This is a genomic window from Streptomyces turgidiscabies Car8, assembly GCF_000331005.1.
In the GTDB taxonomy this organism is placed as follows: domain Bacteria; phylum Actinomycetota; class Actinomycetes; order Streptomycetales; family Streptomycetaceae; genus Streptomyces; species Streptomyces turgidiscabies.
In genome coordinates, this window is record NZ_AEJB01000655.1 from 1 (window position 1) to 55214 (window position 55214).

The following is a 55214-nucleotide window of genomic DNA, read 5'->3' on the forward strand; positions in this document are numbered from 1 at the left end:
CCGTTAGGGCACTTGGCAACGGCACTCCAACGGCACTCGCAACGGCACTCCCGCCCCGGCGGCCCCAATGACCGCCCCACGCCGCCCGAAGCCGACCGTCGCCGACCACGCCCAGGCGTCCGCCGAGCAGGTCCGCCAACGCCCCTGCCCCCGCTGCGGCGCCGACACCCTCACCGCCCGCACACCGGACCGCGTCGCCGCCGTCGAAGTCCGCGCCGACCCCACACCCCTCGACCCCGCCGCCGAGATCCTCGCCCGCCTCGCCGGACGGCTCACCTGGTGCCTCACCGACGGCGCCCACAGCCCGGCCCGCATCCGCTGGCGCGACCGCTGGCACATCGCAGCCGGCCACTGCACCCACACCGTCATCGCCGACCACCAATGCCCGGCCCACTACGTACAGGAGACCCTCGGATGACGCCTTCCACCCCGACCACCCGCGTCTGCGGCCTCGACCTCGCCATCGGCGCCACCGGGGTCTGCCTGCCCGACGGCACCACCCTCACGGTCAAGCCCAAGGGCCAAGGCGACGATCGGCTCACCGAGATCAGGGACCGGATCGCGGAGCTGATCACCGTGGAAGACCGCCTGGCCCGAGTCGTCGTGCTGGAGGACGTGCCCGCGAACATGAAAGGCGCCGCGGGGAAGGTCATCCCGATGCTTCACGGCGCGGTCCGCGCGATGCTCTCCGACTCCTGCGTGCCGTACGTCGTGATCCCGCCGTCCACGCTGAAGGCGTACGCCACCGGCAAGGGCAACGCGGATAAGACCGCCATGGCGATGGCCGCGTACAAGCGGGCCGGCATCGAGTTCGGCGACGACAACCAGTGCGACGCCTGGTGGTTGCGCGCGGCAGGCCTCGACCACTTGGGGCAGTCGGAGTTCGTGATGCCGACGGCGCACCGCGAACGGCTCGCGAAGGTGCAGTGGCCGCCGGCAGACGAGGGCGGGGCGGCATGACCGAGCAGGCCGCCGTCATCACCGGCATCCGCCCCGGGCTGAGCGCGCGCGGCCTCGACTACGGCCAGAACACCATCGCCGACTGGCTCTGCGCCTGCGGCCACCACGAACGAGCCACCGGCCGCCCCCGCGTCGAGCAGCTGCTCGCCCGCGTACGCGTCGGCCACTGCCCACACGCCCAAGGAGCCGCCACGTGACCGCCCGCCTGCGCTGCGCCCGCGGCCACTTCCTCCCCGCCACTGCCCGCCCAGCAGGTGACCCGCAGGACTCGGACGACACCTGCCGGTGCCCGCCATCGGCTCGCCGCAAGAAACGGCGCACCTCCTACCGACGCCGGCCAGGCAGCGACCTCTGGGGCCAGGGCCTCACCGTCCGCCAAGTGCACACGATGACCACCATCCCGCTGACCGGGAGCTACCTGTGAACCGCTTCCAGCACACGCTCGCCGCCCTCAACGTCCTCGCCTCCCTCGGTCTCGCCCACTGCGCCGTGATCAGCGACCAGAACGGGGCGCCGTCCTACACCGCGTTCTTCGCCCTGGCCTCTGTCTTGCTCCTCACCGCCAGCGCACTCCACGCCCGCCACCGCAAGCAACTGCGCGCCGCTCAATCCGTCCTCGATCGTCCCGCCCGACGGCCGCGCGTCGGTTCCGTCGAAGACGGCGTCGTGGCCGTCGCCCTGGCCGGCGCTTGCTGCGAACGCTGGTGGACCAGCGCTGGCGCCGAGCACGAACCGACCACCTGCATCCGGAAGGACACGAGCGCGTGACACAGCCCAGCCCCGACCGGGACATGGCCGAACTCGCCCGCGCCCGCAAGGCGCTGCACGACTGGCTCTACAAGGGCGTGACTGGATCACGCGTACACGAGCGTGTGGCTCAGCTGGTTGACGACCACCAGACGGCAGTGAAGGACGCGCATGCACACCAGCTTGCCGAACAGATCCGCGAGGCGGGCAGCCACCTGGGGCACAACACGAACCTGGCTTACCGCCGAGCCGCCGCCCTGATCGACAGCGCTGAGGGGGGCAAGTGACCCACTGTGGACTGTGCGAGCGGGACGCGGGCCTGGGGTACCTGTGCGAGCGTCACGCCCTCGCGCTCGCCGGGTGGCTTGAGCGGCTGCCCGCCCTGGCCGACGAACTGGTCGACTGCCTTGTGCCGCGCCGATCCGGATTCGGCGAGCTGGTGACGGCGCGCACGGCCGGCCCCCGGTCGCCGATCAACGAGGACGTCCTCGACCTGATGCAGAGCAACCACGTCGGCGAGGTCGTGCACTCGTGGCGCGTCGACGTGCAGCGCGAGCGCTGGCCACAGCACACGCCACCGCCCCCCGACGGGCTGGCAGCGGACTGCCGTTGGCTGGCCATGGAGTTGGAGTGGATCGCCGCCGAGTACCCGGCCGCCGGAGATCTGGCGCGCGAGGTGCGCGGCCTGGAGGGCGAACTCCGGTCCCTCGTAGGAGATCCGGTGCCCCGGCGCCAGCAGCTCGGGCTGTGCGTTGCGGTCACGGACGATCAGGGCACTGTGTGCGGTGCGGTCCTGTCCCGGCTCCCAGGGGAGAGCCTGCGATGCCGGAAGTGCCGCTGCGTCTATGGGAGCGAGCAGGACATGCTGCTGCTCCTGCACTACCAACCGAAGCAGACTGCGTAACTATCACACCCCCCTGTGATAGTCTTCGCGTTGTGACCGAAGAACCCTGGCGGGTCCGGTTCAGGCGTGAGGACGAGCTGGTGGAACAGCTCCAATCGCAACTGCTCGAAGCCGCCAAACGACGAGCCAAAGCGCTCGCCGAGGGCAAAGCCGAACTCGGCAGCGTCTACAAGGTCGCGAAGGAAGTCGGCAAGAGCTGGACCTCCGTCGACAACGCGATCAAGAAGTACCCGACAACCGAATAGAAGCGGGGCCGGACGACAGCTCCCGGGTGGTGGAACACCCGAGGCGCGCGCGCCGCCCGACCCCTCAGCCCACGAACGAGATCGGACCTCGTCATGGACCAGCAGAACCTTAGCGCGCCGTCGAGCGCGCAGGTCAGCCCCGCCCGCAGGCTCATCGCCGCAGGCTTCATCCGCCGCATCGCCGGACGCACCATCAGCGTGCGCGCCACCGAGGCCGGCGTCACCGGAACCATCAAGACGGCCCGCGTCGCCGAGCTGCACCGCCTGTGCCGCGAGGACTACACCAGCAGCGCCGACCGCCGCGCCCAGGACCACCGCGACGACGCCTTCCTCCTCGCCCGCGCCTCCGAGGCGGTGGCCGTGCGATGAGCGACTCCTACACCCCACTGTTCGATCCCGCGAGGGACGTCGCCTTCCTGCCCCTGCCGGTGGACCGCGAGCTGAAGATTGCCCGAGCGCTGCTCGCGGAGGTCGCCGGGAAGAACATCCACAGCAAAGACGAGATGATCCGCGCCGCAGTGGCCCTTGAGGGCCGCATGCGCTCCCTCGTCGCCGCCCTCGACGCCGAGCGGGGCGAGGGCCAGTGAAGCGTGACCCGCTGCTGTGGGCCGCCCTGGTCGCGGTCCTCGTCGTCCTCGCGTCCGCCGAGTACCAACTCGCCGTCGCGTGTGGCTTCGGAACGTACGTCGCCGCCGGAGTGCCGGCCGCACTGGACGTCTACGCCCTCGCCGCGCTCCGCGCCCGCCGCGACGTCCTCGCGGTCGTCGTCGTCCTCATCGCGGTGAACGCCGCCTCACACCTCGTCGAGGTCGGGCTGCTCCCCGTGAACGTCCAGCTCGTCGTCTCCGTCTCGGCCATCGCCCCACTCGTCCTGTGGCGCGTCCACCGGCTCAGCGAGGCCGCACCGGAACCGTCAGAGGCCGTGACGGCACTCTCGCCGGAACCGAGTTCCGCCCCGGCGGAACCGGTGGCGGAACTGCCGGAACCGGCACCGGAACTCCGGGTAGAACCAGCGGAACCGATCACCGTCGAAAGAGTCCCCGAGCCGGTCGACGCCCAGCCTTCCGGGCCCGTCCTCGGCCCCTGGACACCCGTGGCGGAACTGATGGGCGGAACCAGCGGAACAGCCTTCGACCTGCGGCTGCCCAACGGCTACCGGGCCGCCGGACCCCTCGGCGGAACCATGCCGGAACCGACACCGGAACCAGTTCCGCCCGTAGTTCCGCTCACCGGAACCGACAGCGGAACCGGCGCAGAGGACATCGAGGCCACCGACAGCCAGAACACCACCTTCGAAGCCCGCGTCGCCCTCGTCCGCACCTGGCTGATCACCGAACCGGACCTCACCGGAACCGAGATCGGAACCAAGTTCCGCGTCTCCGACGGATACGGCCGGCGCCTCCTGCGCACCGCACGAGGCGACACGTGATCGTCCCGGCCTGCTTCGCCGCCGCCGCTCTCCTCGCGCTGTTCGGCCTCTACGCCGTCGCGCTGCACGACGTCCCGAAGATCTCCGGGACCGTCGCCCTGATCATCACCCTGGCCGCGCTCGGCGTGGCCATGTACCGCTGAGGAACCACCCGTGAACTACGTAACGTACGGCGGCGTCACCGTCGGCCTCTGCCTCCTCATCCACCACCTCGTCACCTGGTACCCGGGCCGCAAGCCCCTGATGAAGGACCCCGTCAAGCACGCCGCCAAGCTGCTGCCGTTCCTCGCATCCTGGTCGTACGGCTGCCTCACCACGCTCGGCATCGGCGGGTTGATCGGCACCGCGTCCAGCAGCGTCCTCGGCCTGTCCAACTGGCTCGGCGACGCCGCCCTGTTCTGGGGCGTCGGCGAGCAGCCCGGCCAGCTCGCGGCCCGCGCCACGTTCGTACCGCTGTCCGGCCCCGGAGCGTGCCTGGTGCTGATCCTGACCGCCGGGTTCATCGCGGCCGTCAAGAAGGCCGGCGAAGAGCAGGCCAGCATCCTCAAGCGGGGCGCCTGGTGCGGCATCACCCTCGGCACCAGCGCGGGCGTCGCCGGATTCGCCGCGGTGCCCCTCGCACAGGCCGCGAACTGGCTCGGCGACACCGTCTACGCGGCCCTGTGATGGCGGCCAAGGAGAAGCCCGACGAGCCCTCGGATGAGCCGAGCCGGACGGCTGGCGCGTGCGTGCTGGTCGTCCTCGTAGGCGCAGTGACGGCCGTGGTGTTCGCTGTCTCGCCCACGGTCGGAGTGCTCGCCCTGTGGGCCGTCGGGATCCTGGCGCTCTGGCGTACGGCCCGCCGCCGCATGTCCGATTCGTCCGCCACTCCCCCACCGCAGGCAGACCGCCCCTCCTGCGACGAATGCGCAGGTCACGAACTCGTCAGCGTCGCCCCTCTCGAAGGCCAGAAGGGGATGTTGATCTACACGACAGCCGCACCCGGCCTGCCCAACTACACCCACATTCACATCGCCTCAGAGGTGAACGCACCATGATCCAACGCCTGTTGACCCGCGCCTACGACTACTGCTCGACCTGCGGCTGGTGGGTCAAGGACTGCGGCCACCCCCAGTAGCGCATCCTGGTGGGCATGGAGTCGCAGATGATCCGACCCGGCCACCTCACCGCACACCAGACCGCCCGCGTCCTCGGCATGAGCCTCGGCGCCCTCCGCAACCTCGTCTGGCGCGGCCAGCTCACCCGATCCGGCGGCAGCGCACGGCACCCGTACTACGCCGTCCCCGACGTCGCCGCCCTCGCCGCGAAACGGCAGGAACGCCAAGTTGCTTGACCGCAGGTCAGACACTGTGTGACGATCCGCGTGTACAACTGTGCCCCGAAACGGGCACCACAGACACCGAGGCCTCGCCCACCAGCGGGGCCTTTGTCGTACCCGGAGGCGCTCATGCCCGCCACGATCGAGGCGCCCCGGAGCGCCACCGAAGCCGCCCACCTGCTCGCCAAGACCGGCGCACACGTCCACCTCGTCAGCGACGGACACAGCACCTGCGTACGAGCCACCTGCGGACCGAAGCCCGTACTGATCCCCGCTGCGGTACGAGAGCACGCGCGCCTGTACCGCATCGCCCTGGGCTTCGAGATCCGCCGGATCTGACCAGACTCACGGCGGCGCCCCGGCGACCTGAACCCGGGACGCCCCCGTGCAAGCATCCGCCCCATGGAGGTAGTCCGTGGCGATCCCTACTGAGGACCAGGCACTCGACAACGCTGCGCGGTTGCTTGAGCGTGCCGAGATCGAACTGACCAACCTGCCTCTCATGGAGCGCTTGGAGGGGCTTGCTGACTCATGGCTCAGCGTGGCCCACCTGCTACATGAGCGTGAGCGCGCGTGACACGTAAGGCCTTGCAGGTCTGCCCAACTCCCGGATGCCCGACCCTCACCCCTCAGGGCAAGTGCCCGACGTGCGCGGCCAAGGCGAGGACCGCTCGGCCCAGCTCGCACAGCCAGGGCTACAACGCAGCATGGAGCAGCGCGAGTACCGAGTACCTGCGTGACCATCCGTGGTGCGAGTGCCCGCAGTGCGCGGCCCTGCCGATGCTTCAGCGTGACCTGGCGACCGAGGTCGACCACATCGACGGCCTCGGACCGCTCGGACCCCGAGGGTTCGATCCCACGAACTGGCAGGCCATGAGTAAGCGGCACCACTCCCGCAAGACCGCAGCGGAAACCTGGGGAACATGACGGTTGCTCACGGTGACCGGACCCAGGGGGGTACCCCCGGCTGGCCTGGGGGGACAGAGCGCGGGGGAGGGCGCTGAGGGGTGCGCCGGGTTCAGAGGGTCCCAGCTGTCACGCAAGGTGACGGCGTTCGAGGCTGCGCAACGCAGCGTTGAAGGAGTGATCGACATGCCCCGTGGAGGAGCGCGCGCGGTGTCCGGTCCGCCGCCGGACCCGAGGTCGCTGCGCAGTACGAAGGCCATGGACAAGGGCGGATGGCGGACGCTGCCCGCCGAGGGACGCGAGGCGCCGGCGCCCGAGTGGCCGCTGACGACCCCGGCTGACCGTGAGCTGGACCTGTGGGACGACCTGTGGGCGAAACCGCAGGCGGTGGCGTGGGAGGACATGGGCCAGGAGCTGGAGGTCGCGCTGTTCGTACGGACGCTGGCCGAGGCCGAGCGCGCGGACGCCCGCGTCGACGTGAAGAAGATGGTGCGCGGCTACCTCGACTCGCTCGGGCTGAGCGTGGCGGGCATGAACCGCAACCGGTGGAAGATCGCCCCGGCGATCGAGGAACCCGTCGAGGCGAACGAGGCCGAACAGGCTCCTGTCCGCCGTCCGTCGGCCCGTGACCGGCTGAGGGTCGTGCCCAATGGCGAAGGGACCTGACGCAGGGGCCGAGTTCGTCGTCGACTTCCCCACCCTCTGGATCGTCCCGGACTGGATCGAGGCGCACTGCCCGATCCCGGACGGCTTCCGCGTGGGCGAAGACCTCGTCCTGTACCCGTGGCAGTTGTGGTGCACGGTCAACCACTACCGGGTCAAGCCGACCGCCACTGTCGGGCAGCTGGCGCCGGCGTTCCACTACCGCCGTAGCCAGGTCGTCGCTCCGCAGAAGACGGGCAAGGGTCCGTGGTCGGCGACGATCGTTCTGGCCGAGGCGGCCGGGCCGGTGGTGTTCGACGGCTGGGCCAAGGGCGGCGAGCGGTACCGGTGTTCGGACCATGGCTGTGGCTGCGGCTGGTGGTACGACTACCGGCCGGGCGAGCCGATGGGCGTGCCGTGGCCGACTCCGCTGATCCAGCTGACGGCGACGTCCGAGGACCAGGTCGCCAACGTCTACCGGCCGTTGCAGTCGATGGTGAAGCGCGGCCCGTTGTCCGAGATCATGACGGTGGGCGAGGAGTTCACCCGCGTCGGGGACGACGGCCGTATCGACGTGGTGACGTCGAGCGCTCAGTCCCGACTCGGCAACCCGATCATCTTCGCGATGCAGGACGAGACCGGCCTGTACAACGCGGCGAACAAGCTGCGCCGGGTGGCGGAGACGCAGCGGCGTGGCGCGGCCGGCATGGGCGGCCGGTCGATGGAGACGACGAACGGGTGGGACCCGTCGGAGAAGTCGGTCGCGCAGACGACGTCCGAGGCCAAGGCCAAGGACATCTTCCGGTACCACCCGCAGGCTCCGAAGTCGCTGTCGTACAAGGACAAGCGGCAGCGCCGGAAGATCCACGCCGTCGTCTACGCGGGATCCTCGCACGTGGATCTCGACGCGATCGAGGCCGAGGCCGCCGAGATCATGGAGCTGGACGAGGCGCAGGCCGAACGGTTCTTCGGCAACCGGTGCGTGGCAGGGTCGGCGGCCTGGCTGGACGGCGCGAAGTGGGCGGCCAAGGCGAAACCGCGCAGAGTGCGCCCGGGGACGCGCATCGTGCTGGGCTTCGACGGCTCGGATGTCGACGACTGGACGGCGATCCGCGCCGAGACGATGGACGGCTACCAGTTCACCCCGAAGTACGGGCCGAACGACGAGCCGACCATCTGGAACCCCGCGGACTACGGAGGCCAGGTGCCGCGCGCGGAGGTGCGCGCGGCGATGGACCAGATCTTCCGCCGGTACGACGTGGTCCGCGCGTACATGGACCCGCCGTACTGGGAGACGGAGATCGACGAGTTCGTCGACCTCTACGGCGAGGAGCGTGTGATCCGCTGGCACACGCGCCGCATCGTGCAGATGCACTCGGCGTGCGAGCGGCTGCGCACCGACGTGCTGAAGCGCAACAGCCCCGGGGCTGCGTTCACGCACGACGGCTGCCCGATCACGCAGTCGCACATCGAGAACACCCGGGCGGCGGCGCGGCCGATGGACCGCTACGTGCTCCGCAAAGCCAGCCCCGCCCAGAAGATCGACGCGACCATCCCGAGCACCATCGTCCACGAGGCTCTCGGCGACGTCATCGCGGCCGGCCTGGCCGAGGCCGAGGTGTCCTACTACTACGGCAAGTGAGGAGGGCCCGATGGCTACGGAGGCGCAGGCTCTCCAACTGGTCGCGCTGCTGGAGAACGAGCTGATCCGGCGGCGCGGCCCGATCGACCGGTACAACGACTACTACCGGGGCAAGCACCCGCTGAGGTTCGCGTCGGCCGAGTTCGCCAAGTTCCACGGCGAGCGCTACCGCGACTTCTCCGACAACTGGGTGCAGGTGGTCGCCGACTCCCCGGTCGAGCGGCTCACCGTGACCGGGTTCGTCGCCGACGGGGACACGTCGGCGGACAAAGAGCTGTGGAACGTGTGGCAGGTCAACGGGCTCGACGCCGATTCCCAGCTCGGGTTCCTCGGCGCGGTCACCGGCGCCCGCTGCTTCGTCCTGGTGTGGGGCGACCCCGACGACCCGGACATGCCGTGCGTGACGTTCGAGGACGCCTCACAGTGCATCGTCGCGTACGAGCCCGGTTCGCGCCGGCTGCGGCGGGCCGCGCTGAAGCGGTGGCAGGACGGCAACATGGACTTCGCCACCCTCTACCTCAAGCACGAGGTGTGGAAGTTCGAGCGGCCGTTGCAGCAGCAGGACAAGTCTCCGCAGATGGCCGACGTCGACGAGGCGATGAAGCTGTGGCTGCCCGAGGGTGAGCAGCGCCGCCGCCGTACGTGGGAGCCGAGGGATGCGGAACTGCTCGGCGAGCCGAACCCGCAGCCCAACCCCATGGGCGTCGTGCCGATGGTGGAACTCCCGAACAAGCCGATGCTGGTCGAGGACCCGATCTCCGACGTCGCCGGGGTGGTGGCGATGCAGGACGCGATCAACCTGATCTGGGCGCAGCTGTTCACCGCCTCCGACGCGGCGTCGTTCCCGCAGCGCGTGATCATGGGTGCCGAGCGGCCGATGCTCCCGAAGCTCAACAGCGCGGGCGAGATCGTCGGGAAGACGCCCGTCGACCTGGACAAGTTCCAGGTGGACCGGGTCGCGTGGATCACCGGCAAGGATGCGCGGATCGCCGAGTGGTCGGCGGCCAACCTGACCATGTACACCGGCATCATTGAGGTCGCCGTGGGCCACCTCGCCGCGCAGACGCGGACCCCGCAGCACTACCTCATCGGGAAGATGGCCAACCTCGCCGAGGGCGCGCTGCTCGCCGCCGAGACCGGCCTGGTGAAGCGGTGCGACGAGAAGACGCTCTGGTACGGGCAGGGCCTGCGCGAGATGGCCCGGCTGATCGCCCTGGCCAAAGGCGAGGACAAGAAGGCCGCCGCGCTGCGCTCGGGCCGCGTGCTGTGGGCGGAAACCGAGTCCCGCTCACATGCGCAGATGGCGGACGCACTGCTGAAACTCAAGCAGCTGGGCTTCCCGTTCGAGTGGCTGGCCTTGCGTTATGGCCTCACCCCGACCGAGGTCGCCGCGGTGGTGGCGCTGCGGGAGCGGGAGATGGAGATGGACCCGGTCTCGGAGATCACCCGACAGCTGACCGGAACCGCGGGCCCCGCCCCGCAGCCGACTCCGGGCCCGGACGACGGCGCCGAGGACGAGGTGGATGAGGGGGCAGCAGAGTGAGCCCCTCACCGGTGGCGGTCGCGCACGCCACCGCGCGGCTGCGCCTGGCCCTGGCCGCCGCCCGGGCCGCACGTCTGGCGTGGCGCCAGGTCGACCGCAACGCGCCCGGCCCCTCATGGCTCACCGCTCTCGGGCCTGTCATCGCCGCGGTTGCCGGCGCGCAGCTGGCCGCCGCACGGGGCACGGACCCGTGGCTCGCCGCTCTCCTCGGCAACGACCCGGACCAGGCCGACTCGGACCGGCTAAACCCGGCCGCGCTCACGGGGGTGACCGGCGACGGCACGCCCCTCGTCACCGCATTGCAGGTCCCCGTGTGGACGGCGCTGCAACTGGTGACCCGGGGCATGCCGGTGTTGCAGGCGATGGCGCGCGGACAGGCGCTGCTGGACCTGGTGGTGCGTACCGCCGTGGCGGATGCCGGGCGGGCCGCGGACTCGGTGGGCATGATGGCCCGGCCTGCGGTGACCTCGTACGTGCGGGTCGTGGAGTCCGGTGCGTGCTCGCGGTGCGTGGTCCTGGCGGGCCGTGAGTACAGCGTGAGCACCGGGTTCGCCCGGCATCCGCGCTGCCACTGCGGCATGGAACCGGTCACCCGCGAGCACCGGCCGACACCGACCAACCCGCAGGCCGCCTACGACGCGATGTCCGACGCGGAGCGCAGGCGGACGTTCGGCGAGGCGGCCGTGAAGGCGATCGACGCCGGCGCCGACATCGGGTTCGTCGTCAACGCGCGGCGCGGCATGGCCACCGCGACCGCGTTCGGGCGCACCGTCCAGGCCACCAGCGAGCAGACCCGGCGCGGCACGTTCCGTCGCCGCGAGTTCGAGCGGCTGCAAGCCGAGGGCGCCATCCCCTCGTCCCGCAGCATCCGCGGGTTCCGCCCCGAAGCGGCCCGGTTGATGCCCGAGGAGATCTTCCGGCAGGCCGATGACCGCGAGCACGCGGTCCGTCTGCTGCGCCGGTACGGCTACATCTTCTGACCCTGGCGGGCGCACAGTGCGCCGGCCGTTCAACCCCGCAATGGGAGCCCTGATGAACCGCAGCACGCTGCCCCGTCATGCCCGCGCGCACGCGCCCGGGTGGGCGCACCCCTATCCGGCCGGCCCGTTCTCGCCCGTCTTCTACCGCGATGGCGACACCGACGACAACGACGAAGGCGACGACCAGGACGACGAAGGCGACGACGACCAGGACGGCGACGGGTCGGACGACGACGGCCAGGACGACGGAGCCGGTGACACCGACGGCGACGACGACCAGGACGGCGCCGACGCGCTCGGCGACAAGGGCAAGCGGGCGCTGGCCTCCATGAAGGGCAAGTGGAAGAGCGAGCGCGAGAAGCGCAAGCAACTCGAAGACCAGCTCGCCCAGAAGGACGGCGCGGACGAGGCCGAGACTGTGCGCCGCAAGGCGGAGCAGGACGCCCTCGCCAAGGCGAACACCCGCATCCTGCGGGCCGAGGTGAAGGCCGCCGCCGTGGGCAAGCTCGCGGACCCGGCCGACGCCTTCAAGTTCCTCGACCTCGAACAGTTCGAGGTCGACGAGGACGGCAACGTCGACAGCGACGAGGTTGCCGACGCGATCGAAGAGCTGGTCAAGTCCAAGCCCTACCTGGCAGCCGCAACGGCGAAGAGGTTCCAGGGCACCGGCGACGGAGGAGCGGCGCGCAAGGCGTCCCGGCCGAAGCAGCTCACCAAGCACGACCTCAAGATCATGACCCCCGAGGCGATCGACCAGGCCCGTATCGACGGGCGGCTCGACGACCTCATGGGCGGCAAGTAGCCAGGAGGCTCACCCATGACCGTGCGGAACTTCGTTCCCGAGATCTGGAGTTCGCGGCTGCTCGTCGCGACCCGCAAGGAACTCATCTACGCCAGCCCGACCGTGGTCAACCGCGACTACGAGGGCGACATCGCCGAGGCGGGTGACACCGTCCGCATCACGTCGGTGTCCCGCCCGGCGGTCGGCACCTACGTGCCCGGCTCCACGACGATCACCCCGGAGAAGCTGACCACCGGCCAGCGCACCCTGTACGTCGACCAGTCGAAGTACTGGGCGTTCTCCATCGACGACGTCGACAAGAGGCAGGCCAAGTCCAACCTGATCCCGCAGGCGATGAGCGAGGCCGCCTACTCGCTCGCCGACACCATCGACCAGTACGTCGCCGGGCTGTACACACAGATCGCGGCGGCGAACTTCCTCAACGTGGTCGGCTCGCCGATCGACACGTACACCACGCCGACCGACGCCTACAACAAGGTGCTCGTGCCGCTGCGCACGAAGCTGACCAAGGCGAACGTGCCCAAGACCGGCCGGTACGTCATCGTGCCGCCGGAGTTCTACGCCTCTCTGCTCCAGGACGAGCGGTTCATCGCGGCCGACAAGGCCGGCACCGACCAGGGTCTGCGCAACGGGTTCGTCGGACGGGCGGCGAACTTCGACATCTACGAGTCGAACAACAACCCTGTCCCGACCGGCGACACCACGGTCGTGCAGGCCGGGGTGAAGGAGGCCGTCACCTTCGCCGAGCAGATCAACAAGACCGAGGCCTACCGCCCCGAGAACGGGTTCGAGGACGCGGTCAAGGGCCTGGCCCTGTACGGCGCGAAGGTGATCCGCCCCGACCACCTGGCCGCCGCGTTCATCAACCCTGCCCCCTGATCGGAGAGTCACAGCATGGCGACAACCCAGGTCCCGTACTCCAACCTCGTGCCCAACAGCAACCTGCTCCAGCCCGCGGGCACGGCGCTGGTGGCCGCGCCGACGAACGACATGCAGCTCGCGAACGCGTTTCCTGAGCTGACCGTTCTGCGGGTGTCGAACACCGACGACGACACCGCGCTGACGTTCACGGTGAAGGCGGGTGACCACCCGCCGGCGCTCGCCGCCGGGCAGGGTGACCTCGCCGTCAGCGTGGCGTTCGGCACGGTGCAGTTCATCGGCCCGTTCGAGTCCGGACGGTTCGTCCAGTCGGACGGTTCGATGATGTTCACCTCGTCGACCACGACCGGCACCGTCACCGCCCTCAAGGTCCCGAGGAACACCTGATGACCAAGGCGATTGAGACGATCTACGTACGCGGGGAAGGCGGGGCCGTCATCGCGATGGACCTGCCCCTCCCCGAGGCGATCCAGGAGCGCTTCGACCGAGGCCTGATCCAGCGCGTCAACGAGGACGGCTCCCCCTACGCCGTCGCACCGGCGCCCGTGCGGGCACCCGTTCCCGCCGAGGGCAGTGCGCTGACGGCAGGGCTGGTGCCGCGCCCGGGCGCGCGGGCGGGCAAGGACGACTGGGTTCTGTGGGCCATGGCCGTGCACGCCCTGCCCGAGGCGGACGCCCAGGCGATGACCAAGGCGCAGCTTCAGGAGCTGCCCGAACAGCCCACCGAGGGCGGGCCGCCCGCGCCCGGGGACGGCCGTCCGTCCGAGGACGCCCCGAAGGAAGAGTGGGTCGAGCACATCGTCAAGCGGGGGTTGCTCGCCCGCGAGGACGCCGAGGCGTACACCAGGGACGACCTCATCGACATGGTCAGCTGACCGGGCAAGGAGGCGACTGTGGCGCTTGCCCCGCTGGCGACGCTCGCCGACCTCGCCGCGCGCGGTCTGACCGTGGCCGCCGAGGAGGAGAGCGTCGCCGAGACGTATCTCGACGTCGCCTCGACCGCCGTGCGGGAAGCGGCCGGGGTGCCGATCTCGCAGACCACCTCGACGGTCTCCCTGGAAGGGCCGGCCACCCAGTGGCTGTCCCTTCCTGGCCCGCCGATCGTGTCGGTGGCGACTGTGGAGATCGACGGTGAGGCGGTCACCGACTGGAAGCTGCGCTCACACCGGCTGTGGCGCCGGTCCGGCTGGTCGCCCGGCTGTGATCCGTCCGAGGTCGACGTCACCCAGACGCACGGCCTGGCCACGGTGCCCTCGGACATCGTGGACCTGGTGTGCCGGATCGCGGCCACCGCCTTGGCCGACTACCGGTCCGATGCGGAGGGCGCGGGCCTGGCCGCCGGGGACATCCGTGCCGAGCGGATCGGCGACTACTCCGTCACCTACGGAGATGCCGGGCTGATCACCACCATGGAGCTGCCCGACTACCTGCGCGAGCGGCTCGAAGCCCGCTTCGGTGGCGGCGCCTCCGTACTGAGTTCGCGGTGAGGGGCCGCGCGGGCATCGGCCGCTACCTCAACCGGCAGCTGGAGGTGTGGCGACCCACCCAGGTACCGGACGGCGCGGGCGGGCAGAGCACCACCCTCGTCAAACAGGCGCTGCCCGTGCGGGCGAAGGTCGACCAGCCCTCGCCCACCGAACGGATGGTCGCCGCGCAGGCGGGCTCTCGCCATTCCCATGACGTGTTCCTGCTGCCGCGCGCGGACGTGCGCCGTGGCGACGAGCTGCGCGGCACCGACGACCTCGGACACGACCAGGTGTTCCGGGTGCAGTCGGTGGTGCAGCCGTCCACGCCCGTCTACTCCAAAGCTCTTGTCGAGCTGATCCAGTCAGAAGGAGAACCCGATGGCTAACCTCAATCTCATCGCGGTGCCGGTGGCCACCGGCCTCGTCGACGTCGCCGCGCAGGCCGTCGCCGCGGCTGCCCTCGGTGACACCGCGCTCGTCGGACCGGGCCGGTTCCTGTACATCAACAACGCCGACGCCTCGTCGAAGACGGTCACGCTCGCCACCCCCGGCACGGTGAAGGGCCTCGCCATCGCGGACGCGACGGTCGTCGTGGCCGCCGGGAAGCACGCGATCATCCCGCTCGCCGAGGTCTACCGCGGCGCCACCGGCCGCGCCGCCATCACCTACAGCGCGGTCACCTCGGTGACGGTCGCCTCGTTCGAGCTGGGCAGCTGATGGACGGCGTGTTCGGCAAGGAGCAGGCCGGGCGGACGCGACTGCCGGAAGCCTCCGCGCAGGAGTGCCGGCGCCGCGCCGAGGACTGCCTCGGACTGGGGGAGGTGGACGTCGACGTGCCGCGCGCCATCGCGTGGGGCCTGCTCGCCATCGCCGCCGATCTGCACGAGGTCCGCAAGCAGCTGTCGCGGAAGAGGTGACCGCACATGGCGCGGCGCGGGCGGGCGCGCGTGGAAGTGATCGGCCTCGACCGGCTGGAGCGGCGGCTGCGGGAGCTGCCCAGGCAGTTGAAGGAAGCAGCACGGGCCGAGATCGAGAACTCGGGCTCGCTCATGGTGGGGGATGTGCGCCGCAATGTGCGGGTCGACTCCGGCAACCTGCGGGCCAGCATCGACGCGGCCTACCAGAAGGACCGCATGCAGGTCGAGGTCGGGTGGCGTGATCAGGACGACCTTTACGCCCTGTTCCATGAGCGCGGCACACGGCGGACGCCCGCGAACCCCACGCTCATCCCCGCGCTGGAGCGTGCCGGGCAGCAGTTCGTGCAGCGGCTCAAGGACGAAGTGCGGAGGCAGATCCGGTGAGCATGCCCGTGTCCAACTCCGCCGTCCTGCCCCTGCAAGTAGCCGTGCTCGCCCTGCTGGAGGCGGACGCCGAACTCGCGGCCCTGATCCAGGGCGTCTTCGACTGGGTCGACGAAGGCCAGACCTATCCGTACGTCGTGATCGGTGAAGCGATCGAGACGCCGGACAACACGCACGACTCCCACGGCTCCAACACCGTGATCACGCTGCACGTGTGGTCGAAGTACCGCGGCTACGCGCAGGCCCTGACAATCGCGGCCCGGCTGCGCGCTCTGCTGGAGCACCGGCACCTGACGATCGCCGGGCACCGGCACATCGCCACCTACTACGTGTCCCAGCAGACGATCACCGACCCCGAACCGCCGGGCGACATCCGGCACGTACCCGTCTCGTTCCGGGTCCTGACCCAGGTCAGCCCGTGAGATCCGACCAGCACCGAGAGGAAGTGACCGACCATGGCCGGTGAGGACGCAACCGGGACACAGCTCCTGAGGGACTCCACAGGCTCCGGGGCGTTCGTGGTGATCGCGAGCGTCGAAGACCTGTCGGGCCCAGGACGGTCCCGCAACATGATCGACGTGTCCGCGCACGACAGCCCGGACAAGTACCGCGAGTACGTCAAGGGCATGAAGGACGGCGGCGAGGTCACCGCCACCATCAACTACCGCCCCGGCGAGACCACCCACCAGCAGCTCGACGCGGACTTCGAAGAGGACGACCTGCGCGACTACCAGCTGGTGATCCTCCCGGGCGATGCGGACGAGCACACCTGGGACTTCACCGCGGGCATCAGCGACATCAGCGACGAGTTCCCCCTCGACGACAAGATGGCGAGAGAGGTCACCTTCAAGATCTCCGGCAAGCCCACCCTGACCCCCACCGGCTGACGAACAACCAGAGGAGCACTGCCGTGGGCAGCATCAGAGACGCCATCCGCGCCGCGCAGGACATCAAGACCCAGAAGGACGTGGAGCTCCCCGAGTGGAACGTCACCGTCGACGTGTGGGGCCTGCCCTCCGGTGACTGGGAGGCCTACCAGAACAAGCTGAACAGGATCCACTTCCAGGAGGGCAAGGCCGGCGCCGAGATGGCGGTGAAGTCCAACCGGGCGCAGATCGTCGCCAAGGCCCTGTACGAACCGGGCACCGACAAGCTCGTCTTCCCCGACCTGGCCGAGGGCGTCGCGACCCTCAGCAAGAAGAACCAGGGGACTGTCGACGGTCTGTTCAAGCTGTGCCGTCACCTGTCCGGCGAGGACCGCGACTTCGAGCAGAAGGTGAAGGACGCGGAGGGAAACTCCGGCGGCGACCAGAGCTGAGGCTCCTCTACGACCTGTCTGTCGCCTACCAGCTTCCGCCGGACGAGGTCATGGACAGGTTCACCGAGGAGCAGATGGTGTACCTGGTCGCCTACCAGAACCTCTACGGGCTCATCACCCCGCGCCGCCTCGACATGGTCCTGGCCCGTCTCGGGATGGACGTGGTCTCACCGCACCTGAAGAAGGGCGCCCGGCCCCGGCTGCGGGACCACCTGATGACGTGGTCGCGTGCGGACCGGCCACGCCGCACGGGCAGGGAGATGCTCGGCATCGTCCAGGGCATCCAGGCGCAGTTCGACCAGGACCACGACACCGAGCGCGAACAGCGCGGCGAGCGTGCCCGCCGTGCCCGGCGAGCCCTACGGACGAAGGAGGGTTCCCGTGACGGTTCTCGATGAGGTCCTGGTCCGGCTCGGCGTCGACATGTCGGAGGCCGAGGGCGAGGTCGAGCGCGGCGCGGACGGCATCACCGGCCAGCTCGACGGGCTGGCCGTGGCTGGCGGCGCCGCAGCGGTGGGCCTCGGCGCGGCGTTCGCCGTGGGCCTCCAGTCCGCGATGGACATCTCGGCGGCCACCGACAAGCTGAAGCAGGGCCTGGGCCTGACCCAGGAGGAGGCCGACCGTGCCGGGAAGCTTTCCGGTGAGGTGTTCTCCGCCGGGTTCGGCGAATCCATGGAGGGCGTCGCGGACGCCATGGGCTCGGTCATCGGCGCGATGGGCAAGGTCGGTGACTTCACCGACGCCGAGCTGACGGACATGACCAAGAGCGCGACCGCCCTGGAGAAGGTTTTCGGGATGGACATCCCCGAGGCCACCAACGCCGCCGGGGCGCTCATCAAGCAGGGCCTCGTCAAGGACGGCACCGAAGCCTTCGACGTACTGACCAAGGCGGCGCAGACCCTGCCCTCCTCGATGGCCGCGGACATCCCCGCGATCGTCAGCGAGTACGGCACGCACTTCAAGCGGATCGGTCTGGACGCGGCGCAGGCGTTCGGGATGATGTCGCAGTTCGTGCAGGCGGGTGGCCGGGACATCGACCAGGCCGCCGACGTGCTGCACGAGTTCGCCCGCATCACCTCCGAGGAGACACCCCGCGCCGCGGAAGGCTTCAAGGCGCTGGGCCTGGACGCGGACAAGATGCTCAGCGACATCGGCAAGGGCGGCAAACCGGCAGCGGACGCGCTCGCCCTGACCCTGGACGCCCTGCGTGGCGTGAAGGACCCCGCCAAGCAAGCCGAGTTGGGCATCGCCCTGTTCGGTGACATGGCCGGTGAGGCGGCGGGCGCACTGCTGGCGATGAACCCCGAGACGGCGAAGGCCGCCACCGGCATGGATGACGTCGCCGGCGCGGCGAAGGGCGTCACGGACAGCATGGCCGCTTCGCCCGCGCAGCAGTGGGACTCCATCATGCGGACCGTGTCGACGACGCTGGGTCAGATGCTGCTGCCCGCCCTGCGGTTCGTCTCCGACCTGTTCAAGGAACACCCCGGGCTGCTGCAGATCCTCATCCCGATCGTCCTCGGTCTGGCCGCCGGGCTGGCCATCGCAGCCGCCGCACAGTGGGCGATGAACACCGCGCTCTTCGCCTTCCCCGGTACCTGGATCATCCTCGCCGTCCTCGCGGTGATCGCGATCATCGTGCTGCTGTGGAAGAAGAGCGAGACGTTCCGCGACATCGTGACCGCCGTGTGGCGCGTCGTCAGCGAGGCCGTCATGACCCGTGTGCGGATGATCCTTGCCGCAGTTGCGTGGCTGGCTGCTCTGCCCGGCAAGATCGGCGGCTGGTTCGGGCAGGCCAAGGACTGGGCGATCCGCAAAATGGTGGAGCTGGTGTTGTGGCTGGCCGGTCTCCCCGGGCGGGTCGGGCGTGCGGTGTCGGGCATGTTCGACGGCATCCCGCGCGCCTTCCGAGGGGCGATCAACGCCGTCATCGGAGCCTGGAACGGCCTCAGCTTCACGATCGGCGGCGGCTCCATCATGGGCGTCGACATTCCGTCAATGACCCTGGGCACACCGAACATCCCGATGCTCGAAGACGGCGGTATCGCCACCGGGCCGACCCTGGCGATGGTCGGGGAGGGCTCGGAGAAGGAAGCGATCCTGCCGCTGTCCCGGCTGGAGCAGCTGCTCAACTCCTCGTCGCGGGTGTCCTCCAAACTCCAGCCTGCCGAGGCACGGTTCGTGCTGGTCTTCGAGGGCGCCGAGGACCGCTTCATCACCTGGTTCCAGGACGTCACCCACCGCAAGGGCGGCGGGTCGGTCGCCAAGCTCGCAGGGGAGGGATGACGCGTCATGGTCCAGTGGCCGCTGAAGCGGATCGGCGAGGTACTCATCGACGGCGTGTGGGCGCGCGTGCCCATGCGCGAGGACACCTCCGTCACCATCACCCGCGGCATCGGAGCGGAGGCCGTCACCGCACAGCCCGCCGGCACGTCGGTACGGATCAACGACCCGGACGCCATCTACAGTCCGCGCAACGCCGAGTCGGACCTGTACGGGAAGTTCGGCCGCAACACCCAGTTCCGGTTCCGCGTCGCCGACGCCCCGAGCGTCCCGGCCGCCGTCCTCGCGGACACCTTCACCCGCACCGTCGCGAACGGCTGGGGCACCTCCACCTCGGGCACCACCTGGTCCATCTACGACCCGACCGGCGCCTCACCCCCGGCGAGCGAGTACTCGGTGTCCGGCGGCGCGGGGAAGATCACCTCGTCGACGCTGAACGCCAGCCGCTACATCGCCACCAGCGGGCTGAACATCGGGGACTACGAAGCCACCTTCACCATCAACGCGAACCAGATCGCGCAGGACACCAACACCGAAGAGGCGATCCTCTTCACGCCGATCCTGCGGGTGAACCGGACGAACCACCAGTACTACATGGTGCCCATCTCGCTGCGCCCCCGCACAGGCGTGTTCGGCATCGGGGGCCTGTCGGTCGGGGTGCAGATCACCAAGGTCGACCTGCTCAACGACGACACCCGGGGGCTCTGCCCGGCCCGGACTGTTCCGGGCCTCGGCTACGCCATCGAGACCTCGCTGAGGGTGCGGGTGCGCTGCGCGGGCGCGGAGATCTACGTTCGCGTGTGGACCGACGGAGAGGTCGAGCCGGAGAACTGGCACGCGCAGACGTACGACGAGTCGTTCACGTCGGGGGAGTTCGGGTTCCGCGCCCGCTGCGACGCGGACGACACCACCACCCCGATCGTCTACGCCTTCGACAACCTGGAGATCCTGCCGCTCACCGCGGACGACGGCAGCGTGCGCATGGTGGGTGAACTCGCCGCCTTCGAGTCGTACGAGGACGAGTCCGGGGCGGACGCGTACGTCGACGTCGACGCGGCCGGCATCCTGCGCCGCTACGACGGCCCCCAGAAACCCGCCCGCTCGGCCCTGGCCCGGCACGTGGCGGGCTACCGGCCGTGCGCCTACTGGCCGTTCGAGGAGGGCGCCCAGGGCAGCACGTCGGTGGCGCAGGTGGCGGACACCTCGCCCGCCGGACCGCTGGCCGCCAGCCGGATCGACTTCGCCCGCGACACCACCCTCACCGGCAGCGCGTCTCTGCCGACCGTGCGCGCCGGCGGCACCCTGCGTTCCACGGGAATCCCCGGCTTCGCCACCGGCCGGTGGGCGGTCTACTTCATGATGAAGTTCACCACCCAGGGCTATCCGATGGACGGTGCGGAACACCAGATCCTGTCCTTCTCCACGGCCAACGCCACCCTGACCCTGTACGCGGCCGTCAACGTGGCCGACCCCAGGATCATTCTCCGCGGAGTGGACTCCTCAGGCGCCGCCATCGGCGTCACCCTGGCCACCGTCAGCCAGGCCAACCTGATCAACGCGGGGAACCTGGGCTTCCTGGACAGGTGGCAGCGGGTCAAGGTGTCGGGCCAGGAGTCGGGCGGATCCACCACCTACACCCTGTCCATGATCGACCCTGACGACTCCGGTCTCACGGCCAGCCTCGACTCGATCGCCCACGGCGCGGACCGGGTACGCGCCGTCAACACCACCTTCGGCACCGGCGTGACCGGCATGGGCATCGGCCACCTGAGCGTGTGGGGGGTGGCGTTCACCGACGCCTACACCCAGCACTTCGAGACCACGGACCTCAGCTTCGAGATCGGCTGCCCCGGGCTGACGGCGAAGGACTGGCTGTCGATCCTGGGCACCGACCAGCGCCAGGCCCTGGAGACCGAAGGGCCGGCGGACACGCTGCTCGGCCCGTACTACGACGACACCTTCATCAGCCTGGCCCAGGCCGCGGCCCGCACCGACATGGGACTGCTCACCGAGCACCGAGACCGGCTCGGGCTGCGCTACGTCTCCCGCCAGGCCCTCTACGACCGGCCCGTCGCCCTGGTCCTCGACTACCGCTCCGGCATGATCTTCTCCCCCTTCACTCCGAAGGACGACGACAAGGGCCTCATCAACCGCATCACCGTCAAACGCCGGGAAGGGTCCGAGGCCAGCGCCGAGGTGAGCGAGGGGCCACTGTCCGTCCAGCCGCCCCCCGACGGCATCAACGTCAACGACGACAGCGCCGACACCATCGTCTCCTCCGACGACCAGCTGCCCTCACAGGCCGGATGGCGGCTGCACGTGGCCGCGTGGGATGCGATGCGGGTGGCCAGCCTCACCCTGAAGATGGCCAACCCGCGCATGAGGGTGCTCCTCGACACGGTCCTCGGACTGAAAGAAGGCTCCCGCATCCAGGTCGTCAACACCCCCAAGCGGTACGGGCCGGACGGCTTCGACCTCCTGGTCCGAGGCAGCAAGGAGACCCACGCCGAGGGCGTCTTCGACATCACCTTCAACTGCTCCCCCTACCGGCCGTACGTGACCGGCCTGGCCGTCCAGGAAGGCTCGGCGGTATCCCCTACCGACCCGCGCGCGGACACCTCGGGCGCGGCCCTGGCCGAGGACCTCGACGCCACGGAAACCGCAGTCGACGTGCTGACCGCGGACAGCCGCGTGTGGATCAGGACCGCCACCTACCCGGGCGACTTCCCTGTCGACATCGTCGTCGGCGGCGAGCGCATGCGCGTCACCGCGATCACCGGTGCGACGTCCTCCCAGACGTTCACCGTGGTCCGCTCGATCAACGGGGTCGTCAAGACCCACGCCACCGGGGCCCCGGTCCAGCTCTTCGACCCCACGTACGTGGCCCTGTAGGAGGACCGCATGGCCGTATACCCGTCCATCCCAGCGGGACGGCGGCTCACCGACGCCCTGCTGGAATCGATGCTGCCGATCTTCGCCGTCAAAGCGGTCACCGAACCCATCACCAACAGCACCATGCAGAACGACGACGAGCTGCTGGCCGCGGTCGCCGCGAACGCGACCTACGACGTCACCCTCAAGCTGCTGTACGACTGCGCGACCGCCGCGGACATCACGCTCGGCTGGTCCGGCCCGGCCAGCGCCACCATGAACTGGGCAGCCATCGGCGCCCAGGTCAACGTGACGTCCTCGGGGACGGTCCCGGACATGAGCATGCAGACACGGCTCATCACCGAGGTACAGGATCTCGGAGGCGGCGCTTCGACCGGCACGGTCGCCTGGGTGACCGGAACCCTGCTCACGGCGGGCACGGCCGGAACCCTCAACTTCCGGTGGGCGCAGAGAGCGACCAACGCCACCGCGACCAACGTGCGTGCCGGATCGTCCCTGTGGCTTCGCCGCACCGCATAAGGAGCACTCATGCCCAAGGTCGTCCAGCCGCTGTACAGCATCCAGTACGACGGAACGAACGGTGAGCACATCGCCGGCACGTGGTGCACCGGGATCAGCTTCGTGTCCGACACCGGAACCGTTCTCTCCTTCACCGGCGACGGCCGGGACTACGCCGTCAACGTGGGCGAGTGGCTGGTCATCTCCTGGGTCGGCGCCAACGATCCGATGACCTTCACGACGGAGGAGTACACGAGCCGCTACGTCGAACTCCCGTAACCGTCAGAAGCCCCGCACTACCCGCTGCCCCGCGCCATCCGGCCCGGGGCTTCGTCATGTCTGGAGGCACTCATGGCCTGGTACCCGGGCGCCACCCGGATGGAGCTCCAACCCGAGTCGGACGATCAGCCCGCGATCCGGCCCACGCAGCTCATCGTGCACAGTCTCGCCGCGCCGTGGGACGAGCGCCGGACCTACGAGTACTGGCGCGACAGCACCAACCTCGAAAGCCACTTCGGCCTGGACTACGACGGCAGCCTCGGCCAGTTCATCGGCACCGAGACCCGCGCCGACGCCAACGCCGCAGCCAACCGGCGAGCCGACGGCACCGGGGCGATCAGCGTCGAGACCGCCTCCAACCTGCACGCCACCGACGAGTGGACGAACGAGCAGGTCGAGGCGCTCATCCGGCTCGGGGTGTGGGCCCACCAACGGCACGGCATCCCACTCCGCATCTGCCGCAGCGCTGACGACGACGGCTTCGGCTGGCACAAGCAGTTCGACGCCTGGAACCCCAGCGCCCACGCCTGCCCAGGGCCCGCACGCATCGCCCAGTTCAAGACCGTCGTGTTCCCGGGCATCGTCGCCCGCGCGACCGGCACCACCACCCCCGAGGAGGACGACGTGGCACTGACCACCGAGGACATCGACAAGGTCGCGCTCGCGACGGCGAACAAGCTCATCGCGGGCGGGGGCGTTCTCGAGAACAGCGACGTCGACCGTGTCGCGAAGGCGGTCGCGGCCAAGCCGGCCGTACTGACCGACGCCCAAGTCCAGGCGCTGGCCGCGAGCCCGGTGCTCGCCGAGGCCATCGCCGAGAAGGTCGCGGCGAAGCTCGCCGCACGCCTCGCCAACTGAAGGAGAACCATGTCCAGTTCCTCATTCCCCAACGTCGACACCGTGGTGAAGACCGCTGGCACCTACGCGAGAGACCTCGCTGAGCGCACCCTCGCCACCGCAGTCGTCGCGGCCGGCGGCGTCGCCGTCGCGGCCGGGCCCGCCGACATGTTCCACGCCTCGTTCTGGGAGACCATGGGCGCGGCCGGAATCGCGGCGGCCGGGACCCTGCTGAAGGGCATGCTGGCCCGCGCGTTCGGGTCGAAGAACTCGGCGTCGCTGGCCAAGGGCGTCTGATGCTCCGGGCCGCGCGAGCCCGGCTCTGGCGGCACCTGGGCTGGCGCGGCCTGGCGCTCGCGGGACTCGGCGCCTGCTGGATCGTCTACGGCACCGGCCTGATCGTGACCCGCCGCGCTGGCGTCACCGCGGCAACGGAACCCGTCACCGGCCTGATGTGCATGGAGGCATGGGGCGCAGTCTGGATCGCGTGCGGTGTCCTCGGCCTACTCGCCGGGGCCCGCAGGCCAGGCCGGGATCTGTGGGGGTTCGCGGCAGTCGCCCTGCCCACGATCGTGTGGGCGGTTGCGTACAGCGCGGCGGCGGTCCGCGGCGACTACGCGCCCGGCTGGGCGTCAGTCCCTCTGTTCGTCGCGGTCCTGCTCCTGGTCGTCATCGTCGCCGCGCTGACGGGGGGACAGCGCCGGATATGCGCGTGCGCGAGAGGGGGCACCAGTGGGAGGTGACGGCACCGTCCTGGGGGTGGTGATCGCCGTCGTAGGCGTCATCGGGTCCGTCCTCGTCGCGAAGGTCTCAGCACCCAGGGTGGCGCCGGACCGGCCTGCCCCGGAGGGCGACGACCTGCGGGACGTCGCCGAGCTGCGTGTCAGCCCGGAAATCTGGGAGCGGTTCGCCGTCCTGGAAGCCAAGGTTGACCATCTGACCGAGCTGGTGGAGAAGAAGAAGGAAGAGGTCACGACGCTGGAGCGCCTGCTCCGGATGGCGATGCGCATCGTGCGCCGCGCGAACCGGCGCCTCGTCGGTGGTGGAGCTCCACCCGAGGAAGTACCCCGCGAGCTGATCCCCTACAGCATTGACTGACCAAGCGGCCCCGCCCTCCTTCGGGAGAGCGGGGCCGCTTTCGTCATGCCCGGGGTCAGCTGCCTTGCGGGGCCTGGCCGTAGATGCTGACCCACCGGTCACCGCGCATCACGATGTCCGCTGTCTCGACGGGCCGCCCGCTGTCCTGGTCGTAGTAGGTCCGCTCGATCACGAGGACCGGCCCAGGCGGTGTCATGCCGAGGTTCTGGGCCTCTGGCCGTGTCGCCTGCCTGGCGCGCACCCGCTCAACGGGATCGCCTACCTCGATGCTGATCACCCGCATCCGGGCGGCCACCCCGACGCCCGCGTACGGGCCGACCTCCGGAAGCGCGATCAGTGACTGTCCGGTGAGGGCGAGGGGCTCCCACGATTCGGCCAGCTGCACGGGCTGCTAGTCTGCGAGGTACACGTACGAGGTGTGCATGACCGGTGCCTCGGCCTCGATGCCGAGTCGTACGGCCACCGCCTCGGTCGCCTTCTCCGTGGTCGACTCGTGCCGCCACGTGCCCACCGCGCCCTGCTTGGCCGCGCCTTCCGCGAACGGGCTGTCCTCACTGCGGCGGTGGTGTCTACGGACGAGGAGCTCGGGGGTGTCCTGGCTGCGGACGTAGTGGCCGGCGCCATGCCGAGAGACGACGAGGCCTTCCTCGACGAGGAGCTTGTACGCGGCGGTGGCGAGGCGGCTGCTGCCGCCCCACTCGGTCGCGATCTCGGAGACTGACGGGAGCCGACTGCCCGGCACGAGGTCTCCGGATTCGATCCGGGCTCGGATCTGTTCGGCGACCTGCAAGTACCGCGGCGTATCGGTCGTCACGCTGTGCCCCTTTCCGTGTGACGTACGTGACAGAGTAATGAGTTCCGGTCTACTCTTGCGCAACAGTTAGCCTCTCACGCGAGAGTGGGTGTCGGGCATGCCTATGAGCCTGCGAGCAGCAGCTTTACGTGCCGCCGTGGAGCGGGCCCTTGGCGAGCCGGTGCACGCACTGAGTATCGGCGGCGGCATACGCATCCACGCACCTGCGCCGGCCTCGCGTGACACCCGATGGCCCGCCCTCCTGGTTGCGCTACGCAGTGCAGACCAGTGGGGCAGCGGCGACGCGGGAGACACCCGGGAAATCTGGGCCGAGATCCACGACGAGGTGAGCGATGACCACGCCCGATAAGACCCCCGCCGCACCGGGCACCCCAACCGCCTTCGGCTGGTGCTCCTGGCACGAGGGAAACGCGAGCGGCATCCGGCTGATTCAGGCGCATGAGCAAGGTTCGGGCCCCGGTGGCGGCGCGTTCGCCTGCCAGCCTTGCCGAGAGAAGCACGGCCTGGTCCCGTTCTCCGACCGGCCGATATGAGCAGCATCGAGACGACTCCGGAATGCTCGATCGACATCGGGCACAAGTACTGCGCGGGTCCGCAGGTGATCCGGCGCGAGGGCGCTCCGGAGTGGGAGGTGCCCATCATGGTCATACGTTGCAGTTGCGCTTGCCACCGCCGAAGCGCGGCGCCTTCGCTGTCGAAGTAGAAGTCTGCCGTCGGCACCCGTGACCGCCCGTCAGCGCACAAGGTCGGCGAGGGGGATCTCGAGAACGTGGGCGATGCGGAGCAGGGTGGACAGCTTGTATTCCTCGCCGCTCTCCACTCGCCAGAGTGTGACGCGGTCGAGGCGGGCGGCGAGGATGACCTGCTCCTGGGTGAGGTTCTGCCGCTCGCGTTCCGCCCGGACCTGGGCGCCGATGGCCCGGCGGCGGTCGGTGATCCAGGTGTCATCGTCGGGGGCGTCTTGCACCCGTCACACGCTCTGGTGATCAAGGGAGTATGTCTGCTGACCGCATTCAACATTTTGCGATCTTGGTTGCATGGCCACAGACTTCTGAGGGCATGAGTCAACGACCCGGCGCCCCGGCGTCGCGCAGAACGCGCAGCCCTGCGGCTCTCTGGCATATGCCGTGGGGCTACGGGTATGGTCGATTAATCGAACGCATGTTCACACGAATGGGTGATTACGCGGGCTGACCTGCCCTGATAGACATATGTGAACGTTGATGCAGTCGCCAGGCATCGACTCCCCGGTCGTGCCGGGCGTCTCGGAGACGGTGCCCCCCTCTCAGCGGCGACCCGGCACGAGTGCCCCCGTCCTCCTCCTGGAGTGCGGGGGTTGCTCATGTCGTCGGTGACCTGCAGCTTCACCATGATCGGTTGGTCGATATTTGGTCGACCGAACCCCGTAGTGAAGGTGTATCCAGGGTGTAGGCAGGCTGTAGTCAGACTGGGAACCGGCCGCACGAAAAAGACCCCGGACTCTCCCTGACCTGGGAGTTCCGGGGCCTTGGCCCTGATGGGCAACGTGCCCTCGGCAGGATTCGAACCTGCGACACCGGCTTTAGGAGAGCCGTGCTCTATCCCCTGAGCTACGAAGGCGGGGGCTTGTGGAAAACCTTGTCGAAAAGTCCAGGATGCAGATCCTCGGCAAGGGCACAAACCCGCTGGTCAGCGGTGGTGCCACATCCCCTGCGCTGGTGATCGAGCAGACAACATGGCGTACCAACTACTGGCCAAGGACAGGGTAGCGGATGTGGGCGGGCGAGGGTTGCGGGGATCCGGTCTGGTGGGTCCGGTGACGTAGGCAAATGCTTCTGACCTGCTGGTTCTGTCGTTGATGAAGAGCGGGCGGCGGATGCGGAGGAGGCCGGAGGGGAGGATGGTTGGACCGTTCTGTTCCCTGTGTTGGCTTGAGGGTGTGCTTGTCGCCGCCGCAGAGCGACCCTGCGTGACACTGCCCCTTCTGGGGTGTGGCGTGCCGGTTGGCCGAGGGTGTCCATGTGCCAGGGATCTGCCCGGTTGCGGAGAGGGTAGTGGGTCCCCTTGCGGGTGATGCGGACGGACGCTTGGTGGACTTGTGGGGGCCTGAGGCGGGCGGACTCACTCCAATACCCCGCAGGCTTCAGAAGTGGCCGGACGGTGTCCGGTCCGCTCTGTGAGGAGCCGAGAAACATGTCCATGGCGGTACGCGGGGCCGCTGTGCTGGTGTTGATCTGCGGTGCCGCGGGTTTCTCATAACAGCAATGCGCGTTCCGGAATCCGCTGTTCCTCTCCGCCCGGCTTATTCACGCCGTGGCGGGCTTGTGGTGTTTCTCGCTACCGTCGCGGGATGGCACTCAATGATGAGTTCGCGGCCGACTTACGACAGAGCGAGGCGCCGACCGGGGTGATCGTCAACGCGCTGCGCTGGGACATCCTGAATGACTGGTCCGGTACCTGAACGACGACGCGCACCCGGAAAAGACGGCTGAGATGGCGTACGTCTGGGGATTCATAAAGCGGGATTTCGGCGGCGATGCCCTGCGGTGCCTCTGGGGCAAATACGAGGCGAGTTACGCGATGTTCGCCGAGGCGGTGTGGCTGCTGCACCGCGAGTTCAGTGGGCTTGATCCGCTTTGACGGACATCCGAGATCAGGGGTTCAGCCCCGGGAGGATGTCCATCATGGAGAGCATGGGGAAAAAGAAGCCTCGCCCTCGCCGCTCGTTCACGCCGGAGTTCAAGGCCGAGATCGTCGAGCTGTGCCGACGCTGTGACCGTTCGGTCGGTCAGATCGCCAAGGACTTCGATCTGACCGAGACCGCAGTGCGCGACTGGGTTAAGCAGGCCGAGGTCGACGCGGGCGAGCGGGACGGCCTGACCAGCAGTGAACGCGAGGAACTGGCCGCGCTGCGGCGGGAGAACCGACGCCTGCGTGAGGACGTCGAGGTCCTCAAGCGTGCGACAGCTTTCTTCGCGAAGGAGACCCGGTCACGGTGCACCCGTTCATCGAGGCGGAGAAGCGTGCAGGTCACGGCGTCAAACGAGCGTGTGAGCTGCTGAAGGTCTCCCGGACCGCCTTCTATGCCCGCCGCACCGGCACGCCCGGTCCACGCGCGGTCCGTGACGCCGAACTGGCGGCACAGATCACCGATGTCCACACACGATCGCGAGGAACCTACGGTGCCCCGCGCGTCCATGCCGTGCTCAAGCGGGCAGGCGCCGGGTGCGGCCGGCGACGTGTCGCGCGGCTGATGCGGGCTGCCGGCCTGCAGGGCCGGTACCTCAGACGGCGGCACCTGACGACGATCCCTGATCCACGAGCTGCCTTGCGGCCCGATCTCGTCGTCCGGGACTTCCAGCCCGACGCCGGCTCGCTGGATGCCCGCTGGTGCGGCGACATCACTTACATCGCAACGGAGGAGGGCTGGCTCTACTTGGCCACCGTCATCGACATCGCCTCGCGTCGCGTGGTCGGCTGGGCAACGGCTGATCACCTGCGGACCGATCTGGTCGCCGATGCCCTCACCGCCGCCTGCAGGCAACGTCGCCCCACCGGTCCGGTGATCTTCCACTCGGACCGCGGCTGCCAGTACACCAGCCACCAATTCGCCCTTCTGGCAAACCAGTTGGGGGTGCGTCTGTCGGTCGGCCGCACCGGGCAGTGCTGGGACAACGCGCTCGCCGAGTCGTTCTTCGCCACCATCAAACGGGAGTTGCTCGACACAAGCTCCTGGCCCAGCCGGGCCGCCGCCCGCACCGCGATCTTCGACTTCATCGAGGGCTGGTACAACTTGCACCGTCTGCACAGCAGTCTCGGTTACCGCAGTCCCGCCGAATACGAGACCGCACTTGCAGCCTGACCACCACACCAATGATGTCCGTCAAAGCGGAACAGCTCACCCGGACGATCGGTCCGACGGACTCGGTGAAGTAGCGGCCGAGGGGGCCGGACACATCGGAGACCGGCAGGCCGAGGGGCAGGCTTGAGCAGGTGGCTGTACAGGTCGATGGTCTGGCGCTGAGGCACGTCGGAGAACTGCTGACGATCCTGCTGCTCACGGAAGAGGTCGCGGGCTCCCATCAGGTGGGTCTGGAGCTTGATGTGGCGTCGGACGCAGTCCTCGACGATGTCGACGAGTTCTGCCGCGCGGCTCTTGCGTACGGGCTCCTCCGCCTCGTCGCGTACCTTGGCCATGTACTTCGCGATCGCCCGCTCGGCCCTGACCCGCTCCTCGACATGGGCGAGCGCGTCGTCGAGCAGTTTCGGGACCTTCTCCCGCCAGTCCACCGCCTGCACGTTGCGCTTGGTCGCGTCCAACTGGACCCGGATCATCTCCCCGTACTGGATCGTACGGATACGCGCCTGCTCCGCGACCAGTTTGGCGTCCGCCAGCCGGCCTCGCCTGATCAGGTTGTCCAGTTTCACCTCGGCGGCGACCTGGGCGGACTCGACGTCGGTGTCCAGGGCTCCGACCAGGACGTTCAGTGCTTCGTCCGACGCCCGCAGATACAGGCTTCCCGTGTCGTCCCTGCGCTCCTCGATGAGCTTGAAGTCGAAGATGTGCACGCTGTAGACGCCCTCGGAGTCCACCGCTCCGTACGGTCGGCGGAACGAGCGATCCACGTCCCCGAGATTGATCAGACTGTCCAGTACCCACGCCGCGACCCGAGCATGCTCCTGGGTGGAGCGCTGCGGCGCCTGCCGTGCGACGAACCGCTGGACCCGTTCCAAGACGTGCTGATGGCTGGCACCCGTGTCGAAGTCCATGGCGATCGCGACCTGGTCGATGGTGTGCAGAGCGATCTCCGCCATCAGGTAGGCCTTCGCCTCGGCCCACTCGATCTTGCCCTTGTGGGCGTCGAGCTCATGCAGCGGAACAGTGCATGCCAGCGCCTTCGCCCTGCGGCTGAGGCCTTCGTCGACCGTGACGGCGGGCTCCCAGGTCTCATCTCGCACAGTCGGCACACTAGCCTTCCACGGCTACTCCGCTCATGGGTTTTCTCAGCTTATTTGTCCGTCCTCCTTGAGGCATCCACGGATTCAGCGGGACGTGGATGCGACGGAGGTGGAGTACGACCTTGTGGGGCGGATCGTTAATTCTTCCAGCCAAGTGGCCCGATCAGGCCGGGAGTCGAGGGCTCGGGTACACAACATGACTGTGCGTGTGCGGGCAGAGGTGACGAAACCCTCGGCGAACCGTGTGCCGACCACGAAGGTCGGGTCACAGCGTCAGGGGGTCCCCGGAGTGGATGCCATCGGCTTCAAGGTGCCACCAGCTGGTGAGGCCGATGTCGCGCAGAAAGGGAAGATCGTGGCTGACGACGATGAGCGCTCCCTGGTAGCTGGCCAGCGCACGGATGAGTTCGTCGATACTGGCCAAGTCCAGATTGTTCGTGGGTTCGTCCAGCATCAGCAGCTGCGGAGCCGGTTCGGCCAGCAAGAGTGCCGCGATGGTCGCCCGGAATCGCTCCCCGCCGGATAGGTCGGCCACCAGCCGGTCCGCGGTGCGGCCTTTGAAGAGCAACCGCGCCAGCCGGGCGCGTATCTCGTTGTCCGTCGAGTGCGGGGCGAACCGGGCAACGTTCTCGATGATCGAGCAGTCCTCCTGGAGTATCCCGAGGCGCTGCGGAAGATAGCGTGAAGGCACATGAACCTCACTGCGCCCCTCGGCCGGCTGTATCTCCCCAGCGAGCGTCCGCAAGAGGGTCGTCTTGCCCGCACCGTTGTATCCGGTCAGGGCGATGCGCTCCGGGCCGTGCACCCGGATGTCCCCCAGGTACGTGCCGGTGCGCAGGCGTGCCTTATAGAGGGAGAGGACGGCCCGTTCCGCGGGGACCACGGTGCCGGGGAGGTCTGTTCGCATCACGGTGGTCTCGCGTAGTTGGTCCTGTGCGCCGACGAGTCGTTCCCTCGCCGAGGCCAGGCGCTCTTCATGCCCGCCCTGACGCTTGCCGGCGGACACCTGCGCGGCTCGCTTCTTGTACTGGGTGGTTCCTTTGTCGAATCTGTTCTGAGCAGATTGCGTCTTGCCATACCGGGCGCTGCGTGCCTGCCGGGTCTGCGCATCGGCCAGCGCTCGCTGCTCTCGGGAGACCTCACCCTGGGCGTTGCGCACGAAGCGGGCTGCCGCCTCCTGCTCGGTGCTGATACATGCCTCGTATGCGTCAAGGTTCCCGCCGAAGGTGCGCAGGCCGTCGGCGTTTAGCTCGGCGATGTGATCCACCCGCGACAGCAGGTCCCTGTCGTGGCTGACTGTGATCATGATCCCCCTGTGCCGAGCGAGTGCGTGGTAGAGGTAGTCACGTGCGCGGCTGTCCAGGTTGTTGGTGGGTTCGTCCAGCAGGAGAACGTCGGTGCGGTCCAGCAACAGCGCGGTGAGCCTGAGCAGTACCATCTCGCCGCCAGACATATCCCCCACGGCACGGTCCAGGCCGATGTGGCCTAGCCCGAGTTGGGCGAGTGTGGCCTGGGCCCGCTCGTCCACGTCCCAATCATCACCCACCTCCGCGAAGTGCTCGTCCCGGACATCCCCGGACTCAATGGCTCGTACTGACGTCCGGATGCGGGCGATTCCCAGGACTTCGTCGACCCGTAGGGACGGTTCAACTGAGAAGTCCTGCGGAAGGTAGCCGATCCTGCCGTTTACCCGCACAGCCCCGGTATCAGGGGTCCGCAGTCCGACAATGGTCCGCAGGAGAGTGGATTTTCCGCTGCCGTTGACCCCGATGAGTCCGGTGTGGCCGTGACCGGCCGTCCAGGACAATTCCTTCAGCACCGGAGTGCCGTCGGGAAGAGTGACGAAGACATCAGCGCAGACGACAGATGCGGTGGTGGGGGTGGACAGGGCTGCCTCCGGGGAGAGTTTGTCGTAGTCACACCTGCTGGGCGGCCCGGATGACCGCATCGGCCACGGCGGGCGCCACACGGGGGTCCAGTGAGTGCGGCACGATCCGGTCTATCGCGAGGGTGTCCTCGGCGACACTGGCGATCGCGTCCGCCGCGGCGAGCTTCATCTCTGTGGTGATGAACCGGGCGTTGGCGTCCAGGGCGCCGCGGAAGATGCCGGGCGAGGCGAGGGTGTTGATGATCTGGTTGGGAAAGTTGCTGCCCCCTGTGCCCACGACGGCGGCGTACCGGGAAGCCAGACCGGGATGGATCTCGGGGACCGGATTGGACAGAGCGAAGACGATTGCCTCGGGCGCCATCGTGGCGATCAGGGACTCCGGGACGGTCGTCGAGCACAGGCCGATGACGGCGTCGGCATTGAGGAGAGCTTCCGCCGGTCCGCCACGCAGATCGCGTGGGTTGGTACGGGCGGCCAGGGCCGCCTTAACCGGGCTCAGTTCACCCCGGCCGTCGAACAGGATGCCTTGTGAATCGAGCACGGTGACGTCCTCGGCACCGGCGGCCAACAGGAGTTCCGCCGTGGCAGAACCGGCTGCACCGGCGCCGAGCACCACGATCCGGCTTGTGTCCAACCGCCGACCGAGCAGCGTGCTCGCGCCCCGCAGACCGGCCAGGACGGCCACCGCCGTCCCGTGCTGGTCGTCGTGGAGCACCGGACAGTCGAGTGCCGCCTTGGCCCGTGCCTCCAGTTCGAAGCAGAGGGGTGCGGCGATGTCCTCCAGACAGACGGCACCGAACGACGGCCGGAGCCGGACGAGTACCTCGATGATCTCGTCGATGTCCGACGAGTCGAGGACCAGGGGTATGGCGTTCAGCCCGGCGAAACGCTTGAAGAGGGCGGCCTTTCCCTCCATGACCGGCAGCGCGGCGGCGGGCCCCACATTGCCCAGGCCGAGCACAGCGGAGCCATTGGTCACAATGGCGACAAGACGGTGGGCCCAGGTGTACTGGGCGGCGAGAGAAGGATCCGCCGCGATGGCCTGACTGACCTTGGCCACACCCGGTGTGTAGGCGACAGAGAGGGTTTCAGGATCGTCGATGGGAAGGGTGCATCCCATCGACAGCTTCCCCCCGCTGTGTGCTGCAAATATTTCCGAATCCCTGATCCGGACCGGTTCTTGCGAACTGATGACAGTCATGCCGCCCTCTCGGACTGTGCGAGGAGACCGGCGAGGGCCTGCTCCATCCGCTCCGCCTGCTCGGTGTTCTCGGCAGCGATGCAGTATTCACCGTAACCGCCGGACGCACTGCTGTCCTCGACCGTGACGAGCACGCCGGTGCGGGACACGGGGTCGTATGCCAGGCCACTGTCCGCCAGACGCTCGAAGACGGCGGACGGGAAGGTGCACCGCCGCTGTTCCACAAGTACACGTCCGTTGGGAAACTCCGCGCCCACGATGCGTTCGCCGATGTGATAGGCGTGCGTGGACCCGCTGACCCGGCAGTTAAATTCGTTGATCAGAATTTTCTGAGCGGGTGTCACGATGGCGTCGACGCTGACGATGCCGCGGTACCCCATCGCGTGTACGGCGGTGCACAACTCGTGTGCCTCGCGCAAGAAGGGGTCGAAGGCGGGGAGCCCGGCGGCGGGCGCCGGCCAGACATGGCCATTCAGCACGGGTTGCATACGCATGGCGCCGTGGCCCGCGAGTTCGATGCCCTGGCCGGTGAGATGGAACTCGACACACAAGGGCAGCGAATCGGCGAAATACCTTTCCACGACGACCGGGCTGCGGCCGGCATCGGTCAGCCAATACCACCGTTCGGCAAGGTACTTGGTCAGTTCCTCCCGGTCCGTCGCAACCACCGTCCTGAGAGCTCCCACCGGCTCGACTCCCGGCACCGGGCTGACGATCTCGTTGCCGAATCCGGCGACGTGGAAGTCCTGCTTGAGGATGGCGGGCCGCCCCTGCGACAGGAGTTCTCGCCAGACGAACTCCTCCGCCTCGTCCTGCGTTGTGCATACCCTGCCCTCCGGGACGGCGACACCGGCGCCGGCCGCGAGTGCGCGAAAGGCGGCCTTGCTGTTGAGTAGCTTGCCGCCCCCCTGGTCCAGGAATCCGAAGCCCGGAGTCATGGCATCCAGGCCAAGTCCCTTGGCCATTGCGGCAATGGTGCTGTCGAAGTGGAACGGAAAGATCTCACCTATGCCGTGAGACGCGACGAGGTGCTTCAACTGCCGTAGTAGATCCTCGTTCATCAGCCGGTCCCGCGAGAGAATTCCGGCACCGTAGTGGCCAGCCGGCGGAACGACGACTTCGATGGTGCCGCGGTCTATGTGCAGGAGATCGGTGACATACCTGAGAAAGCGCTCACCCGGCAGTACGGGCAGCACGAGAACATCACCCTCCTGCATGGACCAGGCCATTCGTTGGGCCTGATTTCCCAGATACTCGCGATACTCCGGAGAAAGTATCTGCAAGTCTCCAACCATTTCCTCGGTGCGCTGGTTACTGATGATCAGCTTGGCCATGAGAGAGGCTCTCCTTTCGACCCTAGACGAGTTTCAAACTAAGTGCGATGCGTGTGAGTTCGGCCTTGTTTCCCACACCGAACTTCGACCGCACCCGCTTGACGTAGGTGTCGACCGTGTGTCGGCTGATGCCGACCTGGCGGGCAACCTGATCGTGAGTCAATCCTGAGGCGATGAACTGGAGCACCTCCTGTTCGCGCGGGGACAGGGGGGCAACCCAGTGGTGGCCGGTCATCGCTGCGGTGGACGACGGGACGGCCCGCAGGCCGTTCACCCGGCGGAGTACCTCGTCGGGCTGCGTTTCGGCGCTCAGGGAAATGATCTCCGGCGCCCCGCGTTCGCCGGACTGTGCCGCCAGGCATGTCGCACGCGTCAAGAGTTCGTCCTCGATGACCAGGATGTCGATTTCCTTCAGATCTCCCGGCAGCTCGTCGACCGAGGTGTGGACGACGTCGCACGAGGACTGTGCCATCAGTAGGTGCTTCAGCCCCAGCAGCACCAGGGGGCGTCGGTGGCAGATCGCTGTTCGCATGGAGGCAGCATCCAGCCGTCTCTTCCCGTTCCGGTACCGTCCGGCTCCCGCGCCGGTCCGGTCACGCCCTGCCGAGCGTCGAGGACAGGACTCGTGACGCCCATTTGGACAGGTAGAAGTGCCCTCCAGGGAACTGGTCGACCGTCACGGCGCCGGTGAAGTGCTCGGCCCACGCGTGCAGGGCCTCGGTCGGTACCGCCGCGTCAGCCGTTCCTCCGAACACGGCAGCGGCGCAGTCTAGCGGGGGTTCGGTGGCGCAACGGTAGTTACTCAGCAGCGCGAAGTCCGCCCGGATGGCCGGCGCGATGAGGGGCCGCAGTTGTGCCGATGCGGCGATCTGAGGTGGGATGCCGCCGAGTCGGCCGACCACTGCCAGCAGTTCGGCGTCGTCAAGACCTTCCAACGAGGGTAGCCGCCGCTCACGGTGAGGCGCCCCGTGTCCGGACAGCGCGATCAGTTCGGGCAGTTTCCGGCCGTCGCGGCGCAGTTGGCGGGCAGTCTCGAACGCGAGGGCGGCGCCCATGCTGTGGCCGAGGAAGAGATACCGACGGCCCTGGACGTCCTCCGCCACGAGGCGGGCCGCCGCAGCGGCAAGGTCGCTCATCTGCCGGAACGGTGGGATGTCCAGCATGTCCTGCCTGGCGGGCAGTTGTATCGCGCGCAGCCCGACCGTCTGTGGCACTAGGGCGGTCCACGGGTGGTAGTACGTCGCGCTTCCCCCCGCGTACGGAAAGCAGTAGAGCAGGGTCTCGGGATCGCGGATGGAGCCGAAGGTCCGCAACTGAAGGCTGGGGCGGACGGCCGGTGCGGCCTGAGTCGTCATGGCGGTCACGGTTTCAGCATCGGCGGTGTCTCGCCGTCACGTCATGTCCCCTGAACCGGTGTCACTCATTTCTGCGGCGTGCCTGCAGACCACTCTGGCGGAACTATGAGACACACACCATGCGCGGCATTTACTCAGAACGAAAGGTTGGTTTGGTGGCCATTCCCCGGAAGCAGTCAGCGGTGCCGGACGCACTGGCAGAGATTTGGTGCAGGACGTTGAAGGTGGATTCGGTCGACACCGATGGTGACTTCTTCGGACTGGGCGGCCATTCCCTTCAGGCAATTCGCGTCAGCATGCTTGCCGCAAGAGAGTTCGGGGTTGACGTACCAGCTGCTGAACTTATTTTCGATTCCCGTTTCAGCTCCATGGTCGAGCGGATACAGGCGGCTTTGCATCAGGTAGAGACAGCAGAACTGGCCACCACTTCGACCGGAACCGAGGTCTGACCCCATGAGTGACGCACAGCAGTCCGTTGATATCGCCGTCGTCGGCATCTCCTGCAAGTTTCCCGGTGCCGATGGGCCCGAGGAGTTCTGGCGGAACATCCGGGACGGGGTCGACTCCCTCGCCAGGCTGACCGATGAGGAAATAGTTGCGTCCGGTGTGGATGAGGCCCTGGCAAAGGCGCCCAACTACGTCAAGGTCGCTGCTTGTATCGACGACATCGACATGTTCGATGCCGGGTTCTTCGGTATGAGCCCCCGCGAGGCGGAGCTGATGGACCCGCAGCAGCGGCTGTTCCTGGAGCACTGCTGGAGGGCCATTGAGGCGGGTGGCTACGCCCCCGATCAGGTCGAGGTGCCTGTCGGTGTCTACGGTGGGGCCGGCGTCAACACGTACGTCCACCAGATCCGTGCGAACGCCGAGGTGCAGGCGCGCAACGCGGACGGTGGCAACCTCCACGACGTGGGATCCGTGGAGAACGATCTCGACTACCTCACCACTCGGGTCTCGTACAAGCTCAACCTCACCGGTCCCAGCGTCAATGTCAGCACGGCCTGCTCCACCTCGCTGGTAGCCGTGCACATGGCAACGCAAGCGCTGCGCACCTTCGAGTGCGACATGGCGCTGGCCGGCGGTGTGGCGATCACTCCTCCTCTCAAGAGCGGCTACCTCTACCAGGAGGGCGCCATCTCGTCCTTCGACGGACTCACCCGCAGTTTCGACGCCTCGTCGACCGGTACGGTGCTCGGTTCGGGCGTCGGTGTGGTGCTCCTGAAGCGCTTGGAGGACGCTCAGCGGGACGGCGACGTCATCCACGGCGTCATACTCGGCTCCGCAATCAACAACGACGGTTCCAACAAGGCCGGTTTCACCGCACCAGGTGTTCCCGGACAGGCCGAGGTGACGGCGAACGCCCATGCCGTGGCGGGCATTTCGGCCGACACGATCACGTACCAGGAGGCGCACGGCACCGGGACACTCCTCGGTGACCCGATCGAGGTCCAGGCCCTGAGCCAGGCCTACCGCGAGACGACCGACCAGCGGAACTACTGTGCCCTCGGCTCGGTCAAGGCCAACATCGGACACATGGACACCGCCGCAGGAGTGGCGGGCCTCCTCAAGGCCGTACTGGCGGCCAAGCACGGTGTCATCCCCCCGCAGATCAACTTCGAGAAGCCCAATCCGGGTCTCGGCCTGGAGGAGAGCCCTTTCTACATAACGCGCGAGGCCCGGCCCTGGGACCTACCGGAGGGCATGCCCCGGCGTGCCGGTGTGAGCGCCTTCGGGTTCGGCGGCACCAACGCTCACGTGGTCGTCGAAGAGCCTCCCGCCCCCTTCGGCGAGGCGGACAGCCGGGCGCAGGCTGGTGACGACCCGGGGGAGACCGGTACGGAGCTCGACGGCTGGCAGGTCCTGCCGGTGTCGGCCCGCGGCGAGGAGGCCGTCGGTGACTATCTCCACTCCATCGCGAACTGGATCGCCGAACCCGAGCATGCAGCACGGCCGCTCCAAGCCGCCGCCCGGACCCTGCAGCACGGCCGCTCACGCTTCGGCCACCGGGCCGCAGTTGTGGCCCGTAGCTCGGACGAGGCCGTCGATGCCCTGCGATCGAGGGCACAGGCCCCCGCGGGCCGTGCCATGTCCGGCGGCCCCGCCTTCCTGTTCCCCGGGCAGGGGTCTCAGTACGCCCGGATGGGGCAGGGGCTGTACGAGGACCATGCGACGTTCCGGGCGGAGTTCGACCGCTGTGCCGAACTGTTCCGTGCAGAACTCGACGTTGATCTGACCACGCTGCTGCACGCGCCGGAGGACGGCCAGGGACTGCACCCGGTGAACGAGACCTGGCTTACACAGCCGGCCCTCTTCGCGGTCGAGTACGCCCTGGTCCGCACGCTTGACACGTTGGGGATCCGTCCGCAGGCGATGATCGGGCACAGTCTTGGCGAGATCGTGGCGGCCACTGTCGCGGGTGTGTTCACACTCGAGGACGCCGTCCGAGTGGTGGCCAAGCGGGCCGCCCTGATGGAGGCCGCCCCGCGAGGCGCGATGCTCGCGATTCCGCTGCCGGCCGAGCAGGTGGAACCGCTGCTGCCGGACGGCGTGGCGCTTGCCGCATACAACGCCCGGCGCCTCGTCGTGGCCTCCGGCACCGAGGAAGGCATCGCCGCGCTGGCGACGCGCATCGAGGCCGAGGGGGTCCAGCCCCGCCGGCTGCGGGTGTCCTGCGCAAGCCACTCCGCGCTGATGGATGAACCGGCGCGGGAGTTCGTCGAGTTCCTGCGGGACATTCCCATGGGCGCACCGTCGGTCCCCGTCCTGTCCAACGTCACCGGGGACTGGTTGAGCGAGGAGAACGCGCAGGACCCCGAGTACTGGGGACGCCATCTGCGTGGTGCTGTCCGATTCACCGACGGCATCGCCCGGCTGCTGGAGTCCGTGGACGGACCGTTGCTGGAGGTCGGCCCCGGGAAGGGGCTGCTGTCCCTGGCGCAGGCGGCGGCGAGCGGCGCCAGTCTGCCGCCACTCATCCCGACGATGCGGCACCCCAAGGACGCTGACAGCGACATGCGGATGTTCCTGGCCGCGATCGCCCGGCTTTGGGAGGCGGGCACGGAACCGGACTGGTCCGTCTGCGGTCCGAGTGACCCGCACAGGGTGGAGCTTCCCACCTACCCGTTCCAGCGCGAGCGGTTCTGGATCGACGCGTCGTCGGAGGAGGAGGTCCAGCTCAGCCGACGTCTGATGGACCGGGAGAAGGAGCCGGGGAAGTGGTTCTACATGCCCTCCTGGCGCCGGACGGCCGCAGCCGGCCAGCTCGCGGGGGCCCAACGCGTGAACTCGCTGAAATCGGTGCTGCTGGTAACCGACGGGTCCGGTTTTGCCGAACGGACCGCCACCCGCCTCACCCAGCAGCTGTCCGCTCAGAGCATCGGCTGCGTCGAGCTTGCTGACGCCGAGCAGTACCTGCGGATGAGCGAAACCCGCGTCGAACTCACTATTGCCGACCCCACACATCTCTCCCTCGCCCTGGACGAGGAGGAGGTGTCCGCCGACTCCACCGCGGTGGTCTTCCTGGCTGGCCGGGGAACGGACGAGTCCGGGGTCCCGGACTCCGCGCAAGCACTGTTGGCGCTGGGTAAGGCCCTGGGAGAGAAGCGCGCCGCGCTTCTGCTGGTGGTCACCCAGGCAGCCTTCGACGTTGTGGGCACCGAACGAATCTCGCCGCAGGACTGCCTGTTGGAGGGCATCGTCCGGGTGCTGCCGCGGGAGATTCCGGGGCTGTCCTGCAGGCTCGTCGACACCGACCCCGTCGAGGGCGGCGAGGCCGTCGTCCAGGCCGTCCTCGAAGAGCTCCTGGTGGACGAGCCGGACGCGACCATCGCCTATCGCGCAGGTCGTCGCTGGTCGCGTGGGGTGGAGCGGATCCACGTACGCCAGGAGGAGCAGGCGCGGCCGGGAGGGCCCCGCGCCGGGGGCACCTATCTCATCACCGGTGGCCTCGGCGGTATCGGTCTGTCGCTGGCAGAGTTCCTCGCCCGCGAATACCGGGCCAACCTCGTCCTCACGGGCCGCGGTGACTTCCCCGACCGCGACGGCTGGGAGGCCTGGACCGCCGAACACGGCTGGGACGACCGCACCAGCCGTCGTATCGACAAGCTCCTGCGCCTGGAACAGTACGGCGCCAAGGTGCTCGCACTGCGGTCCGACGTGTCCGACGCGGACGAGGTGAACGCCCTGATCCGGCTGGTGGACGAGCGCTTCGGGCGGCTCGACGGTGTCATCCACGCGGCGGGCCTGCCCGGCGGTGGCCTCGTGCAGACCCTTGAGCCTCAGGCGTATCGCGAGGTGCTGGCACCGAAGGTGCAGGGATCCCGCCATCTGCTCGCCGCGACTGAGGGTCGTGAGCTCGATTTCCTGATGCTCTTTTCCTCGCTGAACGTCATCGACGGCCGGTTCGGTATCGCCGACTACACCTCCGCCAACGCCTACGTGGGCGGGCTGGCCCACAGCTGTCGACAGCAGGGGCGTACCGAGGTCGTCGCCGTCGACTGGACCGGCTGGCGGGATCTGGGCATGGCGGTCGATGCCGGAGCGACCGACGAGGGCAACGACGAACTGCGGGAGATCGAACGGCTCGCAGTCATGTCGGAGGCCGGCATGGCCTCGTTCCTCTCGGAGCGCGAAGGCCATGAAGTGTTCCTGCTGTCGCTGGCCGCAGGGGTGCCGCAGGCCCACATCTCGACGCAGGACTTGAACGCCGTGGTCGAACAGGGGCGCCGCCTCGATGTGGTCACCGCGCTGGAGGTGCTCGCCGGTGCTGACCGGGGAGCGGCCAAGTACCAGCGGCCCGAGCTGGACACCGACTACGCCGAGCCTGCGGACGATCGGGAGAGGTTCATCTGCGAGACCCTGCAGATGCTGCTGGGTATCGAGCAGGTCGGCGCCCGCGACGACTTCTTCGAGCTGGGCGGCAATTCCCTGCTCGCCCTGGATGTCACCGCCCGGGTCAACAAGCGCTTCGACACCGATGTGTCCGTGGCCGCGTTCCTGGCCGCAGCTAACGCCCGGGCGCTTGCCGGACTCACTGCGCAGCGGACGGAGTCCCGGTGAGCCCCCGGTTGCCCGAAGCCGCCAATGCCTCGCGCCCCGGGACCGCCGCAGGCATCCCCGCCTCCGGGATGCAGGCGGGCCTGTGGTTCATCAACCAGACACGGCCGGACGTCCCGTTGTACACCGTGCCCCTGGTCCTGCGACTGACCGGCGAGCTGGACATCGAGGCCGTGCGGAGCACGCTCCACGCTCTGCCGGACCGCCACGACCTGCTGGGACTGCGGTTCGCGGTGGGGCCCGAGGGCGCCGTACTGGTCCCGGGGAACGGCCGCCCCGATGTCACCGTCCTGGACCTGCGGGACAGGCCGGACGCGCCGGCCGCCTGGGAGGCGCTCCTCCAGGACTGCCTGCACCGTCCCCAGGACCTGGGAGCCGAGGCAGGGTACCGGGCGGTGTTCGCCTCGCTCGACGACCGGCACCACATGCTGGCTCTCTTCCTGCACCACGCGTATCTGGACGCCCGGTCAGTTGAGGTTCTCCTGCGTGAACTGGTGGCCGAGTTGGGGTCCGGGGCGGCCCCGGACACCGAGCCGGTCCCGTACCGGCGGGTGGCCGAGTGGCTTCGGGAGAGTGCCCAGGGCCCCGTAGGCGAGGCGAGCCGCGCGTACTGGCAGGCGGAGCTCGCCGGCGGCACCGACTTCCGGCTGCCCACGGACCACGACCGGCCGCAAGAGCGCTCCTACGCCGCTGCTCATCTGCGCCGACGGATTCCGGCGGGATTCCTGACGCGGCTGGAGCAGTTCTGCCGGGACCAGCGCGCCACTCCCTTCATGGTGCTGGCCTCCGCCTACGCGATGGCGCTGGCCACGTGGTCGGGTGTCGCTGAGGGCGCCGATCCGGTGATGTCCGTGCCGCAGACGCTGCGGCGCGAGGAATGGCTTCAGGACGTCGTGGGGCCACTGCTCAACAGCGTGCCGTTGCGGATCCCGGTGAGCTGGACCGGGACGTTCCGTGAACTCCTGACGACGACGCGGAAGCAGGCGGCGGGCGCCATGCTGAACGCCGCCATCGGCTACGACGAGATCCTGGCCGCCGCGGGGCGCGTCGGCTCCCGGTCCGGACCCCCCGTCACTTCGGTCTCTTTCCAGGTATCCGAGGAAGTGCAGCAGACGTTCCGGGCCGAGGGCCTTGTCGTGGTGGACCTCCTCGTTCCTCCCCCGGTCATCGACCTGGACCTCACCTGGGATGTGCGGCTGGACGAGACCGGCGGATCGCTCGTGGTCGCGTATGCCGCCGAGCTGTTCTCCCCTAAGACCGTCGAGCGGATGTCCGACGAGTTCCTCGCCCTCGCCGAGACCCTGATGGCGGCACCCGATGTGCCTCTGAGCCAGGTGTCGTACCGCGGTGCCGAGGAGTCCGCCCGGGCCTGGGCCCTGGGCGAGGGAGCGCCTCTGCCGCCGCTGCCCGGCGCATCGGTGGACGAGGTCTTCCGGCAGGCCGTCGCCGCGCACCCGGACACCACCGCGGTCATCCATGGCACGCGGGCCTGGTCCTACGCCGAACTCGACACCGCCGGTGATCTCATCGCGGACCGACTGCGGGCCGCAGGTGTGTCCCAAGGAGCGGCCGTCGCCCTGGCACTCCCGCGTGGCCGCGTGGCCGTCGCCGCGATGCTGGGCGTCATGCGGGCAGGAGCCGCCTACCTCCCGCTCGATCCGGACCAGCCGGCCGCGCGGACCCGCGCCGTCGTGGAACGGGTCCGGCCCGCTGCCGTCCTGGCCGACGAAAGCACAGCCGATGCGGCCGGTGCTCTCGGTTGCCGCCTCGTGACGGTCCCGGCCGAGGACGCTTTGACCCGACACCCCGAGCCGGCCGCATCGCGCGGGCCGACCCGGGGCAGCGCCTCCCCCGATGACCCGTGCTACGTGATGTGCACCTCGGGGACCACCGGTGAGCCCAAGGCTGTGGAGATCACCCATCGCGGGGTGATCTCCCTCGCCCACCGCCCGGGATTCGTTCTTCTGGGCCCCGGCGATGTCGTGCTGCAGGCAGCGCCGGTGCACTTCGATGCGTCCACCTTCGAGATCTGGGGAGCCCTGCTCAACGGTGCCGCTCTCGTCGTCGCCCCCCGGACCCAGCTGACCGGTCCGGAGCTCACCGAACTGGTCGAGGGGCACGGCATCACCACCCTGCACCTGACCGCCGGCCTGCTTCGCGTGGTGGCCGACGGCCACGGCCGGTGCTTCGCCGGGCTGCGCACCCTGCTCACGGGCGGCGACGTGGTGCCGGTCCAGGCGGTACGCCGGTTGATGACGGAGTACCCGGACCTGCGCGTGGTGGCCTGTTACGGGCCGACGGAGAACACCACGTTCTCCATGGTGGAGGTTCTGGACGCGCCACCCGCAGACTTCGTGCCGCTGGGCAGACCGCTGGCCGGCCGCAGCGCCCACCTGCTGGACCCGTGGCTGCGGCCTGTACCGGATGGAGCCGTCGGCGAGATCCATGTGGGTGGGGCGGGCCTCGCCCGCGGGTATCTCGGCGACACCGGCACCACCGTTGAGCGGTTCGTCACCCATCCCGCAAGGCTGGGTCAACTGCTCTACCGCACGGGCGACCTGGCCCGGCGCCGACCGGACGGGACATGGCAGTTCCTCGGCCGCAGGGACCACCAGGTGAAGATCCGCGGCGTACGCGTGGAGCCCGCCGAGGTGGAGTCGGCCCTTCTGCGCCACCCCGGGGTTCAGCGGTGTGTGGTCCTGCCCCGGGGCGAGGCAGGCGAATTCTCCCTGACCGCCTATGTTGTGGCCCGCCCCGGCACACCGGCGGGTGCCCTGCGCGACCATCTCCTCGGCGCCCTGCCCACCGCGCTGGTGCCCACCGCCTATGTCCTGCTCGACGAGCTGCCGCTGACGGCGCAGGGCAAAGTGGATGCCGCCCACCTCGGCCGACTGCCGCTCACCGTGGCTGAGGACGCGGTGGAGGAACCGCTCGATCTCACCGAGGCGGCGGTCCGTGACATCTGGTGTGCGGCCCTGCGCCTGGAGAAGGTCTCCGTGCACACCAACTTCTTCGAGGCCGGTGGGCATTCACTCGCGGCGCTGAGCATCGCCGGCCTGCTGGAGCGCGAGTTCGGCCGACGGGTGCCCGTCTCCGAAGTGCTGCGCCATCCCACCGTCCGCACCCTTGCCACCTGGCTGGAATCTGGCCGCCCTTCGTCCGCCGGTCCGGCCGGCAGGCCGCGGCCCCAGGACTCGATCCACATCGAGATGGCCGCGGACCTCGCCGTGGCCAGCGCGGATGAACTCGCCATGCTCCAGCGGCTCGTCCCGGGCTACGACGCCCCCCTCACCACGGAAGGTTCTCGTTCATGAACGCGCCTGCGCCCGGGCAGCCGCCCCGCGCCGCCACTACGGCCCAGGTCTGGCCGCTCACCCCGCCCCAGCGAGCCCTGTGGTTCTTGGACAACTTCAATCCCGACAGCTCCTTCTACGTCATCAGCATGGGACTGGTGCTGCGCGGTCACCTTGACGGGACAGCCCTCTTCGACGCGCTGTCCGACTGCGTGGCACGCCATGAGGCGCTGCGCACCCGCTTCCTCACCCTGGGCGGACGCCCGTACCAGGTGTTCGCCGACGACCAGCCCGTCGACCGGACAGTCACCGACGTCTCCGACGCTGACGACCCCCTCGGCCGGGCCCGCGCTTGCCTCGACGAACTGTCCCGCACGCCCTTCGATCTGACGGCACAGGCACCGATCCGCACCCGGCTGGTGCGGATCGCCGAGGATCACCACGTCCTGCTGCTCGTCGTCCACCACATCGTCTTCGACGGGTGGTCGACCCAGGTACTGCTGTCCGACCTCGGCGAGGCGTACCGGGCGCGGGTGGCTGGCCAGGTACCGCAGCTTCGCGGTGACGGCACCGGTGTCGGCGAGTACGCCGCGCGGCTGGCAGCCCAGGACGGGGCAGGACTGGATTCCGAAGAACTCGCGTACTGGCGGGAAACGCTGGACCACGCGCCGAGGCTGGAGCTCCCGGCCGACTTCCCCCGGCCCGACCACCGCACGTTCGCCGGCTCGGTGCATACCTTCCACCTGGAGGCGGAGACCGCGGCGGCCGTGGGCGACATCGCCCGGCAGTTCGGCACCACCACCTTCACCGTCCTCGCCACGGCGTTCTCCCGGCTCATGGCCCGTCTCTCGGGCAACCACGACGTGGTGATCGGCGTACCGCTCGCCGGGCGCACCGACGCCGACACCCTGGGGGCGGTCGGCTTCTTCGCCAATACGCTTCCCCTGCGCGTCGACCTGTCGGGGGCGGACTCGTTCCGGGAGGCCCTCGACCGGCACCGGATGGTTCATCAGGAACTGCTGAACCGCCAGCACGTGCCCTTCGCCCAGTTGGTGGAAGCCCTCAAGCCGAAGCGCGAGGCCAACCGCAATCCGTACTACGACGTCTGCTTCCAGTACCTGCCGGCGCCGGGCCACGGGGCTGACTTCGGCGGTCTGACACTCGAGTCCCTCAGCAGCGAGCGGACCGCCGCACAGTTCGACCTGAGCTGTGACATACAGCAGGCGGGGGACCGCCTGCGTGTGTACTTCGAGTACAGCAGCGAGCTGTTCACCGAGGAGACGATCCGCGGGTATGCCGACGGGTTCAGCGGCTTGGTCTGTGAGCTGGTCACCGAACTCGCCGCGCAGAAGCCCTCGCGTACACCTGACCCGGTCGCGGCGACGCCGCCGGGAAGTGCCGGCGAGTTCACTCACGCGGGTCTGCCGGATATCGTCGCCCACCAGGCCGTCCACAAGCCGGAGCACGAGGCGGCGCGGGACGCCCGGCAGAGCGTGACCTTCCACGAACTCCATGCCGCGGCCGAACACCACGCCGCCGTTCTGTCCGCCCGGGGCATCGGCCGCCAGAGCAGGGTGGGCGTGCTGGCCTCCCCGTCGGTTCGGCAGGTGGCAGCCATGCTGGGCGTGATGAGGTCCGGAGCACTGTACGTGCCGCTCGACCCCCGGCTGCCTACCGAGCGCCTAGCGGGCATGGCGGAGGCCGCTGGATGTCGGCTGGTGCTGCACGACGGCGCGGCACCGGACACGGCGGCCGCACTCGCCATTCCCGTGCTGTCGTTCGAAGCCGCGCTCGCCGAGTCCGGGGTACAGCCGGCGCCGGCGCCGTACATGCCCGACGATCCGGCGTACCTCATCTTCACCTCTGGAAGCACCGGTCGGCCCAAGGGTGTTGTGGTCCCGCACCGGGCGGCGGTGAGCCTCGCGAGGGCCGCCGCTGATGTCTACGAACTGACCGACACGGACACCGTGCTGAACATGGCGTCGCCGGCCGTGGACGTCTCCATCGAGGAGCTCTTCGCCTCCTGGACGGCCGGGGCGTCGGTGCTGGTCCGCGGTTCCGACATCAGCGATGTGACGGGGCTGGTGGAGGAAGAGCGGCTCACGGTGCTGAACCTGCCGGCGGCCCTGTGGCACGAATGGACGCGCCAGGCCGCTGCCGGGGAGACCCGGATACCGGTCGGCCTGCGCCTGGTCATCGCGGGCAGCGACCGTGTGGACCCGGCGCGGGTGCGGCAGTGGCACGATGGCGTCGGCGCCGATGTCCGGCTGCTGAACGCCTACGGAGTGACCGAGGCCACGGTCACATCCACCTGGTACGACACCGCGGAACTTATGCAGGATGCGCGGCACACGCCGCACGTGCCCATCGGCAGGCCGCTGCCGAACACCGTCGTCCATGTGCTGGACGAACACGGGGAACCGGTACCAGCAGGGGTTCCGGGCGAGCTCTTCATCGGCGGATCCGGTGTCGCCCTGGGCTATTTGGACGCCCCTGATGAGACTGCCGCACGCTTTGTCCCCGACCCGTTCCGGCCGGGCCACTCCATGTACCGCACGGGTGACCGGGTCCGGGAACTCCCCTCGGGTGCACTGGAGTTCCGCGGCCGACTCGACAACCAGGTCAAGATCCGAGGCACCCGGATCGAACTCGCCGAGGTGGAGCGGGTCGCCAGCGAAACCTCTGGCGTCGCCGACTTCGTGGCCGACGTCCGGACGGATGAGCAGGGCACTCCCCGCCTGGTCGGCTATCTGCGGATGGCCCGGGAGGAGTCCGCCGCCTCGCTCGACGAGGTCCGGGTGGGCGAGTGGAAGCAGGTGCACGACGCCGAGGTGTTCAACGAAGTCGTGGATGGCCAGGAAGCGGAGCTCAACACCAGTGGCTGGCTGAGCAGTTACGACCTGCAGCCCATCCCGGTGCAGGACATGGCTGAGTGGCGGGACGAGGCCGTCTCCCGGGTCATGGAGCCGCCCGCGCGCAGAGTGCTGGAGATCGGCTGCGGCACCGGCATGATCCTGCTCGCCGTGGCGCCGCACACCGAGTCGTACATTGGCACCGACATCTCTCCGCGCGCCCTTGAGTACGTGGACGCCCAGTTGCCCGCCGCCGGCCTCGACAGCGGCAGGGTCCGGCTGGTCGAGGCCCCGGCGCATGATCTGTCCGCCGTCGAGGGCGAGCAGTTCGATCTGATCGTGCTCAACTCGGTGGTGCAGTACTTCCCGACCGCCCGCTACCTGGACGATGTGCTGCGTCAGGCCTGGCAACTACTCAGCCCCGGCGGTCGGTTGGTCGTCGGCGACGTGCGCGACCTGACGCTGCTACGACCCTTCCACCTGTCCGTACAACGGTGCCGCAACCCGCAGGGCGATGATCTGCGTGGTCTGCTCGACAGCGTCGAGGAGGCGGTGGAGAACGAGAACGAGCTCTGCCTCGGTCCGGACTGGTTCCATGCGCTGGGAGCTCGGCTGCCGGAGTTCGGCTTCGCCGACATCCGGGCGAAGTCGGGCCGGGCCGGCACCGAGATGAACGGGTTTCGCTTCGATGCCGTGCTGCACAAGGCCGGCGGGGACGTGCCGACGCTTACTGGACCACGCTTGATCGACGGCGCGGACCTGTCCCTGCCGCGCTTCGACGCGCTGCTCGGGGAGATCACCGCCGACGGTCTGCTGATCCAGGGTGTCCGCGATGCCCGGGTGGCGGCCCATGCCGCCCTGTACGAGGCGATGAGCGGTCCGCAGTGCGCGTCGCTCGACGACGGGCTGCGCCGAGCGGGGCAGCAGCTCGCCGCGGTGCACCCGGCCGACCTGGCAGCGGCGACGCGGAAGGCGGGGGCGGCGATCACCCTCACCGCGGCCGGTGACGGCCTCATCGATGTCACCGTCGTTCCGAACCCCGGCCCGACCCGAGTCCTCCCGGTCCCGAGGGACCTCCTGGCGGACGTCGGCGGTCACGCCAACCACCCACTGGACTCGGCTCTGCGCCGAGATCTGCTGCGCCGGGTCCGCGAGCACATGTCCCGGCAGTTGCCGCGGCCGATGGTCCCCAGCCGGATGGTCTTCGTCGAAGACTTCCCGCTGACCGTCAGCGGGAAGGTGGATCGCTCCCGACTGCCGGAACCAGCGCGTGCTGTACGGGACTCCGCTCGCCGGCTGCCCAGCACAGCGCAGGAGCGGGCGTTGGCCCAGGTCTGGGAGGAGGTGCTGAGCATCGACGCACTCGGCGTCGACGACAACTTCTTCGAGATCGGCGGCGACTCGATCGGCTGGCTGCGGATCGTCTCGCGATGCTCGGCACAGGGCGTTGCTCTCACGGCACGCGATGTGTTCCAGCACCAGACCATCCGCGAGCTGGCCGCCGCCGTGGAGCAGCGCCAGGCGGATCCCGGTGACCGGGCCCACCGGCGGGGCGCCGCCGACCTGGGGGAGGAGCCGGCAGAGGCCGGGCTGACACCCGTACAGCAGTGGTTCTTCGAGGCCTTCCCGGAGGGCCGCGACCGGCAGACCCAGACCCAGTGGTTCGCCGTTACCGAAGGGTGCGCGCTGCCCGTGCTGCGGCAGGCCGTGCACGACGTCACCGCACGGCACGCCGTCCTAGGCGGAGTGCGCTTCACCGATTCGCCGGAGGGCCGACGGCAGGTGGCTGTCCCTGTTCCGTCCGCCGCGGAACTGGGTCTGGAGGAGGTCCTGCTACCGGGAGCCGGCGCCGAGCGCGAGCGTCTGCTGGGTGAGGCGGCCGAACGGGCCCAGAACGGACTGTCGGTCACTGGGAGTCCGCTCCTGCGCGCCGTGCTGTTCCGCACCCCGGCAGGCGAGGACGATCTGCTCTTCTGGTGCATCCACCATCTGGTGGTCGACGCCGTCTCCTGGCAGATCCTCACCGAGGACCTCGCCGCCGCCCTGCGGGCGCGCCGTGCGGGTCACCGGCCGGAGCTGCCCGCCAGCGGGGCATCCTTCCTGCGCTACAGCCGCTGGAGCCAGCAGACCGTCGGCGCTGTCCCGGACCGGGAACGGCAGTACTGGCACGAAACCGCCCGCGCCGACGAGCTCACTCTCCCGCTGAGGCGCGCCGAGGGTTCGGGCCGGTACGGCGACGCACACCGTCCGGCACGCCGGGTGACCCTCGCCGAAGCCCGCACCAGGCGCTCCGGTGAACGGGTGCTCGCAGGCTGTCTGAACGCGCTGCGCCACGCGCTGGCCGACAAGGCCGGGGCGGCACCGGAGAGCGTGATACTAGAGTTCCACGGCAGGCCGACTGGGGAGGACGCCCCCGAGGTGTCGCGCACCGTCGGCTGGTTCACCGCGTTGTTCCCCTTCGTCCTGCGGGACGAGCCGGTGACGCAGACCGCCGCCCGCCTGGCGCAAATACCCGACGGCGGAATCGGCTACGGGCGACTGCGCCAGGAGGCGGGGCAGCCGCTGACCGGCGGCCCCGGCCGCGTGGTCGTGAACTACCTCGCCGGTGGCGGGGACGGCTCCGCCACCGGAGGGCTGTACCCCGTGGCGGCGCCGCAGTTCCCTGCCTGCCACGACGTGGATGCCGCGGCGGCGATGCCGTTTGCCGCCGAGGTCAACTTCTCCCTGGCACGGAACGGCACCCTGACGGCCGACCTGGTGCTGGACGACCGGTACTTCGACGTCACAGGGGCCGGTCGCTTCGCCGACCGGCTGGAGGCGGCCCTGCGCACGGCGTTCGGCGCACCCTTCTCCCTGCTGCCCGAGCAGACGCTGCGGTCGTCCGGCTACGCCTCCCTGCTGGCCGCGCTGCCGGCCGAGGACGCCTTCCCGCTCGCTCCGATGCAGCAGGTCATGCTGAACCGGCATTTGCTGGCCGGCAGCAAGGACGCCAACTACAACGAATGTGTCCTCACCCTGCGCGGCCCCCTGGACGGCGATCTCTTCCGGGACGCCTGGCGGGCGCTGGCACGGCGGTTCGACGTACTACGCACATCCGTCGAGTGGGAGTCGCTGCCCGAGCCGCTTCAGGTGGTGCACCGGGAGCCTCCGGAGGCGGTGGCCTTCCTCGACTGGACGGCGCTGTCGCCCGTGCAGGTCAAGCGGCGCCTCGCCGCCCTGCTGGCGGAGCACAGGGCCGCGCCCCCGGCGCTGTCCGGCACGCCGCCCTACCGACTGGTTCTGGTCAAGACCGGGCCGCGGGAGGGGCAGTTGGTGTGGACCGACCACCACATCCTGCTGGATGGCTGGTCGTCCTCCCTGCTGACGGGTGAACTGGTGCGCGCATACACGGAGTTGGCGCAGGGACTGGAGCCCTTCGCGGACGAGGCGCCCTCCGTCTCGTACGGCACCTTCATCCGCTGGCTGCAGGAGAGGCCGACCGGCCGGGCTCGTGCCTTCTGGCGGGAACAGCTCGACGGGTTCGTCAGCCCCACCCCCCTGCCCTTCGACGCTCCGCCGCCCGCGCTGTCGGCCCGCTCGGACGACTACGCGGAGTGCGAGACCGCTCTGTCCGGCGATGCCCTCACCGCGCTCCGCTCGCTCGCCCGCCGTCGCCAAGCAACGCTCGGGACCGTACTGGCCACCGCTTGGGCCGCTCTGCTGCACCGCAATTGCGGTGCCGACCGGGTGACGTTCGGGGTGTCGCTGAACGGGCGTCCAGCGGAGCTCGGCGACGTCTCCGCCATGGCCGGCTTGTATCTGACGACGCTCCCACTCTCGGTGGGCACCGATGCGCAGACGTCTCTGGACGGGCTGCTCGGCACCGTGGCGGAGACCTCCTGGCAACTCGGCGAGGTGTCGGCGGGGGAGGCGCTGGCCGATGTCTACGAAGCGGCCGGGATTCCCATGAGTCGCACCCTGTTCCACAGCGTGCTCGTCGTACAGAACTTCGGCGGGCAGGCGTCCGGCCCCGCGATCGGGGCGGACACCCTCCAGGTGGAATCCGGACACGGCAGGCTGCTCACCGGGGCACCACTGACCCTGGCGGTCGTCCCGGGCACGGGCACCCTGCGCCTGATCTGGGACGAGCGCGTGTTCGCCGCAGAGACCGCCGAGCTGATCCTGCACCAGTACACCGGCATTTTGACGGAGTTCGCCCACCACTCCGGCCGGCGGCTGGGTGAACTGCCGGCGCCCGTGTTCACTCCGCGGCCGGTCAAGATCGGCCACCGCGTGCCGCAGACCGCGGCTGTGACGGGGGCACTCCCTCAGGGGGACACTGAGCAGCGCGTCGCGGCTGTCTGGCGGGAGTCCTTGGGGACGGCCACGGTGGGCCGCGAGATGAATCTCTTCGAGGCCGGCGCGAACTCGATGACGGTCACCCGGCTGCATGCCCGCTTGTGCGAGGAGTTCGGAGCGACGGTCTCCGTCGCGGACCTCTTCCGCCATCCGACCGTGGCGGCGCAGGCACTGCTCCTCGACCCCGCCGCGTCCACGCCCGAACGGGCCTCGAGTGACAATCCGGCGGGCGTGCGAGGCTCCCGGCGTCGGGCAGCCATGGCCCGGCGACGCCCGCAGGGCCGGCCGGGCCGGGTGCCGGCCGGCGTGGAGCCCAGTGCCGCGACCGACGACTCGTGATCCGGTGACTCGAGACCGACGTAAGAAACGGAAAAAGCATATGAAGTCGGAGATACTCCGCCCGCTCAGCCTGCCGGCATTCCGGCGGGTCTGGATAGGGCAGGCCCTGAGCACTGTCGGAGACGGCATGTTCGTGGCGGCCCTGGCGGCGGCCGTGCTGGAGGATCGGTCAGGGTCCGACCTGGGCCTGGTGTTGGGTGCGGAGAGCCTGGCTCTGGTGGTCGTCGCGCTGGGCGGCGGCGTACTGGCCGACCGGCTGCGCCGCTCTCGGCTGATGATCGCATCCGATGTGCTCCGGCTGCTCTGCGTCGTGGGATTCGCTCTCGGGGCGGCACAAGGGTCGCTGCTCCTGGCCGCCGTGCTGGCGGCGGGCATGGGGTTCGGCAGCGGGCTCTTCCGTCCTGCCCACCGGGCTTTGCTACCCACCCTGGCCCCCGGTCTGCTGCCGCAGGCTAACGCGCTGCTGTCGGCCACCTCCCGAATTGCCATGATCGCTGGCCCCGCCCTTGGCGGGGTGCTGCTGGCAGTGAGCAATGCGCGTACCGCCTTTTGGATCGATGTGGCCACGTTCGGGGTCAGCATCGTCGCGCTGATGGGGATCCGGGATGCCCGGCCCCAACGGCAGGAGCGCACGAGCGTACTGGCCGAGGCCGGTGCGGGATTCCGCGCAGTCCTTGACCGGCCGTGGGTGGCGGCCATCATCGCTCAGGGGACGGCCCAGCTGATCTTGGTCATGGCGCCGATGCTGGTTCTGCTTCCCATTTACCTCTCATCGCGAGGGCAAATGCCCCACTACGGCCTGATGTTGGGACTTCAGGCGGCCGGCTCCGCCGTTGGCGGGCTCACCGTCGGTGCCCGCCCGCCACGTCGGCCCGGCACCGTAGGCGTGCTGGGACTTGGCCTGGGCGGCGTCCAGCTCGCTTTCATGATGGCGGGCGTCCCGATCGCGCTCCTGGGCTTCTCCGTCTTTCTCACCGGACTGGGATACGGACTTTTCGGCGTGCTGTGGGCCACCGCTCTGCAGCGCTCCATCCCCGACGAGTTGCTGGGCCGGGTGTTCGCGGTGGAGATGCTCGGCACTTATGCCCTGGAACCCGTTGGCCTTGCCCTGGCTCCGATGGCGGCTGATGTGCTCGGGCTCCGCACCGTCCTGACGGTCGCCTTGCTGGCACTTGTCGCCACTACAGTCTTGCCGCTGTTCGTACCGGGGGTGCGTACCTTCGCCGATCCCGAACCCTCCTCTCCCAAGAAACCCGAACTCCAGCCCGAGACCGCAGCCGACTGCTGACCAACCGACGAGCAAAGGAAAAACCATGCAGATACACGGGATTGACCACCTGGAGTTCTACGTCACCGACCTCGGCCGGAGCATGGAGGTTTTCCGGGACGGCTACGGGTTCCGGGCCGTGGCCGCCACGACAGAACTGGCGGACAGTCTCACCGGCAGCCGGTCCGTCCTGCTCCGCCACGGCGCCGCCCGTGTCGTCGTGACCGCTGCCACGCGTTCGGACAGCGAGGTGGCCGCGTTCGTCGCTGAACACGGCGACTGCGTACGGAACATCGCTCTGCGGGTGGACGATGTGGCGGCGGCCTGCGACAGGGCGACGGCGGGCGGGGCGGCCCTGGTGGCCGCTCCGCTCACCGGCGGCGGCATGACGTCCGCGACCGTCGCCGGAGTCGAGACACTCCGCCACACCTTCCTTTCCGGAACCGTCGAGGGCAGCCTCCTGCCCGGATTCGGCGCTCTTCAGGACGAGCCCTCCGCGGCAGACTCGATCGAGGAGATCGACCATGTGGCGCTCTGCCTTCCGGGTGGCACACTCGCCTCCACCGAGGACTTCTACGGGCGGACCCTGGGCCTGCGGCGGACCTTCGTCGAGACCATCGAGGTCGGCGACCAGATCATGGAATCGCTGGTGCTCCAGGGCGGTACGGGGGACTCGGTCACCTTCACCCTCGTCGCGCCGGACTGCGAGACGGGCCAGCTCGTCGACTTCCTCCGGGCCTGCGGCGGCGGTGGCGTACAGCATGTGGCATTCCGCTCCGACGACATCGTCGGCGCGGTGCGGTCCACCGGCGCGCGCGGGGTGAAGTTCTTGTCGACCCCTGCCACGTACTACGACGAGCTTCCCGCTCGGTTGGGGTACTCCGTACAGGACGCAGGCGTCCTCGCCGGCCTGGGTATCCTCGGCGACCGGGACCACTGGGGTGATCTGCTGCAGATCTTCACCCGCTCGCCGTTCCCCAACCGGGCGGTCTTCTTCGAGCTCATCGAGCGGCGCAACGCGCGGACGTTCGGCAGCGCGAACATCCGCGCGCTGTACCAGGCGGCGGAGCGCCTGCGCGCGACAGAGCTCGTGCCGGCCGGCGCCGGGAGCGAGCAGTGATGCCCGTCCAGAGCAGCCCCACAGGCATGGACGAGCTGGAGCGCGCCGCCCGCGCCGCCCTGCCGGTGTCCGTCGCGGATTTCATTTGCGGAGGTGCCGGGGATGAGCTGACCCTGGCCTGGGAGCGGCAGGCGTTCACGGACTACGCTCTGCGGCCCCGGGTGCTCAGCGGCGTCGACCGGCCGGATCTCGCCGTGACCATGCTCGGCTGCACCGTCTCGCTGCCGGTGGCCGTGGCTCCCATGGCCTACCAACGGCTGGTGCACCCCGCCGGGGAACTCGAGGTGGTCGAGGCCGCCGGGCGGGCCGATGCGCTCACCGTCGTGCCTATGTTGTCGAGTGTGCGTCTTGAAGAGGTGGCCGACGCGGCCGCCGGGCCACTGTGGTTCCAGCTGTACTCCCTGCGGGACCGGGAGGTGGTCGCGGATCTGGCTCGCCGCGCGGAGCAGTC

At 69.1% G+C, this 55214-nt stretch carries 61 protein-coding genes and 1 tRNA gene (1 of these 62 running past the window's edge); 52 read left to right on the forward strand and 10 right to left on the reverse strand.

Annotation, left to right across the window (positions count from 1 at the left end):
- The first annotated feature begins 67 nt into the window (after positions 1–67).
- The 42 genes from STRTUCAR8_RS45605 (at position 68) to STRTUCAR8_RS45800 (ending at position 24969) form a co-directional block, all read left to right on the forward strand.
- Entirely contained in the window at positions 68–418 is a 351-nt protein-coding gene (locus STRTUCAR8_RS45605) for a hypothetical protein (RefSeq protein ID WP_006383361.1), read from the forward strand.
- Complete coding sequence (locus tag STRTUCAR8_RS45610) at positions 415–960, forward strand: hypothetical protein (RefSeq protein WP_006383368.1); 546 nt, start codon at positions 415–417, stop codon at positions 958–960. Before STRTUCAR8_RS45605 ends, STRTUCAR8_RS45610 begins: the two co-directional genes overlap by 4 nt.
- Positions 957–1157: a hypothetical protein gene (locus STRTUCAR8_RS53645; protein ID WP_199791741.1), complete on the forward strand. Its 201-nt coding sequence runs from the start codon at positions 957–959 to the stop codon at positions 1155–1157. Before STRTUCAR8_RS45610 ends, STRTUCAR8_RS53645 begins: the two co-directional genes overlap by 4 nt.
- Complete coding sequence (locus STRTUCAR8_RS45620) at positions 1154–1384, forward strand: hypothetical protein (protein ID WP_006383329.1); 231 nt, start codon at positions 1154–1156, stop codon at positions 1382–1384. The genes STRTUCAR8_RS53645 and STRTUCAR8_RS45620 overlap by 4 nt, the downstream gene beginning before the upstream one ends.
- Positions 1381–1728 carry a hypothetical protein gene (locus STRTUCAR8_RS45625; protein ID WP_006383350.1) on the forward strand — a complete coding sequence of 116 codons (348 nt, stop codon included), beginning with the start codon at positions 1381–1383 and terminating at the stop codon, positions 1726–1728. The genes STRTUCAR8_RS45620 and STRTUCAR8_RS45625 overlap by 4 nt, the downstream gene beginning before the upstream one ends.
- The gene (locus STRTUCAR8_RS45630) at positions 1725–1994 is read left to right on the forward strand and encodes a hypothetical protein (protein ID WP_006383357.1); all 270 of its coding nucleotides are present in this window, start codon (positions 1725–1727) and stop codon (positions 1992–1994) included. Before STRTUCAR8_RS45625 ends, STRTUCAR8_RS45630 begins: the two co-directional genes overlap by 4 nt.
- On the forward strand, positions 1991–2611 hold the full coding sequence (locus STRTUCAR8_RS45635; protein WP_006383378.1) for a hypothetical protein: 621 nt from the start codon (positions 1991–1993) through the stop codon (positions 2609–2611). The genes STRTUCAR8_RS45630 and STRTUCAR8_RS45635 overlap by 4 nt, the downstream gene beginning before the upstream one ends.
- A 32-nt stretch (positions 2612–2643) precedes the next feature.
- The gene (locus STRTUCAR8_RS45640) at positions 2644–2856 is read left to right on the forward strand and encodes a hypothetical protein (RefSeq protein ID WP_199791739.1); all 213 of its coding nucleotides are present in this window, start codon (positions 2644–2646) and stop codon (positions 2854–2856) included.
- A gap of 93 nt (positions 2857–2949) precedes the next feature.
- Positions 2950–3225 (forward strand): hypothetical protein, encoded by a 276-nt coding sequence (locus STRTUCAR8_RS45645; protein ID WP_006383351.1) that lies wholly within the window; start codon positions 2950–2952, stop codon positions 3223–3225.
- Positions 3222–3443 (forward strand): hypothetical protein, encoded by a 222-nt coding sequence (locus STRTUCAR8_RS45650; RefSeq protein ID WP_006383340.1) that lies wholly within the window; start codon positions 3222–3224, stop codon positions 3441–3443. Before STRTUCAR8_RS45645 ends, STRTUCAR8_RS45650 begins: the two co-directional genes overlap by 4 nt.
- The gene (locus STRTUCAR8_RS45655; protein ID WP_006383390.1) at positions 3440–4285 is read left to right on the forward strand and encodes a hypothetical protein; all 846 of its coding nucleotides are present in this window, start codon (positions 3440–3442) and stop codon (positions 4283–4285) included. Before STRTUCAR8_RS45650 ends, STRTUCAR8_RS45655 begins: the two co-directional genes overlap by 4 nt.
- Positions 4282–4428: a hypothetical protein gene (locus tag STRTUCAR8_RS53650; protein ID WP_006383337.1), complete on the forward strand. Its 147-nt coding sequence runs from the start codon at positions 4282–4284 to the stop codon at positions 4426–4428. The genes STRTUCAR8_RS45655 and STRTUCAR8_RS53650 overlap by 4 nt, the downstream gene beginning before the upstream one ends.
- Before the next feature lie 10 nt (positions 4429–4438).
- On the forward strand, positions 4439–4951 hold the full coding sequence (locus tag STRTUCAR8_RS45660) for a hypothetical protein (RefSeq protein WP_006383343.1): 513 nt from the start codon (positions 4439–4441) through the stop codon (positions 4949–4951).
- Positions 4951–5322, forward strand: a complete 372-nt coding sequence (locus STRTUCAR8_RS45665) for a hypothetical protein (protein WP_044474019.1) — start codon at positions 4951–4953, stop codon at positions 5320–5322. The genes STRTUCAR8_RS45660 and STRTUCAR8_RS45665 overlap by 1 nt, the downstream gene beginning before the upstream one ends.
- 95 nt (positions 5323–5417) lie before the next feature.
- The gene (locus STRTUCAR8_RS45670; protein WP_044474020.1) at positions 5418–5618 is read left to right on the forward strand and encodes a hypothetical protein; all 201 of its coding nucleotides are present in this window, start codon (positions 5418–5420) and stop codon (positions 5616–5618) included.
- A gap of 114 nt (positions 5619–5732) precedes the next feature.
- Positions 5733–5942 carry a hypothetical protein gene (locus tag STRTUCAR8_RS45675; RefSeq protein WP_006383325.1) on the forward strand — a complete coding sequence of 70 codons (210 nt, stop codon included), beginning with the start codon at positions 5733–5735 and terminating at the stop codon, positions 5940–5942.
- A gap of 76 nt (positions 5943–6018) precedes the next feature.
- Complete coding sequence (locus STRTUCAR8_RS53655) at positions 6019–6180, forward strand: hypothetical protein (protein WP_006383380.1); 162 nt, start codon at positions 6019–6021, stop codon at positions 6178–6180.
- A gap of 515 nt (positions 6181–6695) precedes the next feature.
- Positions 6696–7175 (forward strand): hypothetical protein, encoded by a 480-nt coding sequence (locus tag STRTUCAR8_RS45680; RefSeq protein WP_234372537.1) that lies wholly within the window; start codon positions 6696–6698, stop codon positions 7173–7175.
- Positions 7159–8793: a hypothetical protein gene (locus STRTUCAR8_RS45685; protein WP_006383352.1), complete on the forward strand. Its 1635-nt coding sequence runs from the start codon at positions 7159–7161 to the stop codon at positions 8791–8793. The genes STRTUCAR8_RS45680 and STRTUCAR8_RS45685 overlap by 17 nt, the downstream gene beginning before the upstream one ends.
- 10 nt (positions 8794–8803) lie before the next feature.
- A complete protein-coding gene (locus STRTUCAR8_RS45690) occupies positions 8804–10336 on the forward strand; it encodes a phage portal protein (protein ID WP_006383335.1) in 1533 nt (510 codons plus the stop codon).
- Complete coding sequence (locus STRTUCAR8_RS45695; RefSeq protein WP_234372538.1) at positions 10333–11316, forward strand: VG15 protein; 984 nt, start codon at positions 10333–10335, stop codon at positions 11314–11316. The genes STRTUCAR8_RS45690 and STRTUCAR8_RS45695 overlap by 4 nt, the downstream gene beginning before the upstream one ends.
- A gap of 52 nt (positions 11317–11368) precedes the next feature.
- Complete coding sequence (locus STRTUCAR8_RS45700; RefSeq protein ID WP_044474021.1) at positions 11369–12118, forward strand: hypothetical protein; 750 nt, start codon at positions 11369–11371, stop codon at positions 12116–12118.
- Between the two features lie 15 nt (positions 12119–12133).
- On the forward strand, positions 12134–12997 hold the full coding sequence (locus STRTUCAR8_RS45705) for a phage major capsid protein (protein WP_006383322.1): 864 nt from the start codon (positions 12134–12136) through the stop codon (positions 12995–12997).
- Positions 12998–13012: 15 nt separating this feature from the next.
- Positions 13013–13384 carry a hypothetical protein gene (locus STRTUCAR8_RS45710; protein WP_006383379.1) on the forward strand — a complete coding sequence of 124 codons (372 nt, stop codon included), beginning with the start codon at positions 13013–13015 and terminating at the stop codon, positions 13382–13384.
- Positions 13384–13872, forward strand: coding sequence for a hypothetical protein (locus tag STRTUCAR8_RS45715; RefSeq protein ID WP_006383324.1), 489 nt, complete (start codon positions 13384–13386; stop codon positions 13870–13872). The genes STRTUCAR8_RS45710 and STRTUCAR8_RS45715 overlap by 1 nt, the downstream gene beginning before the upstream one ends.
- Before the next feature lie 18 nt (positions 13873–13890).
- Complete coding sequence (locus tag STRTUCAR8_RS45720) at positions 13891–14484, forward strand: head-tail connector protein (protein WP_006383320.1); 594 nt, start codon at positions 13891–13893, stop codon at positions 14482–14484.
- On the forward strand, positions 14481–14849 hold the full coding sequence (locus STRTUCAR8_RS45725) for a head-tail adaptor protein (protein WP_006383336.1): 369 nt from the start codon (positions 14481–14483) through the stop codon (positions 14847–14849). Before STRTUCAR8_RS45720 ends, STRTUCAR8_RS45725 begins: the two co-directional genes overlap by 4 nt.
- Positions 14842–15180, forward strand: a complete 339-nt coding sequence (locus STRTUCAR8_RS45730; RefSeq protein WP_006383318.1) for a hypothetical protein — start codon at positions 14842–14844, stop codon at positions 15178–15180. The genes STRTUCAR8_RS45725 and STRTUCAR8_RS45730 overlap by 8 nt, the downstream gene beginning before the upstream one ends.
- Entirely contained in the window at positions 15180–15380 is a 201-nt protein-coding gene (locus tag STRTUCAR8_RS45735; RefSeq protein WP_006383387.1) for a hypothetical protein, read from the forward strand. Before STRTUCAR8_RS45730 ends, STRTUCAR8_RS45735 begins: the two co-directional genes overlap by 1 nt.
- Before the next feature lie 6 nt (positions 15381–15386).
- Positions 15387–15764: an HK97-gp10 family putative phage morphogenesis protein gene (locus STRTUCAR8_RS45740; RefSeq protein ID WP_044474022.1), complete on the forward strand. Its 378-nt coding sequence runs from the start codon at positions 15387–15389 to the stop codon at positions 15762–15764.
- A 2-nt stretch (positions 15765–15766) separates the two neighbouring features.
- Complete coding sequence (locus STRTUCAR8_RS45745; RefSeq protein WP_044474023.1) at positions 15767–16186, forward strand: DUF3168 domain-containing protein; 420 nt, start codon at positions 15767–15769, stop codon at positions 16184–16186.
- A gap of 33 nt (positions 16187–16219) precedes the next feature.
- Positions 16220–16651 carry a phage tail tube protein gene (locus tag STRTUCAR8_RS45750; RefSeq protein WP_006383342.1) on the forward strand — a complete coding sequence of 144 codons (432 nt, stop codon included), beginning with the start codon at positions 16220–16222 and terminating at the stop codon, positions 16649–16651.
- 23 nt (positions 16652–16674) lie between these two features.
- Positions 16675–17082, forward strand: a complete 408-nt coding sequence (locus STRTUCAR8_RS45755) for a hypothetical protein (protein WP_006383347.1) — start codon at positions 16675–16677, stop codon at positions 17080–17082.
- A gap of 50 nt (positions 17083–17132) precedes the next feature.
- On the forward strand, positions 17133–17480 hold the full coding sequence (locus tag STRTUCAR8_RS45760) for a phage tail assembly protein T (protein ID WP_006383391.1): 348 nt from the start codon (positions 17133–17135) through the stop codon (positions 17478–17480).
- Entirely contained in the window at positions 17464–19368 is a 1905-nt protein-coding gene (locus STRTUCAR8_RS45765) for a phage tail tape measure protein (RefSeq protein WP_006383363.1), read from the forward strand. Before STRTUCAR8_RS45760 ends, STRTUCAR8_RS45765 begins: the two co-directional genes overlap by 17 nt.
- Positions 19369–19374: 6 nt before the next feature.
- Complete coding sequence (locus STRTUCAR8_RS45770; RefSeq protein ID WP_006383349.1) at positions 19375–22257, forward strand: hypothetical protein; 2883 nt, start codon at positions 19375–19377, stop codon at positions 22255–22257.
- 9 nt (positions 22258–22266) lie between these two features.
- On the forward strand, positions 22267–22776 hold the full coding sequence (locus STRTUCAR8_RS45775) for a hypothetical protein (protein ID WP_006383373.1): 510 nt from the start codon (positions 22267–22269) through the stop codon (positions 22774–22776).
- Positions 22777–22785: 9 nt separating this feature from the next.
- Positions 22786–23034 carry a hypothetical protein gene (locus STRTUCAR8_RS45780; RefSeq protein WP_006383328.1) on the forward strand — a complete coding sequence of 83 codons (249 nt, stop codon included), beginning with the start codon at positions 22786–22788 and terminating at the stop codon, positions 23032–23034.
- A gap of 72 nt (positions 23035–23106) precedes the next feature.
- Complete coding sequence (locus STRTUCAR8_RS45785; RefSeq protein WP_006383334.1) at positions 23107–23892, forward strand: peptidoglycan recognition protein family protein; 786 nt, start codon at positions 23107–23109, stop codon at positions 23890–23892.
- A 9-nt stretch (positions 23893–23901) separates the two neighbouring features.
- A complete protein-coding gene (locus STRTUCAR8_RS45790) occupies positions 23902–24168 on the forward strand; it encodes a hypothetical protein (protein WP_006383375.1) in 267 nt (88 codons plus the stop codon).
- Positions 24168–24614, forward strand: a complete 447-nt coding sequence (locus STRTUCAR8_RS45795) for a hypothetical protein (RefSeq protein WP_006383369.1) — start codon at positions 24168–24170, stop codon at positions 24612–24614. The genes STRTUCAR8_RS45790 and STRTUCAR8_RS45795 overlap by 1 nt, the downstream gene beginning before the upstream one ends.
- Positions 24604–24969 (forward strand): hypothetical protein, encoded by a 366-nt coding sequence (locus tag STRTUCAR8_RS45800; RefSeq protein WP_006383344.1) that lies wholly within the window; start codon positions 24604–24606, stop codon positions 24967–24969. Before STRTUCAR8_RS45795 ends, STRTUCAR8_RS45800 begins: the two co-directional genes overlap by 11 nt.
- Positions 24970–25024: 55 nt before the next feature.
- Here STRTUCAR8_RS45800 and STRTUCAR8_RS54970 read toward each other — a convergent pair whose 3' ends face one another.
- From STRTUCAR8_RS54970 to STRTUCAR8_RS45815, 4 genes are all read right to left on the reverse strand, one after another.
- The gene (locus STRTUCAR8_RS54970) at positions 25025–25354 is read right to left on the reverse strand and encodes a UTRA domain-containing protein (RefSeq protein ID WP_006383381.1); all 330 of its coding nucleotides are present in this window, start codon (positions 25352–25354) and stop codon (positions 25025–25027) included.
- 6 nt (positions 25355–25360) lie between these two features.
- Positions 25361–25783 carry a GntR family transcriptional regulator gene (locus STRTUCAR8_RS54975; protein WP_006383365.1) on the reverse strand — a complete coding sequence of 141 codons (423 nt, stop codon included), beginning with the start codon at positions 25781–25783 and terminating at the stop codon, positions 25361–25363.
- A gap of 733 nt (positions 25784–26516) precedes the next feature.
- Complete coding sequence (locus STRTUCAR8_RS45810) at positions 26517–26750, reverse strand: helix-turn-helix domain-containing protein (RefSeq protein WP_006383360.1); 234 nt, start codon at positions 26748–26750, stop codon at positions 26517–26519.
- 559 nt (positions 26751–27309) lie between these two features.
- A tRNA-Arg gene (locus tag STRTUCAR8_RS45815) sits at positions 27310–27382 on the reverse strand.
- An 873-nt stretch (positions 27383–28255) separates the two neighbouring features.
- Between STRTUCAR8_RS45815 and STRTUCAR8_RS53055 the strand changes: the two genes are divergently transcribed.
- The 3 genes from STRTUCAR8_RS53055 to STRTUCAR8_RS52095 are packed head-to-tail and all read left to right on the forward strand — an operon-like array spanning position 28256 to position 29624.
- Positions 28256–28402 (forward strand): hypothetical protein, encoded by a 147-nt coding sequence (locus tag STRTUCAR8_RS53055; protein ID WP_158697502.1) that lies wholly within the window; start codon positions 28256–28258, stop codon positions 28400–28402.
- Positions 28403–28455: 53 nt separating this feature from the next.
- Entirely contained in the window at positions 28456–28824 is a 369-nt protein-coding gene (locus STRTUCAR8_RS53060; RefSeq protein ID WP_143666551.1) for a transposase, read from the forward strand.
- The gene (locus STRTUCAR8_RS52095) at positions 28758–29624 is read left to right on the forward strand and encodes an IS3 family transposase (RefSeq protein WP_044474024.1); all 867 of its coding nucleotides are present in this window, start codon (positions 28758–28760) and stop codon (positions 29622–29624) included. Before STRTUCAR8_RS53060 ends, STRTUCAR8_RS52095 begins: the two co-directional genes overlap by 67 nt.
- Here the strand turns inward: STRTUCAR8_RS52095 and STRTUCAR8_RS45830 are convergent.
- The 6 genes from STRTUCAR8_RS45830 to STRTUCAR8_RS45855 all read right to left on the reverse strand — a co-directional run bounded on the left by STRTUCAR8_RS45830 (position 29582) and on the right by STRTUCAR8_RS45855 (position 36499).
- On the reverse strand, positions 29582–30721 hold the full coding sequence (locus STRTUCAR8_RS45830) for a hypothetical protein (RefSeq protein WP_199791740.1): 1140 nt from the start codon (positions 30719–30721) through the stop codon (positions 29582–29584). The genes STRTUCAR8_RS52095 and STRTUCAR8_RS45830 overlap by 43 nt on opposite strands.
- 265 nt (positions 30722–30986) lie before the next feature.
- Positions 30987–32669, reverse strand: a complete 1683-nt coding sequence (locus STRTUCAR8_RS45835) for an ABC-F family ATP-binding cassette domain-containing protein (RefSeq protein ID WP_006383382.1) — start codon at positions 32667–32669, stop codon at positions 30987–30989.
- Positions 32638–33810 carry an NAD(P)-dependent malic enzyme gene (locus STRTUCAR8_RS45840; protein ID WP_006383327.1) on the reverse strand — a complete coding sequence of 391 codons (1173 nt, stop codon included), beginning with the start codon at positions 33808–33810 and terminating at the stop codon, positions 32638–32640. Before STRTUCAR8_RS45840 ends, STRTUCAR8_RS45835 begins: the two co-directional genes overlap by 32 nt.
- Positions 33807–35144 carry a preATP grasp domain-containing protein gene (locus STRTUCAR8_RS45845; protein ID WP_006383319.1) on the reverse strand — a complete coding sequence of 446 codons (1338 nt, stop codon included), beginning with the start codon at positions 35142–35144 and terminating at the stop codon, positions 33807–33809. Before STRTUCAR8_RS45845 ends, STRTUCAR8_RS45840 begins: the two co-directional genes overlap by 4 nt.
- Positions 35145–35166: 22 nt before the next feature.
- Positions 35167–35643: a response regulator transcription factor gene (locus STRTUCAR8_RS54980; protein ID WP_006383356.1), complete on the reverse strand. Its 477-nt coding sequence runs from the start codon at positions 35641–35643 to the stop codon at positions 35167–35169.
- A gap of 94 nt (positions 35644–35737) precedes the next feature.
- Entirely contained in the window at positions 35738–36499 is a 762-nt protein-coding gene (locus STRTUCAR8_RS45855; protein ID WP_059072976.1) for a thioesterase II family protein, read from the reverse strand.
- A gap of 119 nt (positions 36500–36618) precedes the next feature.
- Between STRTUCAR8_RS45855 and STRTUCAR8_RS45860 the strand changes: the two genes are divergently transcribed.
- The 7 genes in view from STRTUCAR8_RS45860 to STRTUCAR8_RS45890 are tightly spaced (at most 40 nt apart) and all read left to right on the forward strand, a layout consistent with a single transcriptional unit that may run on beyond the window.
- Positions 36619–36948, forward strand: a complete 330-nt coding sequence (locus STRTUCAR8_RS45860; protein ID WP_078507518.1) for an acyl carrier protein — start codon at positions 36619–36621, stop codon at positions 36946–36948.
- Positions 36949–36952: 4 nt separating this feature from the next.
- Positions 36953–41557, forward strand: a complete 4605-nt coding sequence (locus tag STRTUCAR8_RS45865; RefSeq protein WP_006383354.1) for a type I polyketide synthase — start codon at positions 36953–36955, stop codon at positions 41555–41557.
- Complete coding sequence (locus tag STRTUCAR8_RS45870) at positions 41554–44868, forward strand: non-ribosomal peptide synthetase (protein WP_006383385.1); 3315 nt, start codon at positions 41554–41556, stop codon at positions 44866–44868. The genes STRTUCAR8_RS45865 and STRTUCAR8_RS45870 overlap by 4 nt, the downstream gene beginning before the upstream one ends.
- Entirely contained in the window at positions 44865–52376 is a 7512-nt protein-coding gene (locus tag STRTUCAR8_RS45875; protein ID WP_006383383.1) for a non-ribosomal peptide synthetase, read from the forward strand. The genes STRTUCAR8_RS45870 and STRTUCAR8_RS45875 overlap by 4 nt, the downstream gene beginning before the upstream one ends.
- A 40-nt stretch (positions 52377–52416) precedes the next feature.
- On the forward strand, positions 52417–53664 hold the full coding sequence (locus tag STRTUCAR8_RS45880) for an MFS transporter (protein WP_006383388.1): 1248 nt from the start codon (positions 52417–52419) through the stop codon (positions 53662–53664).
- Between the two features lie 25 nt (positions 53665–53689).
- The gene (locus STRTUCAR8_RS45885; RefSeq protein WP_006383323.1) at positions 53690–54763 is read left to right on the forward strand and encodes a VOC family protein; all 1074 of its coding nucleotides are present in this window, start codon (positions 53690–53692) and stop codon (positions 54761–54763) included.
- Positions 54763–55214, forward strand: partial view of an alpha-hydroxy acid oxidase gene (locus STRTUCAR8_RS45890; RefSeq protein ID WP_044474037.1) — the 5' portion only. 655 nt of this gene lie beyond the right edge of the window; the window shows 452 of its 1107 coding nt (coding positions 1–452); it begins with the start codon at positions 54763–54765; its stop codon lies beyond the right edge, outside the window. The genes STRTUCAR8_RS45885 and STRTUCAR8_RS45890 overlap by 1 nt, the downstream gene beginning before the upstream one ends.

What these genes read in the sequence shown, in the direction of transcription:
- STRTUCAR8_RS45605 (WP_006383361.1), top strand. Translation starts at nt 68, where the DNA reads ATGACCGCCCCACGCCGCCCGAAGCCGACCGTCGCCGACCACGCCCAG.
- STRTUCAR8_RS45610 (WP_006383368.1), top strand. Translation starts at nt 415, where the DNA reads ATGACGCCTTCCACCCCGACCACCCGCGTCTGCGGCCTCGACCTCGCC.
- STRTUCAR8_RS53645 (WP_199791741.1), top strand. Translation starts at nt 957, where the DNA reads ATGACCGAGCAGGCCGCCGTCATCACCGGCATCCGCCCCGGGCTGAGC.
- STRTUCAR8_RS45645 (WP_006383351.1), top strand. Translation starts at nt 2,950, where the DNA reads ATGGACCAGCAGAACCTTAGCGCGCCGTCGAGCGCGCAGGTCAGCCCC.
- STRTUCAR8_RS45650 (WP_006383340.1), top strand. Translation starts at nt 3,222, where the DNA reads ATGAGCGACTCCTACACCCCACTGTTCGATCCCGCGAGGGACGTCGCC.
- STRTUCAR8_RS45665 (WP_044474019.1), top strand. Translation starts at nt 4,951, where the DNA reads ATGGCGGCCAAGGAGAAGCCCGACGAGCCCTCGGATGAGCCGAGCCGG.
- STRTUCAR8_RS45670 (WP_044474020.1), top strand. Translation starts at nt 5,418, where the DNA reads ATGGAGTCGCAGATGATCCGACCCGGCCACCTCACCGCACACCAGACC.
- STRTUCAR8_RS45675 (WP_006383325.1), top strand. Translation starts at nt 5,733, where the DNA reads ATGCCCGCCACGATCGAGGCGCCCCGGAGCGCCACCGAAGCCGCCCAC.
- STRTUCAR8_RS45680 (WP_234372537.1), top strand. Translation starts at nt 6,696, where the DNA reads ATGCCCCGTGGAGGAGCGCGCGCGGTGTCCGGTCCGCCGCCGGACCCG.
- STRTUCAR8_RS45685 (WP_006383352.1), top strand. Translation starts at nt 7,159, where the DNA reads ATGGCGAAGGGACCTGACGCAGGGGCCGAGTTCGTCGTCGACTTCCCC.
- STRTUCAR8_RS45690 (WP_006383335.1), top strand. Translation starts at nt 8,804, where the DNA reads ATGGCTACGGAGGCGCAGGCTCTCCAACTGGTCGCGCTGCTGGAGAAC.
- STRTUCAR8_RS45700 (WP_044474021.1), top strand. Translation starts at nt 11,369, where the DNA reads ATGAACCGCAGCACGCTGCCCCGTCATGCCCGCGCGCACGCGCCCGGG.
- STRTUCAR8_RS45705 (WP_006383322.1), top strand. Translation starts at nt 12,134, where the DNA reads ATGACCGTGCGGAACTTCGTTCCCGAGATCTGGAGTTCGCGGCTGCTC.
- STRTUCAR8_RS45710 (WP_006383379.1), top strand. Translation starts at nt 13,013, where the DNA reads ATGGCGACAACCCAGGTCCCGTACTCCAACCTCGTGCCCAACAGCAAC.
- STRTUCAR8_RS45715 (WP_006383324.1), top strand. Translation starts at nt 13,384, where the DNA reads ATGACCAAGGCGATTGAGACGATCTACGTACGCGGGGAAGGCGGGGCC.
- STRTUCAR8_RS45730 (WP_006383318.1), top strand. Translation starts at nt 14,842, where the DNA reads ATGGCTAACCTCAATCTCATCGCGGTGCCGGTGGCCACCGGCCTCGTC.
- STRTUCAR8_RS45735 (WP_006383387.1), top strand. Translation starts at nt 15,180, where the DNA reads ATGGACGGCGTGTTCGGCAAGGAGCAGGCCGGGCGGACGCGACTGCCG.
- STRTUCAR8_RS45740 (WP_044474022.1), top strand. Translation starts at nt 15,387, where the DNA reads ATGGCGCGGCGCGGGCGGGCGCGCGTGGAAGTGATCGGCCTCGACCGG.
- STRTUCAR8_RS45745 (WP_044474023.1), top strand. Translation starts at nt 15,767, where the DNA reads ATGCCCGTGTCCAACTCCGCCGTCCTGCCCCTGCAAGTAGCCGTGCTC.
- STRTUCAR8_RS45750 (WP_006383342.1), top strand. Translation starts at nt 16,220, where the DNA reads ATGGCCGGTGAGGACGCAACCGGGACACAGCTCCTGAGGGACTCCACA.
- STRTUCAR8_RS45760 (WP_006383391.1), top strand. Translation starts at nt 17,133, where the DNA reads ATGGACAGGTTCACCGAGGAGCAGATGGTGTACCTGGTCGCCTACCAG.
- STRTUCAR8_RS45770 (WP_006383349.1), top strand. Translation starts at nt 19,375, where the DNA reads ATGGTCCAGTGGCCGCTGAAGCGGATCGGCGAGGTACTCATCGACGGC.
- STRTUCAR8_RS45775 (WP_006383373.1), top strand. Translation starts at nt 22,267, where the DNA reads ATGGCCGTATACCCGTCCATCCCAGCGGGACGGCGGCTCACCGACGCC.
- STRTUCAR8_RS45780 (WP_006383328.1), top strand. Translation starts at nt 22,786, where the DNA reads ATGCCCAAGGTCGTCCAGCCGCTGTACAGCATCCAGTACGACGGAACG.
- STRTUCAR8_RS45785 (WP_006383334.1), top strand. Translation starts at nt 23,107, where the DNA reads ATGGCCTGGTACCCGGGCGCCACCCGGATGGAGCTCCAACCCGAGTCG.
- STRTUCAR8_RS45790 (WP_006383375.1), top strand. Translation starts at nt 23,902, where the DNA reads ATGTCCAGTTCCTCATTCCCCAACGTCGACACCGTGGTGAAGACCGCT.
- STRTUCAR8_RS45795 (WP_006383369.1), top strand. Translation starts at nt 24,168, where the DNA reads ATGCTCCGGGCCGCGCGAGCCCGGCTCTGGCGGCACCTGGGCTGGCGC.
- STRTUCAR8_RS53055 (WP_158697502.1), top strand. Translation starts at nt 28,256, where the DNA reads ATGGCGTACGTCTGGGGATTCATAAAGCGGGATTTCGGCGGCGATGCC.
- STRTUCAR8_RS53060 (WP_143666551.1), top strand. Translation starts at nt 28,456, where the DNA reads ATGGGGAAAAAGAAGCCTCGCCCTCGCCGCTCGTTCACGCCGGAGTTC.
- STRTUCAR8_RS45835 (WP_006383382.1), bottom strand. Translation starts at nt 32,669, where the DNA reads ATGCGGTCATCCGGGCCGCCCAGCAGGTGTGACTACGACAAACTCTCC.
- STRTUCAR8_RS45840 (WP_006383327.1), bottom strand. Translation starts at nt 33,810, where the DNA reads ATGACTGTCATCAGTTCGCAAGAACCGGTCCGGATCAGGGATTCGGAA.
- STRTUCAR8_RS45845 (WP_006383319.1), bottom strand. Translation starts at nt 35,144, where the DNA reads ATGGCCAAGCTGATCATCAGTAACCAGCGCACCGAGGAAATGGTTGGA.
- STRTUCAR8_RS45855 (WP_059072976.1), bottom strand. Translation starts at nt 36,499, where the DNA reads ATGACGACTCAGGCCGCACCGGCCGTCCGCCCCAGCCTTCAGTTGCGG.
- STRTUCAR8_RS45860 (WP_078507518.1), top strand. Translation starts at nt 36,619, where the DNA reads ATGCGCGGCATTTACTCAGAACGAAAGGTTGGTTTGGTGGCCATTCCC.
- STRTUCAR8_RS45865 (WP_006383354.1), top strand. Translation starts at nt 36,953, where the DNA reads ATGAGTGACGCACAGCAGTCCGTTGATATCGCCGTCGTCGGCATCTCC.
- STRTUCAR8_RS45875 (WP_006383383.1), top strand. Translation starts at nt 44,865, where the DNA reads ATGAACGCGCCTGCGCCCGGGCAGCCGCCCCGCGCCGCCACTACGGCC.
- STRTUCAR8_RS45880 (WP_006383388.1), top strand. Translation starts at nt 52,417, where the DNA reads ATGAAGTCGGAGATACTCCGCCCGCTCAGCCTGCCGGCATTCCGGCGG.
- STRTUCAR8_RS45885 (WP_006383323.1), top strand. Translation starts at nt 53,690, where the DNA reads ATGCAGATACACGGGATTGACCACCTGGAGTTCTACGTCACCGACCTC.